Annotated in this window: 59 protein-coding genes, 2 tRNA genes, 1 pseudogene and 1 other annotated feature (2 of these 63 cut by a window edge); of the genes and pseudogenes, 52 read left to right on the forward strand and 10 right to left on the reverse strand. The window is 26.5% G+C overall.

The genetic code is table 11. The features are described 5' to 3' along the window. The 5 genes from EQF90_RS01615 to EQF90_RS01635 form a co-directional block, all read left to right on the forward strand. Positions 1-442, forward strand: the 3' end of a protein-coding gene (locus EQF90_RS01615) for an AI-2E family transporter (protein ID WP_134710293.1). It extends 713 nt beyond the left edge of the window; only the last 442 of its 1,155 coding nucleotides appear in the window; the start codon falls outside the window, past its left edge; the stop codon is at positions 440-442. A gap of 17 nt (positions 443-459) precedes the next feature. Then, positions 460-1,506, forward strand: a complete 1,047-nt coding sequence (gene mreB, locus EQF90_RS01620) for a rod shape-determining protein (RefSeq protein ID WP_134710295.1) — start codon at positions 460-462, stop codon at positions 1,504-1,506. Positions 1,507-1,638: 132 nt separating this feature from the next. Further along, positions 1,639-2,724 (forward strand): ArsR/SmtB family transcription factor, encoded by a 1,086-nt coding sequence (locus tag EQF90_RS01625; protein WP_167603968.1) that lies wholly within the window; start codon positions 1,639-1,641, stop codon positions 2,722-2,724. A 1-nt stretch (position 2,725) separates the two neighbouring features. Then, positions 2,726-4,534, forward strand: coding sequence for an ABC transporter ATP-binding protein (locus EQF90_RS01630; protein WP_134710299.1), 1,809 nt, complete (start codon positions 2,726-2,728; stop codon positions 4,532-4,534). After that, positions 4,527-6,287, forward strand: a complete 1,761-nt coding sequence (locus EQF90_RS01635; RefSeq protein ID WP_134710301.1) for an ABC transporter ATP-binding protein — start codon at positions 4,527-4,529, stop codon at positions 6,285-6,287. Before EQF90_RS01630 ends, EQF90_RS01635 begins: the two co-directional genes overlap by 8 nt. 211 nt (positions 6,288-6,498) lie before the next feature. On the opposite strand, the gene EQF90_RS01640 is transcribed toward EQF90_RS01635, so the two are convergent. The 3 genes from EQF90_RS01640 to EQF90_RS01650 all read right to left on the reverse strand — a co-directional run bounded on the left by EQF90_RS01640 (position 6,499) and on the right by EQF90_RS01650 (position 9,487). Next, a tRNA-Thr gene (locus EQF90_RS01640) sits at positions 6,499-6,574 on the reverse strand. A gap of 28 nt (positions 6,575-6,602) precedes the next feature. Beyond that, on the reverse strand, positions 6,603-8,396 hold the full coding sequence (locus EQF90_RS01645; RefSeq protein ID WP_134710303.1) for an ATP-binding protein: 1,794 nt from the start codon (positions 8,394-8,396) through the stop codon (positions 6,603-6,605). Further along, the gene (locus EQF90_RS01650; protein ID WP_167603970.1) at positions 8,393-9,487 is read right to left on the reverse strand and encodes a metallophosphoesterase family protein; all 1,095 of its coding nucleotides are present in this window, start codon (positions 9,485-9,487) and stop codon (positions 8,393-8,395) included. The genes EQF90_RS01645 and EQF90_RS01650 overlap by 4 nt, the downstream gene beginning before the upstream one ends. Before the next feature lie 106 nt (positions 9,488-9,593). Between EQF90_RS01650 and EQF90_RS01655 the strand changes: the two genes are divergently transcribed. Further along, positions 9,594-9,670 (forward strand) — tRNA-Pro (locus EQF90_RS01655). 160 nt (positions 9,671-9,830) lie between these two features. Here EQF90_RS01655 and EQF90_RS01660 read toward each other — a convergent pair. From EQF90_RS01660 to EQF90_RS01670, 3 genes and pseudogenes are all read right to left on the reverse strand, one after another. Beyond that, positions 9,831-10,073, reverse strand: a complete 243-nt coding sequence (locus EQF90_RS01660) for a tyrosine-type recombinase/integrase (protein ID WP_245152894.1) — start codon at positions 10,071-10,073, stop codon at positions 9,831-9,833. Positions 10,074-10,078: 5 nt separating this feature from the next. After that, the gene (locus EQF90_RS01665; RefSeq protein ID WP_280633444.1) at positions 10,079-10,207 is read right to left on the reverse strand and encodes a hypothetical protein; all 129 of its coding nucleotides are present in this window, start codon (positions 10,205-10,207) and stop codon (positions 10,079-10,081) included. A 134-nt stretch (positions 10,208-10,341) separates the two neighbouring features. Then, positions 10,342-11,061 (reverse strand): annotated as a pseudogene (locus EQF90_RS01670) (IS1634 family transposase); the annotation flags it as partial. A gap of 33 nt (positions 11,062-11,094) precedes the next feature. Between EQF90_RS01670 and EQF90_RS01675 the strand changes: the two are divergent. The 14 genes from EQF90_RS01675 to EQF90_RS01735 all read left to right on the forward strand — a co-directional run bounded on the left by EQF90_RS01675 (position 11,095) and on the right by EQF90_RS01735 (position 21,719). Beyond that, a complete protein-coding gene (locus EQF90_RS01675) occupies positions 11,095-11,409 on the forward strand; it encodes a type II toxin-antitoxin system HicA family toxin (RefSeq protein WP_245151249.1) in 315 nt (104 codons plus the stop codon). Positions 11,410-11,442: 33 nt separating this feature from the next. Then, positions 11,443-11,868 carry a type II toxin-antitoxin system HicB family antitoxin gene (locus EQF90_RS01680; RefSeq protein ID WP_134710309.1) on the forward strand — a complete coding sequence of 142 codons (426 nt, stop codon included), beginning with the start codon at positions 11,443-11,445 and terminating at the stop codon, positions 11,866-11,868. A 144-nt stretch (positions 11,869-12,012) separates the two neighbouring features. Beyond that, positions 12,013-12,165 carry a terminase small subunit gene (locus tag EQF90_RS08350; RefSeq protein ID WP_134710311.1) on the forward strand — a complete coding sequence of 51 codons (153 nt, stop codon included), beginning with the start codon at positions 12,013-12,015 and terminating at the stop codon, positions 12,163-12,165. Beyond that, on the forward strand, positions 12,099-12,287 hold the full coding sequence (locus tag EQF90_RS01685; protein WP_280633445.1) for a terminase small subunit: 189 nt from the start codon (positions 12,099-12,101) through the stop codon (positions 12,285-12,287). The genes EQF90_RS08350 and EQF90_RS01685 overlap by 67 nt, the downstream gene beginning before the upstream one ends. A 214-nt stretch (positions 12,288-12,501) precedes the next feature. Beyond that, the gene (locus EQF90_RS01690; protein ID WP_134710315.1) at positions 12,502-13,590 is read left to right on the forward strand and encodes a cysteine desulfurase family protein; all 1,089 of its coding nucleotides are present in this window, start codon (positions 12,502-12,504) and stop codon (positions 13,588-13,590) included. After that, entirely contained in the window at positions 13,587-14,696 is a 1,110-nt protein-coding gene (mnmA, locus tag EQF90_RS01695; protein WP_134710317.1) for a tRNA 2-thiouridine(34) synthase MnmA, read from the forward strand. The genes EQF90_RS01690 and mnmA overlap by 4 nt, the downstream gene beginning before the upstream one ends. Positions 14,697-14,895: 199 nt before the next feature. After that, on the forward strand, positions 14,896-16,113 hold the full coding sequence (locus EQF90_RS01700) for an NAD(P)H-hydrate dehydratase (RefSeq protein WP_134710319.1): 1,218 nt from the start codon (positions 14,896-14,898) through the stop codon (positions 16,111-16,113). Further along, a complete protein-coding gene (gene alr / locus EQF90_RS01705) occupies positions 16,103-17,200 on the forward strand; it encodes an alanine racemase (protein ID WP_245152892.1) in 1,098 nt (365 codons plus the stop codon). The genes EQF90_RS01700 and alr overlap by 11 nt, the downstream gene beginning before the upstream one ends. 9 nt (positions 17,201-17,209) lie before the next feature. Continuing rightward, entirely contained in the window at positions 17,210-17,563 is a 354-nt protein-coding gene (locus EQF90_RS01710) for a type II toxin-antitoxin system PemK/MazF family toxin (RefSeq protein ID WP_134710321.1), read from the forward strand. Positions 17,564-17,581: 18 nt separating this feature from the next. After that, a complete protein-coding gene (locus EQF90_RS01715) occupies positions 17,582-18,412 on the forward strand; it encodes a metallophosphoesterase (protein WP_134710323.1) in 831 nt (276 codons plus the stop codon). Positions 18,413-18,483: 71 nt separating this feature from the next. Next, positions 18,484-19,014, forward strand: coding sequence for an adenine phosphoribosyltransferase (locus EQF90_RS01720; RefSeq protein WP_280633446.1), 531 nt, complete (start codon positions 18,484-18,486; stop codon positions 19,012-19,014). Between the two features lie 45 nt (positions 19,015-19,059). Then, a complete protein-coding gene (locus tag EQF90_RS01725; RefSeq protein ID WP_134710326.1) occupies positions 19,060-20,559 on the forward strand; it encodes a shikimate kinase in 1,500 nt (499 codons plus the stop codon). An 81-nt stretch (positions 20,560-20,640) separates the two neighbouring features. Beyond that, entirely contained in the window at positions 20,641-21,222 is a 582-nt protein-coding gene (locus EQF90_RS01730; protein WP_209021393.1) for an SNF2-related protein, read from the forward strand. 59 nt (positions 21,223-21,281) lie between these two features. Then, positions 21,282-21,719: a DEAD/DEAH box helicase gene (locus EQF90_RS01735; protein ID WP_209021394.1), complete on the forward strand. Its 438-nt coding sequence runs from the start codon at positions 21,282-21,284 to the stop codon at positions 21,717-21,719. Between the two features lie 194 nt (positions 21,720-21,913). Here EQF90_RS01735 and EQF90_RS01740 read toward each other — a convergent pair whose 3' ends face one another. Further along, entirely contained in the window at positions 21,914-22,693 is a 780-nt protein-coding gene (locus EQF90_RS01740; protein WP_134710327.1) for an endonuclease/exonuclease/phosphatase family protein, read from the reverse strand. A 76-nt stretch (positions 22,694-22,769) separates the two neighbouring features. On the opposite strand from EQF90_RS01740, the gene EQF90_RS01745 reads away from it, so the two are divergent. Continuing rightward, positions 22,770-23,660 carry an N-acetylneuraminate lyase gene (locus tag EQF90_RS01745; protein ID WP_134710329.1) on the forward strand — a complete coding sequence of 297 codons (891 nt, stop codon included), beginning with the start codon at positions 22,770-22,772 and terminating at the stop codon, positions 23,658-23,660. Positions 23,661-23,671: 11 nt separating this feature from the next. Further along, entirely contained in the window at positions 23,672-24,547 is an 876-nt protein-coding gene (locus EQF90_RS01750) for an ROK family protein (RefSeq protein WP_134710331.1), read from the forward strand. An 84-nt stretch (positions 24,548-24,631) separates the two neighbouring features. Here the strand turns inward: EQF90_RS01750 and EQF90_RS01755 are convergent, their stop codons facing one another. Next, on the reverse strand, positions 24,632-25,405 hold the full coding sequence (locus EQF90_RS01755; protein WP_134710333.1) for a DeoR/GlpR family DNA-binding transcription regulator: 774 nt from the start codon (positions 25,403-25,405) through the stop codon (positions 24,632-24,634). A 254-nt stretch (positions 25,406-25,659) separates the two neighbouring features. On the opposite strand from EQF90_RS01755, the gene EQF90_RS01760 reads away from it, so the two are divergent. The 29 genes from EQF90_RS01760 to rplL all read left to right on the forward strand — a co-directional run bounded on the left by EQF90_RS01760 (position 25,660) and on the right by rplL (position 53,549). Continuing rightward, entirely contained in the window at positions 25,660-26,973 is a 1,314-nt protein-coding gene (locus EQF90_RS01760; protein ID WP_134710335.1) for a Na+/H+ antiporter NhaC family protein, read from the forward strand. 16 nt (positions 26,974-26,989) lie between these two features. Next, the gene (gene mtnK / locus EQF90_RS01765; protein ID WP_134710337.1) at positions 26,990-28,192 is read left to right on the forward strand and encodes an S-methyl-5-thioribose kinase; all 1,203 of its coding nucleotides are present in this window, start codon (positions 26,990-26,992) and stop codon (positions 28,190-28,192) included. Between the two features lie 3 nt (positions 28,193-28,195). Further along, positions 28,196-29,242, forward strand: a complete 1,047-nt coding sequence (locus EQF90_RS01770) for an S-methyl-5-thioribose-1-phosphate isomerase (protein ID WP_134710339.1) — start codon at positions 28,196-28,198, stop codon at positions 29,240-29,242. A gap of 31 nt (positions 29,243-29,273) precedes the next feature. After that, positions 29,274-29,948 carry a class II aldolase/adducin family protein gene (locus EQF90_RS01775; protein ID WP_134710341.1) on the forward strand — a complete coding sequence of 225 codons (675 nt, stop codon included), beginning with the start codon at positions 29,274-29,276 and terminating at the stop codon, positions 29,946-29,948. A gap of 20 nt (positions 29,949-29,968) precedes the next feature. Further along, positions 29,969-31,135: an iron-containing alcohol dehydrogenase gene (locus EQF90_RS01780; protein WP_134710342.1), complete on the forward strand. Its 1,167-nt coding sequence runs from the start codon at positions 29,969-29,971 to the stop codon at positions 31,133-31,135. A gap of 232 nt (positions 31,136-31,367) precedes the next feature. Then, complete coding sequence (locus EQF90_RS01785; protein ID WP_134710344.1) at positions 31,368-33,176, forward strand: BglG family transcription antiterminator; 1,809 nt, start codon at positions 31,368-31,370, stop codon at positions 33,174-33,176. Between the two features lie 4 nt (positions 33,177-33,180). Next, entirely contained in the window at positions 33,181-33,618 is a 438-nt protein-coding gene (locus EQF90_RS01790; protein WP_134710346.1) for a PTS sugar transporter subunit IIA, read from the forward strand. Positions 33,619-33,620: 2 nt separating this feature from the next. Further along, positions 33,621-33,896 (forward strand): PTS sugar transporter subunit IIB, encoded by a 276-nt coding sequence (locus EQF90_RS01795; protein ID WP_134710348.1) that lies wholly within the window; start codon positions 33,621-33,623, stop codon positions 33,894-33,896. A gap of 9 nt (positions 33,897-33,905) precedes the next feature. Beyond that, on the forward strand, positions 33,906-35,162 hold the full coding sequence (locus EQF90_RS01800; protein ID WP_134710350.1) for a PTS ascorbate transporter subunit IIC: 1,257 nt from the start codon (positions 33,906-33,908) through the stop codon (positions 35,160-35,162). Between the two features lie 6 nt (positions 35,163-35,168). Next, on the forward strand, positions 35,169-35,903 hold the full coding sequence (locus EQF90_RS01805) for a sugar isomerase domain-containing protein (RefSeq protein WP_134710352.1): 735 nt from the start codon (positions 35,169-35,171) through the stop codon (positions 35,901-35,903). A gap of 393 nt (positions 35,904-36,296) precedes the next feature. After that, entirely contained in the window at positions 36,297-37,037 is a 741-nt protein-coding gene (locus EQF90_RS01810) for a DeoR/GlpR family DNA-binding transcription regulator (protein WP_134710354.1), read from the forward strand. Positions 37,038-37,045: 8 nt separating this feature from the next. Beyond that, positions 37,046-37,948 carry a 1-phosphofructokinase gene (gene pfkB, locus EQF90_RS01815; RefSeq protein ID WP_134710355.1) on the forward strand — a complete coding sequence of 301 codons (903 nt, stop codon included), beginning with the start codon at positions 37,046-37,048 and terminating at the stop codon, positions 37,946-37,948. A gap of 9 nt (positions 37,949-37,957) precedes the next feature. After that, entirely contained in the window at positions 37,958-39,841 is a 1,884-nt protein-coding gene (locus tag EQF90_RS01820) for a PTS fructose transporter subunit IIABC (protein WP_134710357.1), read from the forward strand. 457 nt (positions 39,842-40,298) lie between these two features. Then, positions 40,299-42,212 (forward strand): BglG family transcription antiterminator, encoded by a 1,914-nt coding sequence (locus EQF90_RS01825; protein ID WP_134710359.1) that lies wholly within the window; start codon positions 40,299-40,301, stop codon positions 42,210-42,212. Beyond that, complete coding sequence (locus EQF90_RS01830) at positions 42,212-42,484, forward strand: PTS sugar transporter subunit IIB (protein WP_245152869.1); 273 nt, start codon at positions 42,212-42,214, stop codon at positions 42,482-42,484. The genes EQF90_RS01825 and EQF90_RS01830 overlap by 1 nt, the downstream gene beginning before the upstream one ends. Positions 42,485-42,595: 111 nt before the next feature. Beyond that, the gene (locus EQF90_RS01835; protein WP_134710363.1) at positions 42,596-43,966 is read left to right on the forward strand and encodes a PTS ascorbate transporter subunit IIC; all 1,371 of its coding nucleotides are present in this window, start codon (positions 42,596-42,598) and stop codon (positions 43,964-43,966) included. A 9-nt stretch (positions 43,967-43,975) separates the two neighbouring features. Beyond that, a complete protein-coding gene (locus tag EQF90_RS01840; protein ID WP_134710365.1) occupies positions 43,976-44,677 on the forward strand; it encodes a transaldolase in 702 nt (233 codons plus the stop codon). Between the two features lie 223 nt (positions 44,678-44,900). Further along, positions 44,901-45,695: a bifunctional hydroxymethylpyrimidine kinase/phosphomethylpyrimidine kinase gene (gene thiD, locus EQF90_RS01845; protein ID WP_134710367.1), complete on the forward strand. Its 795-nt coding sequence runs from the start codon at positions 44,901-44,903 to the stop codon at positions 45,693-45,695. A gap of 112 nt (positions 45,696-45,807) precedes the next feature. Further along, the gene (locus EQF90_RS01850; protein ID WP_134710369.1) at positions 45,808-46,506 is read left to right on the forward strand and encodes an ABC transporter ATP-binding protein; all 699 of its coding nucleotides are present in this window, start codon (positions 45,808-45,810) and stop codon (positions 46,504-46,506) included. After that, positions 46,499-48,136 (forward strand): hypothetical protein, encoded by a 1,638-nt coding sequence (locus tag EQF90_RS01855; protein WP_134710371.1) that lies wholly within the window; start codon positions 46,499-46,501, stop codon positions 48,134-48,136. The genes EQF90_RS01850 and EQF90_RS01855 overlap by 8 nt, the downstream gene beginning before the upstream one ends. Positions 48,137-48,148: 12 nt before the next feature. After that, on the forward strand, positions 48,149-49,378 hold the full coding sequence (locus EQF90_RS01860) for an aminotransferase class I/II-fold pyridoxal phosphate-dependent enzyme (protein ID WP_134710373.1): 1,230 nt from the start codon (positions 48,149-48,151) through the stop codon (positions 49,376-49,378). Beyond that, a complete protein-coding gene (locus EQF90_RS01865; RefSeq protein ID WP_167554135.1) occupies positions 49,378-50,163 on the forward strand; it encodes an SDR family NAD(P)-dependent oxidoreductase in 786 nt (261 codons plus the stop codon). The genes EQF90_RS01860 and EQF90_RS01865 overlap by 1 nt, the downstream gene beginning before the upstream one ends. 118 nt (positions 50,164-50,281) lie before the next feature. Beyond that, entirely contained in the window at positions 50,282-50,431 is a 150-nt protein-coding gene (rpmG, locus tag EQF90_RS01870) for a 50S ribosomal protein L33 (RefSeq protein ID WP_134710376.1), read from the forward strand. A 9-nt stretch (positions 50,432-50,440) separates the two neighbouring features. Beyond that, the gene (secE, locus tag EQF90_RS01875; protein ID WP_134710378.1) at positions 50,441-50,623 is read left to right on the forward strand and encodes a preprotein translocase subunit SecE; all 183 of its coding nucleotides are present in this window, start codon (positions 50,441-50,443) and stop codon (positions 50,621-50,623) included. A 12-nt stretch (positions 50,624-50,635) separates the two neighbouring features. Then, a complete protein-coding gene (gene nusG, locus EQF90_RS01880; RefSeq protein WP_134710380.1) occupies positions 50,636-51,184 on the forward strand; it encodes a transcription termination/antitermination protein NusG in 549 nt (182 codons plus the stop codon). A 61-nt stretch (positions 51,185-51,245) separates the two neighbouring features. Then, a complete protein-coding gene (gene rplK / locus EQF90_RS01885; RefSeq protein ID WP_134710382.1) occupies positions 51,246-51,671 on the forward strand; it encodes a 50S ribosomal protein L11 in 426 nt (141 codons plus the stop codon). Between the two features lie 41 nt (positions 51,672-51,712). After that, the gene (gene rplA, locus EQF90_RS01890) at positions 51,713-52,411 is read left to right on the forward strand and encodes a 50S ribosomal protein L1 (protein WP_134710384.1); all 699 of its coding nucleotides are present in this window, start codon (positions 51,713-51,715) and stop codon (positions 52,409-52,411) included. Positions 52,412-52,461: 50 nt separating this feature from the next. After that, positions 52,462-52,585 (forward strand) — a sequence feature (ribosomal protein L10 leader region). Between the two features lie 34 nt (positions 52,586-52,619). Continuing rightward, entirely contained in the window at positions 52,620-53,153 is a 534-nt protein-coding gene (gene rplJ, locus EQF90_RS01895; protein ID WP_134710386.1) for a 50S ribosomal protein L10, read from the forward strand. Between the two features lie 15 nt (positions 53,154-53,168). Further along, positions 53,169-53,549 carry a 50S ribosomal protein L7/L12 gene (gene rplL, locus EQF90_RS01900; RefSeq protein WP_134710388.1) on the forward strand — a complete coding sequence of 127 codons (381 nt, stop codon included), beginning with the start codon at positions 53,169-53,171 and terminating at the stop codon, positions 53,547-53,549. A gap of 350 nt (positions 53,550-53,899) precedes the next feature. Here the strand turns inward: rplL and EQF90_RS01905 are convergent, their stop codons facing one another. After that, the gene (locus EQF90_RS01905; protein WP_134710390.1) at positions 53,900-55,312 is read right to left on the reverse strand and encodes a cation:dicarboxylate symporter family transporter; all 1,413 of its coding nucleotides are present in this window, start codon (positions 55,310-55,312) and stop codon (positions 53,900-53,902) included. Positions 55,313-55,342: 30 nt separating this feature from the next. Continuing rightward, on the reverse strand, positions 55,343-56,680 hold the full coding sequence (locus tag EQF90_RS01910; RefSeq protein WP_134710392.1) for a CoA-disulfide reductase: 1,338 nt from the start codon (positions 56,678-56,680) through the stop codon (positions 55,343-55,345). Between the two features lie 350 nt (positions 56,681-57,030). Between EQF90_RS01910 and EQF90_RS01915 the strand changes: the two genes are divergently transcribed. Next, positions 57,031-57,671: the 5' portion of an epoxyqueuosine reductase QueH gene (locus EQF90_RS01915; RefSeq protein ID WP_134710394.1), read on the forward strand. The gene runs 73 nt beyond the window's last position; 641 of the gene's 714 nt are visible here — the first part of the coding sequence; it begins with the start codon at positions 57,031-57,033; the stop codon falls past the right edge of the window.

Genomic DNA, 57,671 nt, shown 5'->3' on the forward strand with positions numbered 1-57,671 from the left:
CTTTTCAGGACAGTTTTTAGAAGCAATATTATTAGGAATTATTGTATTTTCCGGCATTACGATTATAGGAGCACCATATTCTTTGATTTTAGGGGTAACAGCTGGCTTATTAAATCTTATACCATATATTGGTGCTTTAGTTGGAGCTGTAATTTCTACGGTGCTAATCTCTATAACCAGTCCAACAAAAGGATTAATATTTTTAGTTTATATAATAGTTGCTCAACAAATAGATGGTAATTATATTTATCCAAAATTAGTAGGTTCAAAAGTCGGAATACCTGCGATATGGATTATGGTTGCTATTACTTTAGGAGGTGCACTAATGGGAATTATAGGAATGATAATATTTGTGCCCCTTGTTGCAACTGTATATGTATTAGTTAGAGAGTATTCTAAGAAAAAATTAATTGAAAAACAAATTGATATTAGTAAAAAATAGATTTTATGGGGAAAGTTATGAATTTCAGAAAAAGAATAGCGATAGATTTAGGAACCACATCAGTTTTAGTATTTACAAGAAAAGACGGTGTAATTATAAATGAACCTTCTGTAGTTGCAGTTGATAAATTTACAAATTCTGTCATTGCAGTTGGAGAAGAAGCGAGTAAAATGCTTGGAAGGACACCGGGAAATATAATTGCGGTTAGACCATTAAAGGAAGGTGTTATAAATGATTATGTATCAACAGAGCAAATGCTTAAATATTTTATAAAAAATGCTGTTGGTAATACAATTATAAGGCCTAATGTCATTATTTGTGTGCCCTCCGGAGCTACGCAAGTTCAAAAAAGAGCGGTAAAACAAGCGGGATTAAAAGCGGGAGCAAATGAAGTTTATTTGATAGAAGAACCTTTAGCTGCAGCTATTGGAGCAGGTATTGAAATTGGGGAAACTGAGGGTAACCTTATAATTGATATAGGTGGAGGTACTACAGATATAGCAGTAATTTCAAGAGGGGGAATAGTAGTTTCGGATTCTATAAGATTTGCTGGTGATTCTTGTGATGAAGCAATTATGAAATATATTAGAGAAAATAAAAATCTGATAATTGGTGAAAAAACAGCTGAACGTATAAAGAAAGAAATTGTAAAAATTAGTGATGAAGATGGGATTAATGTAAAAGGAAGGAATCTTTTCAGTGGTTTGCCTCAAGAAATTATTGTTTATAAAGAAGATATAGAGATTGCATTATCAAAAGTTATTGAAGAAATAGCAAACGGAGTTCAAAGAGTACTATCAACAACACCACCGGAATTAGTTTCAGATTTATATGAAAATGGAGCATTGTTAGCAGGTGGTGGAGCTTTGATATTAGGAATCCGTGAAAAAATAGAAGAAAAAATAAAAATATCTGTTTCAATAGCGGATAGTCCGGTTACAGCTATAGTTAGAGGAGTTGGCAAATCACTTAATTGGATGAATCAATTAAGTAAAATAGAATCAAGTGAGTTGGAGTTAACAAGAAAATTACTTGAAAATAAAGAATCACTTAGAAGATATTAAATTTTTTAGAGATGGAATGTAAAAGTTCTGTCTTTTTTTTTACTTAAAATAATATATTGACACATAAATAAGATGTGGATATAATATTTATATTAGATTTGAATCTAATATATTTGTGATATGGAGGTAATAATGAATTCTATATATTTAACAGAGCCATTATACAAGTTAGATGCTCTATTAGTAGCAACTGAAATATTTAATAATAAAGAATATTATCCAATAGATTTTGAAAAATATAGAATTACTAAAAGTGAATTTGAAACTAAGTTTAAGAATATATCAAAATATATTAATAATGTAACAAAAGAAGTAAAAAAAATTTTATCTAAAAACTCTCAATTTAATGAATTTTTTAATAAATATGAAGATGGTAAAAATTCAATAAGTGAGTATGCTTTTATTTCATATTTAAACAACAAAAAATCTTTTAGTGAGTTTAAACAAGATGATATATTAAAAAGTATTGCTGATTTTATATATATTTCAAATTACGCTTCAAACTTAGAATTTAAAAACAAAAAAGTAGTTTTTTCAGACTTATATAGTGTGATTGAGTCAATAGAAAACTCATCATTTAATGATATGCAGAAGTTTTTATTAGTTAAATTATCTATGAATGTAAACAATATTCTTGATAATTTTATAAAAATGCTTAGTGATTTGGAAAATATTATTTCAAAAAATTTTTATTTGATAGAAAAAAATTTTGAAAATTCTTTCAAATCAGTTAAAAATGAAAAATATAAAAACACGTCATTATGGACAGATTTAAGGAATCATAATGTTGAGCAAATGGATGGAAACTTAGTTTTTTATTCTTCCATTTTTATTTCATATGATTATAATGTTTCATTATTTGTGCAGATAGAAGATTATAAAAAAGTCGAGTTTATAGTGTTAATAGGTATTTTACAAAGTCTATTATTTGAATATAAAATTGATGAAGAAAGAAATGAAAAAATTAAAGATATAATTAGAATGCTTAATGATTATACAAGATTAGAAATAATAAATTTGTTATCTATAAGAGAAATGTATGGTAAAGAAATTGCTGACAATCTTAATTTAACAACAGCTACAGTAAGTTATCATATAAATAATCTGATTCAAAATAAACTTGTTAATACAAGAACTGAAGGTAGAAAAATGTACTTTAGTTTAAATAAAAAAACATTATTAGAAATATCTGATTATTTTAAGAAATTAGGAGGATAAAATGGAGAATAAGAATAGAAACTTGAAATCAAAAATTTCATTTTATTTTAAACATATACTTTCATTTATGTTTTCAGGTAATAATAAATATTATGTTATAATCAACACATTATTTCACGGCGTTAGTACAGTTATGTCCGTAATAATATTGAAGTACATACTTGATATGATTAAATTAAAAGAAACAACGGCATCTAATATTATAATAGTGGTTTTAATATATAGTTTAATTTTTGTTATATTGAGCATAATACGCATAATTATAAAAAATAAACTATTTTTTATAATTAGTAGGAAAAGATTAAATATTTTTACTAATGTTACTGAAAAAATAATGACTATGGATTTTATTTATTTTGAAGATGCAAAATTTAATCTGAAAATAAATCAGGCTATATCTGGTGTTGGAGGAGAAAATGCAGGATTTTCAATATTAAATCTAAGTAGTCAGATATTATTGGAGAATTTATTTGTTGTACTTTTATTTATTTTTATTTTAATAAAGCAATCATTTTTAATCATTTTAATTGTGTTATTTAGTGTTTTATTAAATCTTATATTTTCTAACAAATACGCAAAATTTGTTTATAATAACAAAGATTCTCGTACAAATGAATTGAGAAAATTTGCAAAATATAAAGAAACTATAAATGATTTCAGTTATGGAAAAGATATTAGAATATTTGAACTGAAAAAAAGATTATTTGATAATATAAAGTTATTTATAAAAAGATATACAAGAGCAGTAAACAAAGAATATAGGTATAAATTCAAATTGTCTTTTTTTGAAAATTTTATAATTTATATGTCGGATTTTTTATCAATATCTATTTTAGTTTATTTGACAAGTATAGGAAAAATTGAAGTTTCGGATTTGGTAATGTTATTAAGCCTAATTGTTATATTTTCAAATACTTTTTATTCAATTAAAGAACAATTATCAAAAATATTAGAAAATATTCCATATTATATGGATACGGTTGAATTTTTTGAATCTAATTTAAATTTAAATAAAGATGGAAAAAATATTGATTTTGATGGACCTGTAAGTATTAAATTTGAAAATGTTTCATTTAAATATCCGGGTGCAGAAAATTATGTTTTTGAAAATCTAAATTTTGAAATAGAAGCAGGTAAAAAAGTTGCAGTTGTAGGTGTGAATGGAGCTGGTAAAACAACTATAATTAAGTTAATGACAGGTTTACATAGACCTATAACCGGAAAAATTTATATTAATGATATAGATATGATGGAATTGTCAGATAATGCAAGATTTAAATTGTTTAGTGTAGTATTTCAAGAAACTGAACCCTTGGCTATGACAGTTGCTGAAAATATCGCTGTAAATTCAAAAGATATTGATTTTGATAAAGTTAAATTTACACTTGAAAAAGTTGGACTATGGGATAAGATTTCTAAATTTGATAAAATATACAATCAAGAATTACTAAAAGTTCTATATGAGGACGGACAAATTTTATCAGGTGGAGAAAATCAAAAGCTTATGATAGCTAGAGCTTTATATAAACCAGATACATCTGTAATGATAATGGATGAACCGACTTCTGCATTAGATGCTTTTGCAGAAGAGAAGATTTATCAAGAATTTGATGCGTATATGGGAAATAAAACAGGTATTTTCATTTCTCATAGGCTTGCATCAACCAAATTCTGTGATGAAATTATGTTTTTAGATGGAGGAGAAATTATTGCTAAAGATAATCATGAAAATCTTTTAAGAGAATGTGAAAATTATAGAAATATGTTTGAAACACAAGGTAAATACTATAAGGAGGGTAAAAATGCTTAAAAATAAAGTAATCATAAGACTTATGAAGGAAACATGGAATATAGATAAAAAATATTTTTTATTTGTAATTTTAAGCATTGTACTTAATACAACAGTTACTATTGCTACAATGTATTTACCTGCAACGATTATAGATATGATTATAAATAGAAAAGGATTTAAGGAAATAGTAATTTCTGCATTCATATTTTATTTAGGACTGTATTTACTGAAACAAATTTCTGCATTTGTTACAATGAAATTGTCAAAATTAGATACATTCATTTCTAAAATATTAGAAAGCAAAATTTCTGAAAAAGCTCTTTCTGTAAAATATAAAGAATTGGAAAATCCTGCAACTTTAGATTTAATTCAAAGATCGGAAATGCCGATATCTTGGGGAATAATTAAATTAACACTTGAATCTATACAAAATGTACTTACTGCTATTTTTAGTATAGTTTCATTAGTGGCTATTTTATTTTCCTACAGTATAATTTATACAATTTTATTATCAATGATTTTAATTTTGAGTTCAGCCGGAGTAATATTCTTTAGAAAAAAATTTGATAAATTAATGCAAGAAAATGTCCCGATTAATAGAAAATTTTCATATTTTTTCATGAATGCTTTAGGAGAAAAACATCAAAAGGAATTTAGAATTTATAAATTAGCTTATATATGGAAAGAAAAAATGGATTTTTTTAACAATCAAGTTTTTAATTGGATAAAAAAGTTAACTTATAATGATTCTATAATTAGTGTATTTGAATTGATATCGACATCTTTAATTACATTTTTGGCAATATCATATAATGCTGTCAGACTTTTAAGTGATAAATTTGGTCCCGTTATTAGTATTGGGCAATTTACTTTAATATATAATTCTACAAATACAATTTCACAAGAAGTAAAAATGATTGCAGAATCTATATCTAGACTAAATATGTCTATTGCTCATTTAACTCCTTGGAATGATTTCCTAGAATTAGATAACGACAATTTTAATGGTACTATAAAAATCGATGAATTTGAAACTCTTGAATTTAAGAATGTTACATTTACTTATCCAAATACAGATAGGATTATTTTAGATGATATATCATTTAAGATAAATAAAGGAGAGAAAATTTCAATAGTTGGATTAAATAACGCTGGAAAATCAACAATTGTTAAATTAATCTGTAAATTTTTTACTCCTGATAGTGGAGAAATCTTATGGAATGGTGTAAATATTTATGATATTGAGGAAGAAAGTTATATTAGTCAAATATCAGCAGTATTTCAAGATTTTAAGTTATTTCCATACACAATATTTGAAAATATAATGCCGCATGAAAATAATAGAGATAAGGCAATAAAGAGTCTTGAACAAGTTAATATGCTAGAAGCTGTAAATAAACTTGAAAAGGGAATTGACACCTATCTAGATAAGACTTTAGAAGAAAATGCAACTAATTTTTCTGGCGGTCAAAATCAAAAACTTGCAATTGCCAGAGCTATAAATAAAGGTGGCTCATTAATGATACTTGACGAACCAACAGCAGCACTTGACCCAATTGCAGAAAGTGAAATTTTTGAAAAATTTGCTAGTTTAACGGAAAATAAAACATCTATTTTCATTTCTCATAGAATGAGTTCATCAACATTTAGTGATAAAGTTTTATTACTTGATGGAGGAAAGATAGTTGGTTTTGATACTCATAAAAACTTGATGCAAGGACATAATTTATATAGAGAATTATTTGAAACTCAAGCTCAAAATTATTTATAAATAAAATTTAGTATAATATAGCATTATATTTTTTATGGATTAATAATATGAAAAAAGTCCAGTGTAAATACATTGAAAATTTAATCAATAAAAAACATTTTAGTTGATTGGATTAAGTATTTACATCGGACTTTTTATATATGTTTTTATAAAAATTATAAGTATAATAAAAAAATATACGTGTAAAATTACACGTATACAATAATCTTATTGGTGCTCCTTGCCGGAATCGAACCAGCGACCTCTGCCTTACCATGGCATTGCTCTACCTACTGAGCTAAAAGAGCTCGATAAGATTATTATATAATAAAAAAACTAAATGTCAATAAAATTAATATTGTTATTTTTATTTTCTAAATTTTTACTTGTGAATAACAATATTTGTGAATATTCAGATTCTTTTATTAAATTAAAGGTGTCTACAATCCTGTTTTCATCATATCTTATAAAAATATCATCAAGTAATAGAGTTTTTTCATCATAATTTTTTACTATTAATTCAATAATAGATAATCTAAGTGCTAGATATATTTGATCAATTGTACCACTGCTTAAATATTTCCACTCTTTTAAATTTTTAGTTTCATTATCCTGAATTGAAATACTAAAATCATTTGAAATATAAAGATTTGAATATTTATTATTTGTTATTTTCATAATATATTTTGATGAAATTTTATTTAATTTTTTTGAAAAATCAATTCCTAATTCTTCAAATGATTTCTCAATAAATCTCTTTGTTTTAATAAGTAAATCATATTTTTTTTCTAGTTCTTGTAAATATGATCTTTTTACACTTAAGTCTTCAGTGATTGTAGATAAATTTCTTTTACCTTTATATTTTTCTTTAGATAGGGTATTCAATTTTACGATTTCATTTTCATATGTGTTTCTTTTATTTTTTAATTTGTCAAGTGATTCATAAGAAATTTCTAGATATTTATAATTACTTGAATCAAGCTGTGAGTTTATCTCGTTTATTGCCTTACTCATAAAAAATATTTCATCATTTTTATCATTTAATAATATATTTTTTTGATCTATATTATCTTTTATATTGCTGATTTCATTTTTAATTTGTTTTAATTCTATTTTAATTTTATTTTTGTTATTTATATATGTATATATTCCATATGTTAAAGATGCAAAAAACAAAATTAAAAAAAGTTTATTATAAACACTCAAAATAAAAGAAAACATTATAAAAGGTATAGAAATTACATTTATAAACTTTTTATCTTTTAGTGTATTGTATTCATTTTTTTTATTATCTAAATTAAAATATAAAGAATTTATTTCAAATTCTTCACTTCTGTCTTTTTCTATACTTTTAATTTCATTTAAAATTTTAATTTTTTCATCTTTTAAGATGATTAATTTATTTAAATATTCAATTTCTTTAGAAATATTGTCCTTACTTTGATTTAATTTTTGGATTTGCTTTATTAAATTTAATTTATCTTTTTCATCAATTTTGGATTCCTCTAATTCGCTTTTAATATTTGCAATTTCACATTTTAGTTCAACAATTTTACCTTTATGTCCTGATTTTGATTTATATTCTTCAATTTTTTTTTCGATATTATCAATAGCAGATTTATAAGAAATATTTTCTTCTCCAGTACTTACCAAATTTATTAATTTTCGTGTAATTTCGTCTTTTTTACCATCATTAGAAATTACTGTTGATTCGGAAGAAATAAATAAAGTTTTCTTAAAAGATTCATAATCCATATCAAAAAAATATTTTCCCGGTTCTTTAGAGCTGGAAAGATTTATTTTTTTACCTGTATTTATTTCATAAACATCAACTATATCTGTAGCATTAGATTGATTAAATGTTCTTTCAATTTTATAAAAAATATTATCTTTTTGTAAAACTATATATCCTTTCATTTGAGAATTATTCCACGGAGTATATTTTTTTCTGATATTTTGAGAAATATCATTTGATTTAGAATTTGCACCATATAAAACCATTAAAATAAAATTTAATATTGTGGTTTTTCCGGATTCATTTTTACCATAAATAATATTTATTCCATTGTTTAATTTTAATGAGTAATTATTAAATTTTCCAAAATTGTTAATGTAAATTTCTTTAATCATAATATGTCCTCAAGTGCTTTTATACCAATATCAATGATAGTTTTTTTGTCATTTTCATCCAACGTAGAGTTTAATACTTTTTGTACAAAAATTCCCTTTAGATTATTTTCGTATGATATTTGATTAAAATCTATTTTAATTTTTGTGTTATCTTTTAATTCAATATATTCAATTTCACTTAGATAGTGTGTAATCATATCAATATTTATAAAGTTATTTTCTTCAATATAACCATTTAAGTTAATCCTGTAATAATTTTTTTTATATTTTTCACCAAATTTGTTAAATAAATAAACTTTAATTTGTTCTGCTAAATCTTTTTGGTCTATAAATGAATCTATTTCAAAATTTATAGTGTGAAATTCAGAGTTATTTAATTTATAAAAATTTAATCCATTTCTATTTTTAGAAATATCTCCAAGATAAATTCCTTTAATACCTGTTTCATTAAATCCTCTGCCTACAGGATTTCCGGAATATGCATAGTAAGTATTAGAAACTTTTTTTATTTCACTTCTTTTATGAATATGTCCAAGAGCGATATAATCTAAATTTGTATTTTTAATATCTTCTATAAAAATCGGATTATAAGAATTCATCATCTCATCCATTTGACCATGAAATACCCCTAAATTAATATATTTTTCATCTATAACAGGAAAATTTGAAAGCATAGGGGATTTAATATGACTTTGATTAAATGCGAATCCATAAACTCTTGTATTTAGATTTTTAAATTCAAAATATTCTATTTTTTGATTTTTAAATATATATGTATTATCCGGCCATTCTTCCATATAAGGGGAGTCTAGACTTATATAGTCATGGTTTCCTGGAGCTATAATAATCTTACCGGAAAAATTAGAAAAGATTTTCTTAATCTCATTGTGTAAATTTTTATCTAATGAGGAACTTTCATAAAAATCTCCGGCAATCAATACTAAATCAACCTTGGCTAGGTTTAACATATTAAAAATTTCTAATAAACCTTTTATTAAATTAACATTAATTTTTTTACTTAATTCATTATTTTCGTGAATTTCACCACCTAAGTGAAAATCAGCTAAATGAGCAATTCTTACTTTTTCCATATTTACCTCTAAAATATTATACCACAAAAAGAACAAATGTTCCATAAGTTTTAATATAAAAAATATTTGACAAATGTAAAAAATTATTATATACTATAAAAGTCGTCGGAATGTGGCTCAGCTTGGTAGAGCACTCGGTTTGGGACCGAGGGGTCGGAGGTTCGAATCCTCTCATTCCGACCATTGTATTTTAAACGGTTTTATTGAATTATATTAAGTTGCAAATGTCTATATTTCAATAAAGCTGTTTTTTTATACTTGCATATAATTACATTGAATTACATTGATTTATAGTATTTTTTCTCAAAAAATTCTCAAAGAGTTCTCAAAAAAAATAGGATAGTTACTTAGCTTCACTATTCATATATCCGATAAAGTTCTCAAGAGTCAACATTTTTTGTTTTTTATTCAAATGAGTGTAAATATTTAATGTAGTTTCAATTCTGCTGTGTCCTAATCTCTCTTGAACTTCTTTTGCTGTTTCTCCACTTGCAAATAACAAACTTGCGTAGGTATGTCTTAAATCGTGTACTCTTATTTTTTTTATATTTTCCAACTTACAATATCTGTTTAATTTATCTTGAATGTTACCTAACCTTTGATATGTTCCGCTTTTGTTTGGAAAAACAAGGTTGTTTTTTGTTTGTAACTTTTCCCATTGGTATTATATTTGATGTAATACCATGTTTTTCCATCACTTTTTTTATATGAATATATCATAAGTCCTCCTATTTAATTTTTAAGGAGTATATGCTATAATCTCGAGTTTGACACTTTGCGATTAAAAGAGCTCTGAAACACATTGTAAACAGTATGTTTCAGAGCTTTTAATATTTTTAAAAATGTAGTATTGTTTATGCTTTTTTCGTCTTTTTCAATATTTTTTTCATAGTTTTTTTAGAAATAAATTCTTTGTCTGTTCTAAATCCAAATGACTCGTGTAAATCATCTGTAATCTCTGTTCTTGTGTATGAGCCTAGATATCCTAAATCTCTTAATTTGTGTACATTCATCGATCTTAATGTTGATAAAATTTCTTCTTCAGAATGTTCATTTTTAGTCTTTATCTGAATAATTTTTAAGATTAATAGTGAGAGAAAACAAGTTAAAAAATGTGCTTCTATTCTATTGTCATTTCTAAGATATACAGGTCTAGTTTTAAATTCTGTTTTCATAGTTCTAAAACATGACTCAATTTGCCATCTCATCTTGTTAATATGAATAATCTCATTAATATCTTTTTCTAAATTTGTGTAGGTAGCGTAGAAACCATCAAATATTTCTTCTTTTTTTACTTTGTTCTCATTTAGATTTAATATCTTTTTATTGCAGATTTCTCCATCAGTTGTAACATTAGTTTCATCTATAAATCTTTTTGGAGAGTTTTGATTTCTATCTTTTATCTTACTAGGTGTATTAATCATCTCTTTTGCTCGTTCAACTTGTTTTTCTCTAATATATCTTTGATAATTTCTTTGTTTGATTGAATATGAGACAATCAATCGTTGCTCAAGTCCTTTTTCATTTATCCATCTTTCTTTGAAAAATATGGTGTCTTCATGTTGTTTTTCATCTTTTAACTGTCAATCTCCCGGGATTATACTTATATGAGTATAGGTAAAGTTCAAAAATTACACAAAAATAGATTAATAGAAATATCTAAAATTATTAAAAAAACGCTTGATATTATACACACTATTGTGTATAATAATGATTGTAAGGAGGGAGTTATGCCGATGAGCTCAAAAGAGATGATTAAACTTCTTAAGAAAAACGGCTTTATTTACGTAAAAAGTGGTCGTGGTTCTCATAGAAAGTTTATGAATCCCGAAACCGGTAAGGTGACTCAAGTTCCGTACCATTCTAAGGAAATACCTAAAGGATTGGAAATGGAAATACTTAAACAAGCAGGGTTGAAATAAACCCTGCACCCTTACAAAAAAAAGGAGAATATTATGTTTTTAACTTACCCAGCACACTTTTATAAACTAAAAAATAAAGATATGTATTTTATATCTTTCCCTGATTTAGGAGCTACACAAGGAAATAGTATAGAAGATTCTATAGAAATGGCACAAGACTACTTAGGGACTTATTTACAAGAATACTATGAAAAAGGAATTGAAATGCCAGTATCATCGGGGATAGATGGATTAGAAATAAATGAAAATATAGAGTTTGCAGAAGAATACGACTTTGAAAAATCGTTCACTTCATTGGTTGGTTTAGATATCGCTGAATACACTAAATTAGCAAAAAAACAAACAGTTAGAAGGAATGTGTCTATTCCCATGTATTTAAATGAGTATGCTAAAAGGGAAAAAATAAATGTTAGTAGATTAATTACTTCTTTACTTGAAGAAAAATTTGAAGAGATTTAAAAAATAAAAAATGAACAACAAACTATGATAATATAGTATTGTAAAAAATATAGACAATTAAATAAATAAGAATTTTTTAGGCAACCATATTACAACAAACAGATATTATATCTGCGTAAGGTTGTCTTTTTTGTGTTTATTTTTATGAAAGGAGCTGATGAATTGAAGTTAACAATTAAACAAAAACGATTTGCTGATGAATATATCATCAGTGGGAATGCGACAGACGCATATTTGAAAGCTTATCCGAGCACAAAAAAGAAACTACCGCTAGGGCTAATTCGTCTAGAGTGCTAACAAATGCTAACATTACTTCATATTTAGAACAAAAGGAAAAAGAAATAAATGATAAAGCTATAGCCAAACAAGACGAAGTCTTAAAAATACTTACTGCTCATGCAAGAAGAGAAACGAAATAATATGGAGTAACTAATTAACTTGCTATATGTGTACATATGTGGAAGCTTAATATGATTGTTTAGTATATATCCATTTCTTAAAATAATTTTATCGTTTATGTTTTTATTCATTATTACTTAAAAATTAGCTTAGTTTATAAATTATTACACCCAAAACTATTATTCTTCACAAAAAAAGATGATTCTAGTATAATTGATATAGAAAGAGGTTAATATGACATATTTAGACTACGCTGCATCATCATTGAAAAGAAAAGATGTATTGCAGGATTTAATAAATAAAATTGAAGAATATGATGGGAATCCAAGTAGTACTCATTGTTTAGGAAGAAATAGTAATAAATATTTAGAGAAATCTAGAAAAATAATTGCGAGTTTTATTAATGCTAATCCTAGAGATGTTTATTTTACAAGTGGAGCGAGTGAGTCTAATAATACAATTATAAAAAATTTTGATAAATCCGATATTCAAATTATCAGTACTAAAATTGAACATAAATCTGTATTGGAGTCATTAGAAAATGTGAATGCTGAAGTTATATTAATTGATGCTGAAAAATCTGGAAGAATTAATTTCGAAGAGTTAAAAAATAATATAACTGAAAAGACAAAACTTGTATGTGTTATGTATGTAAATAATGAAACGGGAATAATCCAACCTATTGAAGAAATAGGGGAATATTTAAGAGGTAGAAACATATGGTTTCATGTTGATGCTGTCCAAGCCTTAGGACACATAGATATAGATGTGGATAAAATTAATTGCGATTCTATGAGCTTATCCGGTCATAAATTAGGAGCTATGAATGGATTTGGAGTTTTATATTTAAGAAATAAGGTAAAAAAATTTATTCACGGTGGGAATCAGGAAAACAATCAAAGAGCTGGAACATCTAATTTATTGGCAGCAATTTCTATGGCGAGTTGCATTGAGCCAACTATTTTGGAGAGAGATAGAATATGGAATGTTAAGGAATATTTTATAGAAGAATTAACAAATATTCCATTTGAAATAAATGGAGATCAAAAATATTCTACAAATCATATTGTTAATATATATTTTCCATTTGTTAAAAGTGATTTGTTGTTGACTTATTTGGATATGAATGGTATATATGTTTCATCCGGTTCTGCATGTTTGGCAGGTGCGTTAGAACCTAGTTATGTAATTGAAAATATGTATGATAAAAATAGAGCAAAAAGATCTATTAGATTTAGTTTTGGTTTTTCAAATACTAAAGAAGATATAGACAGAGTTATAAATGTTTTAACTGAGTTTTATGAAAGAAAGAGTGCTAAATGAAAGAAAATAAAGATATTAAAGTTGTAGTAGGAGTTAGTGGTGGTGTTGATTCATCAGTAGCTGCATTATTATTGAAACAACAAGGGTATGATGTAACTGGGGTATTCATGAAGAATTGGGATGATACTGATGATAATGGTTTTTGTACAGCGGAAGAAGACTTTAAGGATGCAATAGCAGTTTGTAATGAAATAGGAATACCTTATTATTCTATAAATTTTGAGGATGAATATTATAATCGTGTATTCTCATATTTTTTAGATGAATATAAAAAAGGTCGTACGCCAAATCCTGATATTATGTGTAATAAAGAAATTAAGTTTAAGGCTTTTTTAGATTTTGCAAAAGATTTAGGTGCTGATTATCTTGCTACAGGCCATTATGCAAGAATAAGAAGAAATGAAGATGGCACGGTAGAGATGTTAAGAGGACTTGATGATAATAAAGATCAAACTTATTTTTTATCACAATTAACTCAAGAGCAAATCAAAGATGTAATGTTTCCAATTGGAGATTTACAAAAGTTCGAAGTAAGAGAAATAGCCAAAAAGTATAATTTAGCAACTGCAACAAAAAAAGATTCTACAGGTATTTGTTTTATTGGAGAAAGAAATTTTAATGAATTTCTTTCCAATTATTTACCTGCAAAACCGGGAAAAATTGTTGATGTTGAAAGCGGAAAGGTTTTAGGGAAACATCAAGGATTAATGTATCACACAATTGGTCAAAGAAAGGGATTGGGTATCGGTGGAGATGGCGAAGCTTGGTTTGTATGCGGTAAAGATTTAGAAAATAATAATTTATTAGTATGTCAAGGAACAAATAATGAAAATTTATTTTCAAATAGACTTTTAGCATCGGGTTTTGTTTCGTCAAATAAAAATTTTCAAAAGAAAGATTTTGAATGTACAGCCAAGTTTAGATATAGACAAAAAGATATAAAAGTAAAAGTTAAATTTTTGGAAGATGATAAATTAGAAATAGTATATGATCACATAAAATCTGTAACACCAGGGCAAGCTGCTGTTTTATATGATGGAGAAGTTTGTCTAGGCTCTGCAATAATTGATGAAGTTTATAGAGATGGTAAGAAATTACAAGTTTAATAAATGTTTTTATTTTTAGTACTTTTTCCTTTTGAATTCAATATTTTTTTGTTTTGGGATTTCATCAAAAAGTTTATAATCATTTGAAGAAAGTTATTTATGTAATTTATGCAATCTTCTCATATTTTCTAAATTTACAAAATAATTTAATAGTGATATATTTAATATATATTATATCATTATTATAAAGGAGAATTTTATGATAGGAATTGATATTTTTAAAATTAAAAGAGTTGAAAAACTTCTTACTAGAGAAAGATTTTTAGATAAGTTTTTTACTGATTCTGAAAAAAAATATTTAGAATCTAAAAATTTAAGTCAAAATAGTATAGCAGGGATTATTGCGGCCAAAGAAGCGGTTACAAAGGCTTTTGGAGTAGGAATTTCTGAAGAGCTAGGTCTATTGGATGTTGAAATTCTTCATAATGAAAAAAATGCTCCTTATGTTAATATTGAAAAATATAAAATTAAGTTATTGATGGATAAAGAAAATATACAAAGTATCAATATTACAATAAGTCATGATGGAGAATATGCTATAGCGGTATGCAAATTGTTGGAAATAAGACATAATAAATTTTCCAATTCAATGCTTCCTGAAAGAAAAGAAAACTCTAATAAATATGATTTTGGTAAAATATTGATAATTGGTGGCTCCAGAGGAATGGTGGGCTCTGTTTATTTAGCATCAGAAGCTGCTTTGAAAGCGGGAGCAGGTTTAGTTTATACTTTAGTTCCTGAATGTGTCGCCGATACGTTAGAATGTAAGACGACGGAGCAGATAATTCTAACTTTAGGAGATAATGGTAAATCATATTTTGGTGATTTTAGAAGAGAAGATTTATTAAATATAATTCAAAATAAATCTGTAATTGCTATTGGTCCGGGTATGGGAGTTTCAGAGAATTCTAGAAAAATTTTAGAAATAGTATTAAACAATTTTGATGGACCTGTTATAGTTGATGCGGATGCTATAAACATTCTTGCAAAATATCCGGAACTTATAAAAGATAATATATACATAACACCTCATGAAATGGAATTTTCAAGAATATCAGGATATTCCTTAAATGAAATTTTTTATGATAGAGAAGGCTTTATTCATAATTTTTTAGATAGATATGATTTAAATATTTTATTAAAGGGTAAAAACAGTATTGTTGCAGATAGAAATCAGATATATATAAATCAAACAGGAAATAGTGGAATGTCAACAGCAGGATCTGGAGATGTTTTGACAGGAATTATTGCTGCGTTTTTAGCTAGAGAAAATAGTATTGAAATGTTTAAGTTAGCATGTTTTATTCATGGAATGGCTGGGGATTTAGCCTCAAAAAGATTTGGAAAAACAAGTTTGATAGCTAGAAATATTATTGAATATTTACCATATGCAATAGGAGAAATTGATGGTGATTGATGCAAATGTACTTGAAATTGATTTGTGTATAATAAAAAAAAATGTTGAAATACTAAGGAGTTTATCTAATAAGAAGTTTTTTGCTGTAGTTAAGGCGAATGCATATGGTCTTGGTGCTGTTGAAATTTCAAAATTTATTGAAGATAATGTTGATATGTTTTGTGTTGCGAATATCAATGAAGCAATTGAACTTAGAAAATCGGGAATAAAAAAAGATATTTTAATTTTAGGATATATTCACCCTAAAAATTATAAATATCTTAATGAATATAATATAATTGTAAATATTTATGATTTTGAAATTGCTAAAGAAATGAATAAACTTGGAAAAACTATTAGAGGGCATATTAAAATAGAAACCGGTCATAACAGATTAGGATTTAAGCCTACAGAAGATAATTTTGACATAATTAGACAAATAGATTCTTTAGAAAATATAAATATTGAAGGTATGTTTTCTCATTTATCGAGTGCTGATGAAGCAGACAGAGAATATACTTACTTACAATATGATAAATTTCAAAAAGCAGTAGATGGATTATCTGATATAAATGCTAACTGGATAAAGCATATATCAAATGATGCAGGGCTATTGGCTTATGATGTAAAATATGATGGTTTCAGATCGGGGATTTCACTTTATGGAATGTATCCATCACAATATATGAAAGAAAAATATAATGTTGGAATTGAAAATTCATTTAGATTAATTTCAAGTATTTCATTTATAAAAGAACTTGAAAAAGGTGAAGGAGTTTCATATAATCATACATTTATCGCAGAAAAGAAAATGAAAATAGCAACAGTTTCTATCGGATATGCTGATGGATATTTTAGAATTGTATCAAATAAGGGATTTGTATTGATTAATGGTAAAAAAGCTAAAATTCTTGGACGAGTGACAATGGATCAATTGATGGTTGATATAAGTGATATTGAAGCTAAATTACATGACGAAGTTGTACTTATCGGAAAATCTGGAGAAGAATATATTTCTCCTGATTTAATAGCTAATTGGGCTAATACAATTTCTTATGAAATAATGACATCTATTTCTAATAGAGTTTATAGAGTTTATAAAAAATAAGGAGAAAAATTGAAAGTAAAAAGAGGTGATGTATTATATGCTGATTTAAGTCCGGTTGTGGGGTCAGAACAAGGCGGGATTAGACCGGTAGTTATAATACAAAATGATATGGGAAATAAATATAGTCCAACTGTTATTATCGCAGCTATCACTTCTCAACAAAATAAAACTAATTTACCTACACATGTTCAAATTTTGTGTGATATCAATTTACCTAAAAATTCGGTAGTTTTATTGGAACAGATAAGAACTATTGATAAGAAAAGATTGAGAGATAAAGTTGGGAGTTTAGATGGTAAAACTATGAGAAAGATAGATAGGTCACTTATAATATCATTAAATTTGCAGGACTATATGGATTAAAATTTAGGAAAACAATTTATGATTTATTTAATTATTTTTATTACGATTTTAATATTTTTAGTGTACATATTATTTGAAAATGCAAATCCGATGGTAGATACATATATTATAGAAAGAGATTTGCCAAGTTCAATAAAACAATTGAACTTATTACATATTTCAGATTTACATAATTACAAATTTGGTGTTAAACAGTCTAAGATAAAAAAAATAATTAAAAATAATTATGATTTAATTTTCATTACAGGAGATATAATTGATAGAAGATACATAGGGCATGAAAATGCAATGGATTTAATAGATTTACTTAACGGTAATATATTTTTTGTAACAGGTAACCATGAAAAAGGATATAAAGATTTTGACAAGTTAAGAAAGATGATGATCTCAAAAGGAGTGAAAATCTTAGATGATGAAGTCATAAGTTATAAAGGAATTGATATTTTAGGAATAAATGATCCCTCAGAATATATAAGTTTAAATAAAAAAGTTAAGAAAAATACTAGAAAAGAAATTGATGAAAAATTAAGTAGTATAATTAAAAAGTCGAAAAATGATTTTAGAATTTTACTTGTACACAGACCTGAATTTTTTGATATTTATGTTAAATATAATATTAATTTGATTTTTTCAGGACATACTCATGGAGGTCAAGTAAGAATATTTAATAAAGGTGTTTTTTCATCTGGACAAGGATTTTTTGGTAAGTATTGTGGAGGTATTTTTACTAAAAAAGATTCCGTAATGTATAATTCTAGGGGGTTAGGTAATAACTTTCCTTTTGCAAAAAGAGTTTTTAATAGACCGCAGATAATAGAAGTTATAATAAAAAATACAAATAGCAATTAAGCTTGTAGTATTTATACATTTATTGTAGAATAATATATGGACATTTCAAATAATTGGTTTTCATTATGAAAATGGAGGATATAATGGATTTAAAATCTAAAATTAGAGTCATTGAAGGATTTCCTAAAGAAGGGATTAGTTTTAAGGATATTACAACATTATTAAAGGATAAAGACGCTTTTAAGGAAACAGTTGATATGTTATGCGATAAAGTTAAAGATTTAGAATTTGATTATATTGCAGGTATTGAGGCAAGAGGATTTATCTTTGCAGTTCCAATGGCTTATAAATTAAATAAAGGATTTATACCTGTTAGAAAACCTGGTAAATTACCGGGAAAAGTCATTACAAAAGAATACGACTTAGAGTATGGTAAAAATCAGATTGAAATTGATGCGGATGTTTTAAAATCAGGAGATAGAGTATTATTAATTGATGATTTATTAGCAACAGGTGGTACAGCGAAAGCTGCATTGGAAATTATTGAAGAAACAGGAGCAAAGGTGGTTTGTGCTGGCTTTTTAATAGAATTGGAAGATTTAAAAGGAATTGAATTATTTGGGGATTACAATACATTTACTTTAATAAAATATGAACACTAAAATTAAGGAATCAAATTTGATTCCTTTTTTTATAAAAGAGGAATTATGAATTTAAATAATGAAGATAAATTAAAGAAAATTGAATATATAAAAGATAAAATTTCCACAATTGATGAGCAAATTGTAGAGTTAGTTGATGAAAGATTTAATATGGGAGATGTTCTTTTTGAGTATATCTATAAAAATAATATTGACTTGATAGATAAGGAATGTAATCAAATTAATTTTTCTGAGAAAACAATGGAATATGATGAGTATATTACTGAGTTTTTAGATTATTTAACAGATATAAGTGAAAAAAGAAATAATTATATATTGAAAAAATATAATTCTAAATATGCCTATGTAGGTGAAAAAAGCAATTATGATTTAACAAAATTTATATATGAAAAGTTTTTGGATGAAAAATATTATAGATTTAAACCGGAAGAAAATTTAATTGAAAATTTAATAAAAAGAAAAAATTTCATAGGATTAAATATTGCCTCACCATATAAAACTGAAATTATTAAGTATTTGGATAATGTTACAGATCAAGTTCAAGAAATAAAAGAAGTTAATTTAGTGCAATTTTATAGAAATAGAAAATTTGGATTTAATACTGAGTATTTTGGAATTATTAAACTGTTAAAAAGACACGATATTGAGCTAAAAGATAAAAATGTCTTAATTATAAAAAAAGATGAATCTACTAAAACTATTGAATATGTACTAAAATCATTAAACGCAGGAAATGTGGTTATTCATAATTTAAATAATTCAAATGTAATTAATTTTAAAAATTTTAATATAGTATTTAATCTTACAAAATTTTCGTCTTTAGAAGTAGCTCCGGAAATTAATTATAATGATACAAATTTAGATTTTTTAATAGATATTTCAACCAGCACAATTTTTTCTAAATTATATCTTGATGCAAAAAATCATGGAATTAAAGTTATAAATGGTGTATACAAAACAATGTATCAAGAAAAGAAAAGTATTGAGATTTTATCCAGAAGAAGATTTGATGATGACGAATTTGAAAAAATTGTTACAGAATTTGTAAAATCTAAATTGAATATAGTTCTAGTAGGAATGCCAGGTGCCGGAAAAACAACAATTGGTAAAAAGCTTGCAAAAATTTTAGATAGAAAACATATAGATTTGGATAAAGAATTTGCAAGTGAATATGGAATTAGCCCTTCAAAATATCTTCTTGAAAGAAGTGAAGAGTCATTTAGAGAAAAAGAGTCAGTAGTCGTAAAAAAACTTGCTAATTTAACAAATACAGTTATATCGACAAGTGGAGGCGTTGTTCAAAAATTAGATAATTATTATTATTTAAAAACAAATTCAATTATTTTTAGAATTGATAGAGATTTGGAAAAGCTTTCTACTAAAAATAGACCATTATCATATGGTGGTATAGAAACTTTAATTAAGATGAGAGATGAAAGAGAAGAAAAATATAAATACTTTACTGATTTTGTTGTGAAAAATTATGGTGATTTTAATGGGGTTGCATATTTAATAGCCGAACAATTTAAGGATTTACAATTTTAAAAAATTTAGTGATATATTTTATATACTATAAAATATAAATAGACATTATTTAAAATATTTAATGGCTAATTTATATTTTTTATGTTACATAGTCTAACAATTTGTCCGGCATCATTAGTTCTTAATTGGAAAAGTGAGTTTTCAAAATTTAGTGATATAAATGAGTTACTTGTAATTCATGGAAATAAGGAATCAAGAATTGTGAAAATATCAAATATAAAGGATGAAATAGTAATAACGTCTTATGATTATATAAAGAGAGATATTGATTTATATAAAGAAATAAAATTTGATACGCTTGTTATTGATGAAGCTCAGTATATTAAAAATTATAAAACAAAGGTTTCAAAAACGATTAAACAAATTATTTCAGAATATAAGATAGCTTTTATTGGTACTCCTATAGAAAATACTTTGTTAGAATTATGGTCGATATTTGATTTTCTTATGAGAGGATATTTATTTAAATATGAAAAGTTTTCAAATTTATTTGAAAAGCAAATAGTTTTAAATAATAATGAAAATTCTAAACAAAAATTGAAAGATATGGTAGAGCCTTTTATACTTAGAAGGTTGAAATCAGAAGTTTTGGATGAATTGCCTGAAAAAATAGAAGAAACTTACAATCTGAAGAAGAGAAAAAAATATATCTGTCTAATTTAATGATGGCTAATAAAGCTATATATTCCAAAGAAGATAATAATAAAATTGAGATTTTAGCTATGCTTACAAAATTGAGGCAGATATGTATAGATCCAAGGTTATTATATGAAGATATAATTAATGTTTCTACTAAAATTCAAGCGTCAATAGAATTAATTGAAAAATCAATAGAAAATAAAGAAAAAGTAATCTTATTTTCTAATTTTACATCTGTTTTAGATTCATTAAGTCAAGAGTTAAATAAAATTAATATAGATTATTATACATTGACAGGCTCTACTAATAAAATTATGAGAAAAAGATTAGTTGATGATTTTCAATCTGATGATACATCTGTATTCTTAATATCTCTAAAAGCTGGAGGCACAGGTCTTAATTTAACAAAAGCAAGTGTTATAATTCATATTGACCCTTGGTGGAATTTGTCTGTACAAAATCAGGCAACAGATAGGACGTATAGAATTGGTCAGAAAAATGTAGTTCAGGTTTTAATTTAATAACAAAGGATACAATTGAAGAAAAAATTCAAAAACTACAACTATCGATGAAAGATTTAAGTGATATATTTATAGAAAATTCAAAGGGTTCATTTGATAATATAATCAAAGAAGATTTATTAGAATTATTTAAATATTAAATTATGGAGACAAAGAGCATAATATGCTAATTGTCTCTATTTTTTATTAAATTCTTAAATTTCAATTTTTACTAATACTTGATAGTGGTCGGATGTAAAAATATCATCAAATTTGTCCCTGATAATTTCGCTACTTAAAATTTTAATGGGATTTTGGGTAAACACATAATCGATAGGTTGTCCTTCAACTTCATCACTATAATTGTGAATTGTAAGGGTGTTTTCTTTATTTTTAAAATGATTAAAGCTATTATCAAAATCTTTATGATTTAGTAATTTATCAATATATCCGTCTATTGGTCTAGTATTGAAATCGCCAGTAATTATAACAGGGATGTTAAATGCTAAACTTAATAATTTACTAGAATTTATTATTAAATCTGAAGATTTTATTCTTGCGTTAATTCCTACATGGTCAAAATGGGTGTTCATGAATACAAATAAATTTTCATTTGTAGATTTATCGCTAACAATTCCAAAAGAACAAATTCTTGCTAAATCGCCGTCCCATCCGATATTAAATTTTTCTGTAATATTTTTTGATAGCCAAAATGTATTTGTGTGTCTTAAATTAAATTTATTATTTTTTACAAATATTGGGTTCATTTCTTTTCCGTCGGTTTCATCTCTAAAAACTCCGTAAAAATCATATTTATTTTCAAGTAAAATTTTTAAATCTTTTAGCTGATTTTCTTTAACTTCTTGAAATCCAATAAAATCCGGAGAATATTTTTCGATAACTTTTTTTACACTATTTTTTCTAATATTCCAAGAATATTTATCAAATTCGTTTTCATAACGAAGATTAAAACTCATAATTTTATATTTTTTCATAATTTCCTCTTTAAATTTTTTTTGTTTAATACTATTATAGTATATGTATTGCAAATATTAAATTTTTGGAGGGAAAATGTTAAGAGAAGATTTGAAAGGCTTGTATTCAGCTTTATTGGTGCCATTTAATGAAGATGGAAGTGTAAATGAAGAGGGACTTAGAAAAATTATAAGACATAATATTGATAAAATGAATATAGATGGACTTTATGTTGGAGGCTCAAGTGGTGAAAACTTTTTACTGGGAAAAGAAGAAAAAAAACAAATATTTGAAATTGCAAAAGATGAAGCAAAAGATCAAATTAAATTAATTGCTCAAATTGGTAGTTCAAATATTTATGAGGCAATTGAATTAGGAAAATTTGTAACAGATTTAGCTTATGATGCGATTTCAGCAGTAACACCATTTTATTACAGATTCAATGCTGATGAGGTTTATAATTACTATAAAGAAATTACAGAAAATGTAGAAAATGACTTAATTATTTATTCTATTCCACTATTAACAGGTATTGATATGGGAATTAAAGATTTTGAAAGATTATTTAAGCTACCAAGAATTGTTGGAGTAAAATACACATCAGCAGATTTTTATTTATTAGAAAGATTAAGAAAGACATTTAAGCAACAACTAATTTTTTCAGGGTTTGATGAAATGTTAGTGCCTGCGGTTGCGAATAATGTAGATGGGGCAATTGGTTCAACATATAATGTAAATGGAATTCGCTCAAGACAAATTTTTGATGCCGTAAAATCTAATGATTTACAAAAAGCATTGGAAATTCAAAATTTGACAAATGATTTTATTTCAGCTGTTTTAAATAATGGACTATATCAAACATTAAAATATATTTTACAAAGAGAGGTAAAATCTGACAAGCAATTTTATTCAAGAAAACCAATGGCTCAAATTACAGAAGAACAAAAGCAAGAAGCGGAAAATATTTATCAAAAATTTATTAAATAGTGGAGTAAATAATGATTTTAACATTAGACATTGGTGGAACCAATATTAAAACAGGAATATTTGAAAATTCAACATTCACACAATTAAATTCCTACGAAACGGGTATTAAGGATAGCTCTTTTAACATGCTTGACAGAATTTCATTCATAATTGATGAAACTCTTAAATCTTATGAAATAAATGGAGTTGCAATATCCACTGCTGGTATAGTTGATAGTATAAATGGTAAAATAGCCTATGCTAATGAAAATATTCCAAACTACAAAGGTACCGAAATTTCAAAATATATTATGCAAAAATATAATTTACCATCAATCGTTGAAAATGATGTAAATTGTGCGTTACTTGGAGAGCTTACTCAAGCAAAATATAGGGATGTACAAAATGCGTTAATGTTTACTATTGGTACTGGAGTAGGAGGAGCTTTATATGTAAATGGAAAACTTTTATTCGGACATTCATTTAGTGGTGGAGAAGTAGGATATTCAATATTTAACGGGCAAAATATTGAGAAAATAGCTTCAACAACATCTCTTGTAAATAATGTTAAATTAAGAATTAATATTGAAGAAATAGATGGGAAATGGATATTTGATCAAGCTATAAACCACAAAAATCAAATTTGTGTTGAAGAAATTGATAAATTGGTTAAAAATATTGTTAATTTAGTTGTGAATTCTGTTAGCCTATTAAATCCTGAATATGTAATTCTGGGTGGTGGAATCATGGAACAAAAAGAATATCTTCAACCGATAATTCAAAAAAAATTCGATAAAATGTACACAAATAATTTTGTAAAGAAGTCTACAAAAATTGTATTTGCTGAATTAGGTAATACAGCTGGAATGTTTGGGGCGTATGAGGTATATAGGAATAAAATTAAATAAATTTATAAGATAATTTCTAAAAAATGTAAATTAAAAATAATGAACTTCTAAAAAAATTATTCTAGAGTTCATTATTTTTATTTATTATTCAATCCAATTAATTTTAATTTTTAGTTTACTAAATACTTCAATCCATTCATTGCTAGGTTTTTTATCAGTTATTACTTCATTTATTACATTTAATGGATTGATTATATAATCAGCTATATCATCAAATTTTGTGTGATCTATAATTAAATAGTGAATTTTTGAATGTTTTATAAAATATTTTCTAATTTGAGATTCTGCTTGGCTATTATCTAATAGTCCGTGATTTTTACTAATAGCAGAACAGCTTATAAAACTTTTATCTGCAACATAATTTGATATTGCTTGAATGGATTGATATCCTGTAAATGAGCAGGATATATTTCTATATGATCCGCCAATTGAAATTAGCTTTGTGTTTTTTTTCTTTTCTCCAAAAAGCATCATTATTTTTAGAGAATTAGTTATTATCGTTACATTAATATCTTCTTCTAAAATCATTTTAGCGAGGCTAACACAAGTTGTACTTGAGTCTAAAATTATAGAATCTGTATCTTTAATTAAATTTTTAATAACATATTTTGATATATTATTTTTTGTATTAGATAAAAATGTTTCTCTAAGTTTTGAAGGTGCTCCCTTATCTTCTACATCCGGTAAATATGCACCTCCATGTATTCTTTTTAAAATATTTTTTTTCTCCATTTCTTTTAGATCTCTACGTATGGTTTCTTCTGTAACACCTGTTTTTTTACTTATTTCAGAAATTATGATACTTCCATATGTTTTTAATTCATTTTCTATAATTTTTTGTCTATTAATTTTTAGCATAAAAAATTCTCCTAATGTAAAAATAATATTTTAAAATAATTTAACACTTTATTATTATATATAATAAAAAGTTTTATTTCAAATGAATCAAGTAAAACCAACAAAATACAACACATAAAACCAACAAATCCCAACTAAAAAGATATATTCTTTATAAAAACATCATTTTTTTTGTTGAAAAATGTTGGAAAATGTTGTAATATATTTATGAAACTTAGCTAAGTAAAATACATATAATTAGAAGGAGATATACAATGGGTGAAGAAAAAAATATTCAAAAAAAAGGTAGTTTTGTAGGTTTTATACCACTATTGGCATTTTTAGTAATATATTTTGCTATGGGTATAGGGACAGGTAGTTTTAATAATTTTCCATTATTAATTGGTATGTTTGTTGCTACTGTAATTTCTTTAATAATTACTAGTCCTGTAGCAAAAAAGAAAACATTTACAGAAAAAGTTGAAATTTTTTGTACAGGTGGGGGAGATAATACTTTGATTTTAATGGTAATAATATATATGTTAGCAGGAGCATTTTATGGAATAGCCGGAGCTATGCATGCTACTGATACTGTTACAAATTTAGGTATTTCTATTTTACCTACAAGATTAATTTTACCGGGATTATTTATAATTGGATGTGTTTTAAGTTTTTCAATGGGGACATCAATGGGAACAGTTTCTGCATTGATGCCCATAGCTATAAGTATTTCTCAAAAAACAGGGGTTAGCTTACCTTTAGTAGCTGGTATTGTAGTGGGAGGAGCTATGTTTGGTGACAATTTATCATTTATTTCTGATACAACAATTGCAGCTACAACAACTCAAGGAGTTGCAATGAAGGATAAATTTAAGGCAAATATAATAATGGTACTACCGGCTTTTATAATAACTGTAGTAGGATTGATGTTTTGGCCAATTAATGCGGCTGCTATAAATGTTGAAGGAACAGTAAATTTAATTAATCTTATACCATATATTTTAATCATCACATTATCGTTATTAGGATTACATGTATTACCTGCTATGGGAATTTCTATATTATCAGGAGTAGTTATTGGGATAGCTCATGGTGATTTTACTTTTGTACAATCTTTTGGAAAAATTCATGAAGGTATGACTTGGATGCAAGATATGGCTGTGATTGCAATTTTTGTTGGTGGTGTAATAGCGATGATGAAATATTTAGGTGGTATAGATTGGTTATTAAATAAATTATCTAAAAACACAAAATCTAAAAAAGGAGCAGAATTAAGTGTTGCTGCTTTAGTTTCACTTGTTGATGTCGCAACAACAAATAATACAATGGCTATTATTGCGTGTGGACCAATTGCGAAAGACATATCTGAAAAATATGAAATTGAACCAAAAAGAATGGCAAGTATATTAGATATTTTCTCGTCAGCATTTAATGGTTTGACCCCTTATGCAGGACAATTATTGGTTGCAGGAGCTATGGCTAAAATTTCACCGGTTTCTATAATTCCATTTGTTTGGTATTCAATTTTGATGATAGTATTTGGAGTATTGTTTATTTTGTTAGGTATAGGAAGTAAGAATAGAAAATAGTTAAAATGAGGAGAAAATGAAAAAGTATAATGAACATTTTTTAATGGATGTTAATACTGTTAAACAGTATGTTATAGATTCCTTAGATTATTTTGAGGATAGAGAAAACTTAGTTGCAGAAGAAATAGGTGATGGTAATATAAATTATGTTTTTAAAGTTTATGATAAATTAACTAAAAAGTCATTAGTAGTAAAACAAGCAGATAAACTTTTAAGATCATCAGGAAGGCCGTTAGATTTAAATAGAAATAAAATAGAAGCAGAAATATTAAAGATAGAATCTGAACTTGCACTTGGATTTGTTCCTAAAATTTATGATTATAACGAAAATATGTATGCATTAATTATGGAAGATATTTCCGAATTTAAAAATTTAAGAAAGGAATTAAAAAATTCTAAAATTTTTCCTAAATTAGCTGATGACATATCCACATTTTTAGTAAATACTTTACTTTTAACAACTGATTTATATTATGATAGACATGATAAGAAAAATAGAGTAAAAGAATTTATTAATATAGATTTATGTGATATATCTGAAGATTTAGTATTTACAGAACCATATTATGATTATAAAAATAGAAATATATTGACAGAAGGAATAGAAGAATTTGTTAATGAAAAATTGTATAATGATGAAGAGTTAAAATGTGAGGTTGGCATATTAAGAAATAATTTTATGAATAACGCCCAATCTTTAATACATGGAGATTTACATTCAGGGTCTATTTTTATAAATGATAAGGGATTAAAAGTTATTGATCCGGAATTCGCATTCTATGGTCCCATGGGATATGATATAGGTAATGTTATTGGAAATTTATTTTTTAGTTTAGTTAATAAATATTATATAGAAAATAGCAATATTGAATTTATTAATTGGCTTGAAAAGACAATAATTGATATTTATGATTTATTTAAGAAAAAATTTGTTATAAAATATAAAGAAAATATTGATTTTCCAATATACAATGAATTATTTATGACTAAATATTTAAATAAAGTTATGTCTGATTCAGTTGGTTATGCTGGAACAGAAATTATAAGAAGAACTGTTGGAGATTCTAAAGTGATGGAAATATCGGATGTAAATGATAAAAGTATTAAAATTGATTTAGAAAAAACATTGGTAAATTTAGGTATTAATTTTATAAAAAATAGAGAAAAATACAGTAGAGGATCTGAATTAATAGAAGAATTTAGAAAGGTGGCAAGATAAAAAATGCAACTTAATGATAGACAAGACTATGATTTAGCTTATATGCTTAAATTTGAAAATGTTGCCTGGTATGAAAATGGTAAAGTTAAAATATTGGATAGAAGAATTTATCCAATAAGAGTTGAACATGTTATATGTAAAACTTATAAAGATGTTGCTAAATCAATTAAAGATATGGTAACTCAATCTGAAGGACCATATACTGCTGCGGCGATGGGTATGGTTTTAGCTTTTTATGAAGCAGAAAATTTAAATAATGATGAATTATATTACTTTATGGAAAAAGCAGCATATGAATTATCTCATGCCAGACCAACTACTTCAGAACAAATGTCAGGTATAGTTAACGGTTCACTTGAAGTTTTGAAAAAATGTTTAGATAATAATTTAGAAAGGGAAAAAATTTTAGATAAACTATTTGAATATGCATATAATTATGTAAATAACAATTATAAAAAATATTCTATAATTGGAAGAAATTTAGCAAAAATAATACCTGATAATGGTTCGATAATGACTCAGTGCTTTGCAGGTACAGTTGTAGGAACGATGCTTAGAGAATGTAAGAAAATGAATAAAAACATCAAAATTTATTGTGCTGAAACTCGACCATATTATCAAGGGGCTAGATTAACAGCTAGTGTAGCTAAAGATATGGGATTTGATGTTACTGTTATTTCTGATAATATGCCGGCTTATACAATAAAAACTAAAAAAATAGACCTGTTTACTTCAGCATCAGATGTAATAACAATGGATGGATATATTGTAAATAAAGTTGGTACATTTCAAATAGCACTGGCAGCAAAATATTTTAATATTCCTTATTATGTAACTGGAACCCCTGATGAAAAACATAAAACAATTGATAGTGTTACAATTGAAAAAAGAGATCCGAAACTTGTTTTAGAGTCTTTGGGGCAAAAAATTACAATGGATGGAGTTAATGGTTATTATCCGGCATTTGACATCACCCCTCCTGATTTATGTACAGGTGTAGTTACTGATAAGGGGATTTTTTCACCATATAATTTAAAAGAATACAATTAATATATTCTTAAAGTGTAATAAGGAGATATTTATGATATTAGAAAAAGAAAGAAAAGAAATCGTTAAATATTTGAAAAAAATGTTAAATGATGGATTAACTAAAGGGACATCCGGAAATATTAGTATATGTGATAGAAAAACTGGATATATTGCGATAAGTCCATCAGGTATGGATTATACAAAAATTGTTCCTGAAGATATTGTTATAATTGATTTTGAAAAAAAAATAATAGATGGCAAAAGAAAACCATCCAGTGAGTGTGATTTGCATATTTCTATATATAAGTCTAAGGAAGATGCGAATTCTGTAGTCCATACTCATTCTATGTTTTGTGCAGTTCTTTCAACATTAAATATGCCTATAAAAGCAATTCACTATGTTATTGCAGATTGCGGGGCATCGGAAGTCCCTGTTGCGAGTTATAAAATGTATGGGTCAGAAGATTTAGCTGAAGAAGTTGTGAAGAGTATGAAAAAAAGTTATGCGTGTTTAATGGCTAATCATGGTATGGTTGCATGCGGAGAGGATTTAAAATCAGCATTTGGACTTGCAGCGACATGCGAATGGGTTGCAGAGATTCAATGGAGAGCTTTAAGTATTGGAACACCTAACTATTTATCAGATAGTCAAATTTTAGAAGTTGAAAAAAAATTTAAGAGATATGGCCAAAATTTAGGTGAAGAGAAAAAAAATAGTTATTTTTGATTGAATAAAAGGAGAAAAAAGTGAGAGATTTTCAATATTATAATCCATCAAAAATAATTTTTGGTACTAATCCATATAATAAAATTAAAGATATTTTAGAGAAAAAATCTGTAAAATCTATATTAATGATTTATGGGGGAGAGTATGTAAAAAAATTGGGGATATATGATAATATTAGAAATTTATGTAAAGAATTAAATATAAAATTTACTGAAAACGGAGAGATTATTCCAAACCCAAGAGTAGAATTGGTTAGAAAATTAATAAATGTTTCTAGGGGGAATAAGGTCGATTTTATACTTGCTGTTGGTGGTGGTAGTGCTGTAGATACTGCGAAAGCAGTTTCTATGGGAATTAATTATGATGGAGATGTTTGGGATTTTTTTGAAGGCAATGCTATAGCAAATCAAGTTGTGGAAGTTGGAGTCATATCTACAATTCCTTCAAGTGGGTCGGAAACTTCAAATGCAACAATAATTAATAATGGATTATTTAAAAAAGGGTATGAGGATGATAAAATTATTCCTGTTTTTGCGGTAATGAATCCACAATATACATTAAATTTACCAAAATATCATACCTCTGTTGGAATTGCTGATATATCTACACATTTATTAGAAAGGTATTTTACAAATACTAAAAATGTTGATACAACAGATTTCTTAATAGAAGGGGCGTTAAAAGCATTGATGTTAAATGCATATAAATTGATGGATAATTTTGATGATATTAATGCTAGATCTGAAATTCAATGGTTAGCATCAATTGCTCATAATAATTTATTGGACACCGGTAGAGAATCGGATTGGGCTTCTCATAGAATAGAACATGAATTAAGTGCTCAATATGATATTGTTCATGGAGAAGGCATGGCGACAGTTATAATTGCATATATGAGATATGTTTCAGACAAAAATCCGGAAAAATTGGCTCAATTATCCAATAGATTATTTGGAATAGATTATTATAACTATACATTAGAAAAAATGGCGGTTATTCTTGCTGATAAATTTGAAGAATTTTATAAAAAATTAGGATTGAGAACCAAATTAAAAGAATTTAATATTGGAAATGAACATTTTTATGAAATGGCGAAAAGAGCAACGGATGATGGGAAAAATACAGTAGGACATTATTATCCATTGGATATTGATAAATTTGTAGAAGTGTTAAATATGGCGAATTGAATATTGATAGAAAAGGGGATATTTTAAAATAAAAGATGCCATTTAAATTATAAAAATTTAAAAAAATATAAAACAAGCTATTACAAAATAAAATTTTTAGTTATTTTGCAATAGCCTTTTTTATTGTGGATTAATCAATAAATAATATTCATATAATATTTGTCATTAATTTTTGACAAATATTATATGAATATTATTTATATATTTTATATTATTAAAATAAGGAGGGAAAATGTTTACATATAGAGAAATAGATATATTGTTATTGCTAATGAAAAATAAATATATAAAACTTGAGGATTTATCAATAAGATTAGATGTTTCTACAAGAACTATAATAAGAGATATTTATAATATAAATTTGTTGGGGAAAAAATTTGATTATAATTTAGAGTCGACAGATAAAGGATATACATTGAATTTTAATATCGAAGATTCAGAAAAAAAATTACGAACACATTTAGTCTCTTCTAAACTTAAAAATATTAATAAAAAAATATTTTTGCTTATTTTATCAAATAGTAACATGAAGATATATGATTTAGCTGAAATTTTATTTGAAAGTGAATCTGGTATTAATAATAAATTAAGTATATTAAAAAAGGCTGTTTTAAAATATGATATTGAATTAAAATATACTTCTACTAATGGATTTAAGATAGTTGCTGAAGAAATAGATTTAAGAAGATATTTATTAGAAAATTATATGATTATAAAAGATAATATTTTTTATGGAACTTTATTTAATTTAATTGATGAAAGTGTTATAGAAAAATTAAAAAATATTGTTAAACAGGAATTGATAAATTCGAATTTAATTATAACAGATGGTGATTTTTCAAACTTAATATCTTTAATAGTAGTAAGTATATTTAGAAATGGAAAAATAAATAAATTTGAATATATCAAAGATAAAGAAGTTTTTATAAATATATTTAATTCTATAGAAAAAAAATTAAATATTAAATTAGGTCAAAATGAAATTCGATATATAATAAAAAATTCTATATTTAGCAATGTAATAAACCAAGATGATTTGAATAATGGCATAAAAAAAATTATAGAAAATTCATTAAAAAGATTGAAGGAAACATCCTTAAATGAATATGTGTTTGATACAAAATTTTACGACTCTATTTTTTCTCATTTGAGATTACTAATAAAACGAAATTTAGATAAAAAAAATAATATAATTAATCCATTATTAACTGAATTAAAGAAGAAATATATTATAGAAATAAGTGATGCTTATATCATAAAAGAAGAAATTTATAAAGAATTTCATATTAATATATCTGAAGATGAGATAGGATATTTAGCGATATATTTAGGTGCAACTAAAAAAAACAGTGAAAGGAAAAATAGTGCAATAATAATATGTAATTATGGAATAGGAACATCAAAAGTTGTAGAGATGAAAATAAAAGAAAAGTATAAATCAATTAATGTAATTGGAAATTATCCTTTATCTTATTTAGATTTAGCTATTGCACAAAAGCCGGATTTTATAATTTCTACAGTGGAAATTTTACAAAATACAAAAGGGATACCTATAGTGGATGCATCAAAAATTTTATATGATGAGGAAGTTTTAAATTTTAATATTATTGAAGATAATACTTTAGAAAATATATTATACGAAAATTTATTTTTTGAAATTAATGTAAATACAAAAGAGGAATTTTTTAATGTTTCTAGAAATTTAATTTTGAAAAATTTTGATGTAAATGAAAAAGTACTTGATATTGTGTATGAACATGAAAGTATCGTTTCGACAGAAATTGGAAATCTTGTTGCTATTCCTCACGCAATTGCAAAGGGAGATTTTAAATCGTTTATAGGGATTTTTAAATTGAATAAACAAATTTTATGGAATACAGAAAAAGTACAGTTTGTATTTTATATATTATTAAATGAAAAAGAGAAAAAATATATTAAATCATTAGGAAATTTATATGAATATATATTACAACCTAATAATATATCAAAAATGAAAAATTTATATAATTTGAAAGATTTTATAAAGGAAATAAGGAAATAAAGAAATGAAACAATTATCAAAATTTTTAAATGAAAAAACAATACAACTTCAAAATAATATTAGAAGCTGGGAGGATGCGATTAATTTAGCATCGTTTCCCTTGTTAGAATCAAAAAGTATTGAAAAAAAATATATTTATTCAATGAAAGAAGCTGTTAACACTTATGGGACATATATGGTTTTAAGAGACTATTTTGCATTGATGCATGCAAGACCTGAAAATGGGGTTAATAAAACAGCAATGTCAATGCTTATATTAAATGAGCCGGTCACTATGAAAGACCAGAAAATAAAAATATTTTTGATTTTAGCAGCAAAAGACAATAATTCTCATATAGAAGCATTATCAATGATTACTGAACTTTTTTCAAATGATCAAATGTTTAATAAGTTTTTAAGTTCAAATAAAGAAGAAATATTAAAAATTATAGAAGGGAGGTAACTATGAAAATTTTAGCGGTTTGTGGATTTGGTGTTGGGTCTTCAATGGTTTTAAAAATGACCATAGAAAAAGTTGCACGAAATTTAGAATTAGATGCAGATGTAGAAAACACAGATATAAGTTCAGCTAAAGGTATGCATGCAGATGTAATATTTACTAGTGCTGAATTTGCTGAAGAATTATCTAAAGATACAAATACTAAAATTTATTCAATAAAAAAATATATGGATAAAGAAGAAGTAGAGAAAGCGTTAAATGATTTTATAAATAATAAATAAGGAGGATATATGTCATTTATTACTAATAATATTTTGAAAAACCCACCTATACTTTTAGGTTTAATATCAATGTTAGGGTTAATCATTCAAAGAAAAAATTTATCAGACATTTTAAAAGGAGGGCTAATAGCTGCATTTGGTATGTTAATTTTGAGTTCAGGAGTTAATATGCTTATAGGTGCAATAGCTCCTATAAATACGACTTTTTCTAATACATTATCAGCAGGTGCAATAAAAGAAGGTTTAAATGATATAAGTTTTACTCAAGTACATGGTGGAGAAGTTGGATTGGCAATGTTTATTGGTCTAGGTTTACATTTATTAATTGCAAGATTTACAAGAGTTAAAACTATATTTTTAACAGGACACATGATTTGGTGGTTTCCATTTATATTTGTAGCGGCAGGAGTTGAAGGTGGGTTAAGTGGAATTTCATTGATTTTATTTGGAGCTATAATTTCGGCTTTATATTGGTCATTTATGCCATGGGTAATGAGAAATTATGTGTGGGATGCAACAGGAGATAAATCATTTCTAATTGGACATCCAACAGGAATATTATCATTAGTTTCAGGATTTGTTGCTAAAAGACTTGGAGATAAATCAAAATCAACAGAAGATTTAAGATTACCAAAAAATTTATCATTTTTTAGAGAAATATCAATAACAGGCTGTATTGTAATTATCATAATGTATTTAGTTATAGGCTTAATATTACCAAGTATATTGCCTGAAGGGCAAAATCTATTAATGTATTCTATACAACAAGGCTTATCATTTGGAGCAGGTTTACTAGTGATGCTATATGGAGTTAGAATGCTTATTAATCAGATAATACCAGCATTTCAAGGAATATCTGAAAAAGTTATACCTAATGCAATACCGGCCTTTGATTGTCCAATATTATTTAATTATAAACCAAATGCAGTTATAATAGGTTTTATTGTTGCTATGATTACTTCAACAGTATTAATTATTATTTCTAATACATTTAATCTGTTTGGAGTTGTATTGGTTCCTTTAGTAATTACAAGTTTCTTTGAATGTGGTTCAGCATCAGTAATAGGTGAGGGACAAGGTGGATTAAAAGGTTCAATTATTGGGACGTTTATAGCTTCAATTGTTATGGTATTAATTATGGCTGTTTCTGTAATAATATTTAAGACAACAATTCAAAATTGGTTGTTAATATTTGGTGGAAATGATTTTTCAATATTTGGAGCAATAGCCAAATTTATATCTGAATTTATATCATTAGTATTGTAGGTTATTATGTTTGAATATTTTGATAAAATAAAAAAAATTTTATATGATGTAGAAAAAAATGAATGTGAAAATATAAAGAAATTTAAGGATTGTTTAGTAGAAGCTACAATAAATAAGAATAATATTTATATATTTGGAGCTAGTCATGCCGGGATATTAGTACAGGAAATGTATTACAGAGCGGGAGGTTTAATAACTGTAAATCCTATTTTTGGTAGAGAAATTTCTTTAACTAATCAACCTATTACAATAACTAGTAAAATGGAAAGACTTCATGGTTATGGTTCTATTTTAGCGTCTACAATTAAGTTTAAAAAGAATGATTTGCTTATTTTACACTCAGTTTCAGGAAGAAATCCTGTAACGATAGAATTGGGAATTTACGCTAAAGAAAAAGGAGTTAAAATAATAGTGTTAACAAATTTGAACTATTCTAAAAATTCAAAGTCAAGACACAAATCCGGGAAACTTTTATATGAAATAGCGGATGTAATTATAGATAATCATGGAGATATAGGAGATGCAACAATAAGTATAAAGGAAGGATTAAATGTTGCTCCGACTTCAACAGTAATAGGTGCAACAATATTAAATACGGTAATAAGCGAAACTGCTAAAGAACTCTTAAAAAATAATATTGATCCTTTACCATTTTTTTATAGTGCTAATTTAGATGGAGGGGATGAAAAAAATAAACTAGTAGCAAAATATTATAAAAATAATATTATTTATAAATTTTAATAAAAAGACATTGTTTCAAAATAGATAACAGATTTAAATTATAAAAATATTGAACAAAGACAAGCTCTAGATTTTAATATCTAGGGCTTGTTTTTGTGTAATATTAATATGAATAAAAAACATAAAATGATTAAATTATTAATTAATATAGACATGTTGTTTCGATTTTTGACTGATAAATTTTGTGAGTAATATTTTTTATTAAAATGGAGTTAAATATTCACGAAAAAAGTGACATAATCTGAGTTCAAATTTTAATGTAAGAAAAAGATTTTATAAATAACTAAAAATTATATCATAGTTCAATTTATTACAAATAATGATTGAGTGTGATTTAATTTGATTGACTTTGATTGTTTAATATGTTATCCTTAAACCAAAAGAGGTGATTATATGCTTAAAGAAGAAAGATTATCTAAAATTATAGAGCTTTTAAATAAAAATAACACATTAAAAACTGAAGAAATATCTGATTATTTAAATGTTTCGTTAGCAACTGTAAGAAGGGATTTAAATGAATTAGATGAATCAAAAAAAATCAAAAAAATTTTTGGTGGTGCAAAATCAATCAAAAATATCAATTATATAACTACTGAAGATAGAATGGACGATAAAATAAATGCCAATATTAAACAAAAGCTTGCTATAGGGAAATTTGCAGCTGAATTGATACATGATAATGATTTTGTGTATATGGATGCTGGTTCAAGTGTTGAAGCGATGATTACATATATTCATGCGAATAATGTTGTATTTGTTACAAATTCAATATGGATTGCAAGAGAATTATCTGCTTTGAAATATAAAGTATATATTTTACCGGGAGAAATTAAATTGAGCACAGACTCAATAATAGGAGTATCTGCAATTCAGTATTTGGCAAATTTTAATTTTACTTTAGGTTTTTTTGGAACTAATGGTATTCATAAAGATTTTGGATTCACTACTCCGGATATTAATGAGGCTATGATTAAGTCGGAAGCGATAAAAAGATGTAAAAAAACGTATATTTTAGCGGATTCAAGTAAATTTGATAAAGTTTCACAGGTAAGTTTTTGTAAAGATTTTTCAACCTATATAATTACTGAAAAATCAGAAAATCAAGAATTTATTGGTGAAATTTTGAAAATATAGGGGGAACTATGATTTATACATTAACATTAAATCCTGCAATTGATCATGTTGTAAAACTTGATAAATTGGAAATTGGTGAAACAAATAGGATGCATGAAGAAAATATTAGTGCCGGTGGAAAAGGAATTAATGTAAGTAAGATTTTAAAAAATTTAGGAGAAAATAGTATTGTATTAGGATATATAGCGGGATTTACAGGAAATGAAATAGATAGAATATTAAAAGAGGAAGGTTTATCAACTGACTTTATATATATTAGAGATGGATTTACAAGAATAAATACAAAAATAAAAAGTGAAAAAGAAACTGAAATAAATGGGCCGGGATTAAAAATTTGCAAACAAGAAATTGAGAAATTGTTTGATAAACTTGATGATATAAAAGATGGAGATTATTTATTTTTATCAGGGAGTATACCTTCATCCATGGATAATGGGTTTTATGCGAAAATTATGGAGAGATTATTTTCTAAAAATGTTAATATCGCTGTTGATACAACAGGGGGTGCATTAGTAAAAACACTAAAGTATTCTCCTAAAATTATAAAGCCTAATCTTAGAGAATTAGAAGAGTTATTTAATTGTCAGATAGCAGAGAATGTTCAAATTGAAAGATATTCTAAAAGATTACAAGAAATGGGAGCTAAAAATATAATAATTTCAATGGGTGGAGATGGAGCGTATTTTTTATCTGAAAAAGGAGATAGCATCTTTTTAGAAGCACCAAAAGGAAATGTAATTGATACGGTTGGATCAGGAGATTCTATGCTTGCCGGTTTTATTTTTGCATTAAAAAATAATTTTTCTTTAGTTGAAGCATTTAAATTTAGTGTTAGTTGTGGCTCTGCTACAGCATTTTCGGAAAAATTGGCAACAAAAAATGAAATATATAAAATATATAAAAATTTATAGGAGGAATAAATGAAAATCATAGAATTATTACAATTGCAAGGAATTAGTCTTAGACAAAGTTCTGCAACAAAAGAAGAAATGATTTCAAAATTGGTTGATTTAATGTCTGAGACAGGAAGTCTAGTAGATAAAAATCAATACATGAAAGATGTGTTAAAAAGAGAAGAGTCGGGGACAACCGGTATAGGTGAGGGGGTTGCTATCCCTCATGCTAAATCAAAAGGGGTAAAACATCCTCAATTAGCAGCAATGACTGTAACCAATGGAACAGATTATGATTCACTTGATGGAGAACCAACAAATTTATTTTTTATGATAGCTGTACCCGAAAATTCATCAGATGAACATTTAAAAGTTTTGTCAAGACTTTCAACAATGCTTATGGATAAGTCATTTAGAGATGAATTATTAGATGCTAAAACTAAGGAAGAATTTTTATCAATTATTGAAAAAAAAGAAATTGAAAAGTTTCCTGGTGAAGCAAATTCAGTTATTAATAATAAAAAAGATGTATACGATTTACTTGCGGTAACGGGTTGTCCAACAGGTATTGCTCATACATATATGTCTGCGGAAAATTTGATAAATAAAGCTAAAGAAATGGGATATAATCTAAAGGTTGAAACACATGGTTCTACCGGTGTGGAAAATCAGTTAACTGATGAAGAAATTAAGTATGCAAAGGGTATTATAATTGCAAGTGACATTAATATAGATAAAAGTAGATTTAACGGTAAAAGGCTTATTGTTACAAAAGTATCTGATGGTATAAACAAGCCGGGACAACTAATTAATAATGTATTAGATGAGAATAGACCTGTTTATAAGGCGGAAAAAATATCAGAAACTAAAGTAGAACATAAAAATTATAGTATTGGACAATCAATATATAAACACTTAATGAATGGTGTATCTCATATGTTACCATTTGTTGTAGGAGGAGGTATATTAATTGCAATAGCGTTTTTACTTGATGATTATTCAATAAATCCTGCGAAATTTGGTTCGAATACACCTTTAGCAGCTTTATTTATGCAAATTGGTGGAGCAGCATTTAGCTTTATGTTACCAGTACTTGCTGGATTTATAGCTATGAGTATTGCTGACAGGCCTGGTTTAGCTGTTGGTTTTGTTGGAGGTTATCTAGCAAATACAGGAGGAGCAGGATTCTTAGGAGCATTAGCAGCGGGATTTATTGCGGGTTACTTAATTGTATTTTTAAGAAAAATTACAAATGTTTTACCTAAATCTATGGATGGGGTAAAACCTATGTTGATATTCCCTGTATTTGGAATATTAGGCATTGGAGCTATAATGTTGTATTTATTAAATCCGCCACTAGCTTCTGTAAATTCGGCAATTAGTAATTGGTTAAATAATATGGGGAGTGCATCAAAATTAGTTTTGGGAATAATTTTAGGTGGAATGATGGCTGTTGATATGGGTGGACCAATTAATAAAGCGGCTTATGTATTTGGTACGGCATCTCTTGCATCAGGTTCTTCAACGGTTATGGCAGCGGTAATGGCAGGTGGTATGGTGCCTCCATTAGCTATATCATTAGCGATGATATTATTTAAAAATAAATTTACATCAAAAGATAGACAAACAATTCCAACTAACATAATAATGGGTTTATCATTTATTACAGAAGGAGCTATTCCTTTTGCAGCAGCAGATCCTCTTAGAGTTTTACCGGCTTCAGTAATTGGTAGTGCATTAGCAGGATTATTGTCGATGTTATTTGATTGTTCATTAAGAGCCCCTCATGGTGGAGTTTGGGTTATTGGTGTAGTGCAAAATCCATTAATGTATCTGCTAGCAATTGTATCAGGTGCGATAGTAGGAGCTATAATTTTAGGAATATTGAAGAAAAAAGTTATAAATGAATAGTAATAACTAAAAAAAGATAGAAGATTTAGGTAAATTATTAAAAATACTTAAATTTTTCTATCTTTTTTAATTTATATCATCCTTAAATTTTATAAATTTAATATTAGTATGAGTATAGTTAGTGTGAAATGAAATTAGTTAATACATAATTTATGAATATTAAGTATAAGTAAGAACATTTATTAGTCTATTTGGTATTTTAATCATACTTATTTTATTTACGCTTAAATTAATCATGAAGAATTTATATTCTTTGAGTAAATTAACTTAATTGTTAAGTTTATATTGACTTAAATAAGTTGTATTTTCGATTTCACATGTAGAGTAAAACATAATATTATAATTTAAATAAATAATATATTTACTCATTGTGCAAAATAATTTTTTTTGTGCAATATTTTGTTATTTATGATGTCGTTTGCATTTGCTATAATTGATTTAAGAAAAGGGAAAAGATATGAAAAAAAGACAAAAACAAATTTTAAATTACATTTTTAATAATCAAAATATTGACTTTTATTATATTTTAAGAAAATTTAATATTTCAAAACGTACTCTTTATTATGATATAGAAAATATAAACTATGAAATTAAAAAATTTGGAAAGGTCGAAAAAATAGATAATTTGTTGATATATTGCGGGAGTGATGAAATTAAAAATGAATTTAATTTTAATGCGAAAAATTTTGAAGATATTGAGTATAGAAGAAATAAAATTGTAGATAAGATTTTTAATGATGATGTTGAAAATTTAGATTTATTATCCCAAGAATTGCTTGTAAGTAAAACTACAATTTTAAATGATTTAGAAAATATCAAAACCAAATTAGAAAAAAATAAAATAAAACTCATATATGATTCAAGGTACAAAATTTTTGGAAATGAAAATACGATTAGGGAGTTTTACTTAAAACATTTAATGCTTGACGAAAATTTATTAAAATATCAAGATGATGGAATATTAAAAATAAATAGAGAAGCAAATTTAAAACTTACAGATTTTTCTATTTCTTCTCTTTCTAAATATTTATACTTTTGTAAAAAAAGAATAAATAATGGATTTATATTAAAAGAGCTAAATTTTAATATTTTAGAAGTGAAAAATATATATTATTACGATATAGTTTCTAATATTATAGACCTTGAGGATGAATTAGAGAATATATATTTTGTAGCATATATAGCGAGTTTAACTAATACTAGAGATAAAGAAATTAAAACGGAGATTAAGGATTATATTGAAGAATTAATTTTAAATTTTGAGAAATTTTCGGCTATTCATATAAAAGATAAAGATAATTTTATAAGGCAAATATCTAATCATTTATTGTCTTCATATTATAGAATAAAATTTGATTTTCCTATAATAAACCCTTTGTTGGGAGATATAAAAAACAAGTATCATTATTTATATGATATTGTTAAGGATTCTATAAATCAAATGGATAATGATGTTTTTAAAAATTTACGAGATGATGAAATTGGATTTATCACAGTATATTTTGGTTCCAACATCAATTATTTCTTAAATGAAAATATAAAAGTGATTATTGTGTGTCCAAATGGATTAATGATATCTAAATTAATTGAGATGCAAATTATAAATTACTTTCCATCTGTTGAGATATTAGCTTCTATATCAAGTAGAGATATCAAAAAAATAAATAAAAATTATGATTATATAATTTCTACAATTGATTTGAAAGAATATAAAAACGTAATTTTAGTTAATCCAATATTTTCGAATCAAAATATTGCAGAACTTTCAGAAAAATTAATAAGATTTGACAATTTTATAAGTGAAAATGCAATATCAAAATTGATGGAAATTATCAAACAAAATGCAAAAATTTATAATGAAGAAAAATTATCAAGAGAAATATTTAAATTTTTTATAAAGAAAAAAGAATTTAAAGAAAGGAAAGCTCCATTGTTAAGTGAATTATTAAATGAAAAGAGAGTAAAAAAAATAAAAGAGGTTGATGATTGGAAGATTGCTATAGGTGAAGCAGCAAAACCGTTAATTCAAGATAAAAGCATTGATGAATCTTACGTGAAATTGATGATAGATTCAGTTTTAGAACATGGACCATATATTGTTTTAGAAGATGGATTTGCTATGCCCCATGCTAATGGGGGGAAGGGAGTGAATAGATTATCTGTAAGTATAATGGCTTTAGAAAAACCGGTTGATTTATTAGGGAAAAGTGTAAGTGTATTTTTAGTTTTAGCAACAACTGATTCTAAAACTCATTTAAGAGCTTTGTCAGGATTATCTAAAATTTTGGAGGATGAAGAAAATATCAAAGTTTTAGAAACTGGGGATTATAAAAAAATTATTAATTTAATAAAGAAAAAGGAGGTGGAATAATGAAAATATATACAGTATGTGGAAATGGGATAGGAAGTAGTCTTTTACTAAAAATGAAAGTAGAAGAAATTGCAATGGAAAATGGAATTGATGTTGAAGTAGAATCAGTAGATTCAAATGCTGCAGTAGGAAAAGATGCAGACTTATTTATAACTGTTAAGGAATTTGAAAATATTTTTCCTAGTGATAAAAAAGTTGCAATTATAAGAAGTTATACAAATAAGAAAAAAATTACAGAAGATGTATTACCAATATTAAAAGAAATGATCTAATGATTTGTTGGGATATGTAAATAATTTTAGAATTTTAAACCGTCTCATTGGCAATAAAGAATTATAGTCTATCTTTAACAACGTAATAACATTATATTTAAGGAGGATTTTATGAATGGTATTTTATCTTTTATTAAGAATATTTTAGAACAACCGGCATTTTTAATGGGTTTGTTTGCTTTTGTTGGATTAATTGCACTAAAAAGACCGGCACACAAAGTTTTTTCTGGAACTATAGGACCGATAATAGGATATTTAATGTTAGCAGCAGGGGCGGGAGTTATAGTTTCTAACTTAGATCCTTTAGCAAAAATGATTCAAAAAGGATTTAATATTACAGGTGTTGTACCTAATAATGAAGCAGTTACATCGGTTGCACAAAAAGTATTAGGTGTGGAAACAATGTCTATTTTAGTTGTAGGTTTAGCTATAAATTTGATTATTGCACGTGCGACAAGATATAAATATGTATTTTTAACAGGTCATCATAGCTTTTTCATGGCATGTTTATTATCAGCAGTATTGGGGGCAATAGGATTTAAAGGTATTGAATTAATTGTTTTTGGTGGATTTTTCTTAGGAGCATGGTCTGCTATTTCTCCAGCAATTGGACAAAAATACACATTGAAGGTTACAGATAATGACGATATCGCCATGGGACATTTTTCAAGCTTAGGTTACTATGTTAGTGCATTTATTGGAAGTTTAGTAGGAAAAGGGTCAAAATCAACAGAAGAAATAAAAGTTCCTGAATCATTAGGATTTCTAAGAAATACTACGATTTCTACAGCATTAACTATGATGATATTTTATTTGTTTGCAGCTATGGTTGCCGGATCAGAATATGTAACTAAGGAATTATCAAATGGTCAAAATCCATATGTATTTGCCATAATTTCAGCATTGAACTTTGCTGTTGGTGTAGCTATAGTTTATGCCGGTGTAAGAATGATATTGGCTGACTTAATTCCTGCTTTCCAAGGAATTGCGAAAAAAGTTATACCAAATGCTATACCAGCTGTTGACTGTGCTGTATTCTTTACATATGCACAAACAGCAGTTGTTTTAGGATTTGTTTCATCATTTATTGGTGGTGTTGTAGGTATGTTGATTTTAGGTTTTGCAGGAGGGGTTTTAATCATACCTGGTATGGTTCCTCATTTCTTCTGTGGGGCAACTGCAGGTATTTATGGAAATTCTACAGGTGGTAAAAGAGGTGCTATAATTGGTGCATTTGTAAATGGGCTTCTATTATCATTTTTACCAGCATTGTTATTACCGGTTTTAGGACAATTAGGATTTGCAAATACAACATTTGGAGATGTAGATTTTGCAGTTTTAGGAATAGTTTTAGGCAGAGTTGGAGAATTTATGCATAATACAGGAGTTTATTTATTAGCGGTTGTTGTATTAATTGTATTAATTTTACCAAGTATTTTTAGACCATCAGATAAATCAATTAATCATATTGTTGAAGATTAGGAGTAATATATGAAAGTTAAAATTTATGCAGATGGTGCAGATATAAATGGAATGCTTGAAGAATATAATAAAGGTGTTGTTTCAGGATTTACAACTAATCCATCTTTAATGAAAAAAGCAGGAGTTAAGGATTATAAAATATTTGCGAAAGAAGTTACAAGTAAAATAAAAGATTTATCGGTTTCTTTTGAAGTTTTTGGAGATGATTTTGAAACTATGAAGAAAGAAGCTTTGATATTGAAAGAATATGGAAAAAATGTTTTTGTTAAAATTCCTATTCAAAATACAAAAGGAGAATCCAGTATTCCATTAATTAAAGAACTTTCATCTTTAGGGGTGAATGTTAATGTAACAGCAATTTTTACAATACAACAAGTTAAAGATGTAGTATGTGCTGTTTCTGAAAATGCAAATACGATTGTATCTATATTTGCCGGTAGAATAGCTGATTTAGGAGTTAATCCTATACCTATTATGGAAGAAGCGGTAAAACTTGTTAATACAAAGAAAAATATTGAATTATTATGGGCTTCAACAAGAGAGGTTTACAATATAGTTCAAGCTGATGAGTTAGGAGTAGATATAATAACTGTTCAAAATGATTTGTTGAAAAAAATAGCTGATTTTGGAAAGGACTTAAATCAAAGATCATTAGAAACGGTAATAGACTTTAATAAAGATGTAAAGTACTTAGGATTTTCAATTTTATAGAAATGTAAAGAGAGTTAGAAACTTTAAGTTTCTGATTCTTTTTTTGTAATACACAATTAAAATCACAAGATGATATGTTCTAGATATATTTATTTAAAATTCAATGTATATTTCATACACATTTTATGAATGCTTAAATTAAGTATGAAGAATTATAATTCTATTCAAATTTTATATTAAAAAATGCTATAATTAAATAGAAAAAAATTAAAAAGGAAATACAATGAAAAAAGTACTAACAATTGCTGGGGTTGATCCAATTGGTGGAGCAGGTATGATGTCTGATATCAAGACTATGACAGCACATGATGTATATGGGATGTGTGCGATTACTTTGCTTAGTATTCAAAATACAATTGGATTTTATGAGGTGCAGCCAGTTGAATCACGATTTTTAGAAAAACAAATAGATGTAATTTTTTCTGACATTATTCCTGATGCGACAAAAACCGGAATGCTTTTAAATTCTGATTTGATAAAGGTTGTAGCTCAAAAAATGAAACAGTATAAACCCAAAAATTTAGTAATAGATCCTGTTATGATTGCTCATAGAAAATTTAAATTAATTGATGATGAAGCAATAGAAACTTTAATTGATGAATTAATACCTTTGGCGGATTTGATTACTCCAAATATTGGAGAAGGTGAAATTTTAGCAGGAATTACAATTGAAAATAAAAAAGATATGGAAACTGCTGCCAAAATAATATATGAAAAATTTGGAACTAATGTAGTATTGAAAAGTGGAGTTAGCGAAGAGGATGCTGATGACTTGCTTTATACTGATAAAGGAATATTTTGGATAAAAGGGGAAAAAGTTGATACTAAAAATACTAGAGGTACAGGAGATGCACTTTCTAGTTCTATTGTGTCAAATTTGGCGAAGGGATATGATTTGAAAACCTCTGTTAAACTAGCTAAAAAATTTGTTTATAATGCTTTGTCAGAAAAATTACAAATAGGAAGAGGAGTAGGATCTATTCATCATTCATTTGAAATTAAAAATATATTGAAGTGAAAATTTATAAATTAGGTTAATTTTATTAATTATTTGTAAAAAAAATAGTGATGATGTAAAATAAAGTTATAAAAATAGCTTTTTTACTTAGTTATTAGTAGGGGGAGAATTGATGAAATTAGTTATTAAAAATATTAAAAAATCTTTTAAGGAAAAAGATGTATTAATTGATGCAAGTTACCAATTTGAAAATGGTAAAATTTATGGTTTACTTGGTAGAAATGGTGCCGGAAAAACTACACTATTTAATATCTTATATAGAGAACTTGAAGAAGATGATGGAAATATCGGATTCTTTGATGATGAAAAATTAAGGGAACTTAAAGTTGAAGATATAGGAATGGTTTTTGCTGAAACACATTTACCAGATTTTTTAACAGCATATGAATATATTAAATTTATTATTGATATTAATAATCCGAATGAATTATTTAAAATAGATACATATTTTGATGAAATGAATATTGAACAAGAAGATAGACATAGACTCCTAAAAGATTTTTCATCAGGAATGAAGTCAAAAGTAGCGTTGTTGGCTATTTATATTCAAAAACCAAAAATAATTTTACTTGATGAACCTTTAACAGCGGTTGATGTCGTAAGTGCTGCAGAAATTAAAAGATTCTTTAGATCTCTTAAAAATGATCATATAGTTATAGTTTCAACACATATGCTTGATTTAGCTAAAGACTTATGTGATGAAATTGTATTGTTACATAATGGTAAGTTGCAATCATTGAGTAATCTTGAAAAAGATGAAAATTATGAAAGTAAGATTGTAGAAGCTTTGAAGGAAGAAAAAGATGTTTAGAGCAATTAGTATAATTAAGAAAAAAGAATTTTATTCTAATTACAATTTTTTAATTTATTATTTACAAAGAATACCGTTAATAGGAAAATTGTTTAAAAATAAAGCATACAATATAACAGTAGCAGATGATTTGCTTTTCTTTATTTCAACAATTTGGCATTTTATAAAAAAAATATTTTCAAAGTTGTTATTTTATGGTTTAATTCTGGGTTGGAATGAAAAAATTTTAAGAGAAATATTAAATGATTTCGGTAAAAAAAATGGATATAAAACTCTTGAAAACTTACAAAAAGGAGATTTTTTATTTTATTTGATTTCATTGAGTTTGTTTTTAGGTGTATTTGTCTATATTTCATATTTCTATGAAAATACTAAAGAAAATTATTTATATATTAAACAAATGAAGATGAAGCCTAGAGATTATCATTTGAGCCTATTTTTTTATGATGCAATTATTTTCATTTTAACTTATACCATTTCAAATAAAATATTATTTTTAATATTTCGAATAAATATTGATTTATTAAAAATATTGTATTTTGTAATATTTGGGTATAGTATAAGATACTTAGCAGCTGTGATATTTCTTAAATTTAATTTTAAAAATAAATCATTTTTGAAAAAATTAAATATAGTTTCTTGGATACTTGCATCTATAGTATTAGTTGTCTTTGTAGCGGTAATATTTTTTATAAAAGATTTAATTAATTTCATTGCTTTATATGATTTTAAGTTTGCAATAATTGGTATTTTAATTTTTGTAATTTCAACATATTTAGCATTAAAAAGAGATAATATTGAAGAAGTTTCTTATAGATATTTGAATTATAAGGAACTTAATGAAGTTGATATTAAAGAAATTAACAAGAAAAATTATTCCTTATCTGAAAAGAAAATATCAAAAGATGAAAAAGATTTTTCTAAATATAGTGGAATAGAATATATCAATAAAATATTTTTCTATAGAACACTTGGAGCTATCAAGAAAAAACTTATAATTCAAGGAATAATTAAAGCTATATTCTTAATTGGATTTGCGGTTGGATCGTATTTTATATACGCCCAAAATGAAAAAAAAATAATTGAAACTGCACCAACGTATTTTCCATTAGTGATATTTGCCGGATGTTATATGTTGTTTAATGCGGATTTTTTCATTAGATATTGTTTTATAAACATGGATTATAGTTTATTAAAATATAGTTATTATCGAAGAAAAGATTTTTTAATGAAATCAATAAAAATAAGAATGATGCAATTATTAAAACTTCAAGCTGTGATTTTTATGATTTTATTAACTTCAATTACAGTTATTACATATAATTTTAAATTTACAGTATTTGAAACTATAATTTGCTATATTTATGCAATTACTGCTCTTTTGTTTTATACATTACATTATTTATTTGCATATTATATTATTCAACCATTTAATAAAGATATAGAAGCTAAAAATCCATTGTATTCAATGCTTACCTGGTTTATCTATATGATATCGTATTTATCAATAATTTTTGGTGCGGTTAGTCCGGTTGTTTCATGGGGATTATTAGTTTTTTGTGTAATATATATTATTTTAGGATTTGTGGGAATTAAATATTTAGCGGTAAAGAGATTTAAATTGAGATAAAAGAGGATAAATATGGAAGAAATAAAAAAAATAACAGATTTTGAAAATTCAAGAGAATTTGGAAAATACATGCAAATGGTAAAAGGAGTTTCTGAAATTTTAGAAACGTTTGGAAATCCCTATTTTGTACCACATGACTCAGCATTAACCGATAAATCAATTATGAATGGTAAAGAAGTTTTAAACTTTGGAAGTTATAATTATTTGTGTTTATCAGGAGATCCGGAAGTTAATCAAGCTGCGAAAGAAGCGGTTGATAAATATGGTACAAGTGCAAGTGGTAGTAGATTATTAGCCGGTGAGAAAACTTTGCATAAAGAATTAGAAAAAGCAATTGCAGAATGGAAACATACAGAGGATGCTATAGTTTTAGTTGGAGGACACTCAACAAATGTAACATTTGTTGGGAATTTCTGTAATGAAAATGATTTGATTCTTTATGATATTTTGATGCATAATTCAGTAACTGAAGGTATCAGAATGAGCAGTGCTAAAGCTAAGAGATTTAAGCATAACGATTATGAAATGCTTGAAAGATTGGTAGAAAAAAACAGAGATAAGTATGAAAAAATTCTCATAATCGCAGAAGGTGTATACAGTATGGATGGAGATATTGCACCTATTGATGAATATGTAAGAATTAAGAAGAAATATGGATGTTTCTTAATGGTTGATGAAGCACATTCAGCATGTGTAATTGGTGAAAATGGGAAAGGAGTAGATGAATACTTTAATTTAGATCCAAATGATATAGATATAAAAATGGGAACATTATCTAAAGGGTTAGGAACTTGTGGAGGATATTTGGCAGGAAAGCATAGTTTAATTGAATATTTAAGATATTCTTTACCTGGATTTGTATTTTCAGTAGGAATTTCACCGGTGTTAGCAGCTGCAACAAAGAAATCTGTTGAATTAATTCAAAGAGATAATAGTAGAGTGAAGAGTTTAAAATCTAATATTAAGTACTTTATAGAACAGGCAAAGTTAAGAGGATTAGACACTTGTCTTGCTAAAGAAAGTGCAATAATTCCTATATACGTAGGTGATGAGTCAATGTCATTTAAATTAAGTATGGAATTACAAGATGAAGGAATTTTTGTTCCACCGGCAGTTTATCCTGCTGTGCCTAAAAAAAGAGCTAGATTGAGATTTTGTTTAACAAGTGGTCATACATTTGAACAAATACAATACACCTTAGATAAAGTTCAAGAATTAATGAAAAAAGAGGGATTGTTATAGTGTCAAAAGTAGTTGTGATAACCGGTGCTTCAAAAGGTATAGGATTTGAAGCGGCTAAAGTTTTTAAAAAAAATAATTATAAGGTGTATGATTTAAGCAGAACGGGGAAAGATAGTGATATATCAAGTCATATTTACTGTGATGTAACAGATTATAATACTGTTGAGAGTGCTATAAATGAAGTAATTAATAGAGAAGGAAGGATAGATACAGTTATATCAAATGCCGGATTTGGGATTTCCGGATCAGTTGAAGGTCACTCATATAAAAATATAAGAAGTCAAATTGATGTAAATTTTGTTGGTTGTTCATTTTTAGCTAATGCAACATTAAAACATATAAGAAATACGAAGGGGCGTATAATTTTTATGTCTTCAGTTGCTGCGGTTATACCAATACCCTTTCAAGCGATTTATTCAGCGACAAAGGCGGCGATTCTTTCATTAGCACAGTGTTTGGATAATGAATTGGAAGGTTCAGGGGCTAGAGCAATTGCTTTATTACCGGGAGATTTATCTACATCTTTTACAAAAAATAGAATAAAAAATGAATTTGAACCGGATTTTTATCATTTAAGAGTTGAAAATTCTGTAGGCAAAATGGAAAAAGATGAAATAAATGGAATGAAGCCTATTGTAATAGCTAACAAGTTATATAAATTAGCTACACAAAAGAATCCAAAAGTTAAGAGTAGTGTAGGAATATTATATAAATTTGCATTAGTTTTAGGTATGATTTTGCCTGTAAGATTAAAACAATTTATTATAAAAAAAATGTATGCTTAAAATAGGTAGCAAATTAATAAAAAGTCAAGTGAAAAACTTGACTTTTTAAGTGTTTAGATATAAAATATATTGATGTATCAGAGTTACCGTCTGATAATAATTACGTAGGAGGTATAATATGAGGGATAAGGTAAAACTTGCATGTTCAGAATGTAAACAAAGAAACTACGATACTATGAAAAATAAGAGAAATACTACAGATAGGATTGAACTTAAAAAGTATTGTAAATTCTGTGAAAAACATACTATTCACAAAGAAACTAAATAGGAGATTAGTATGAGTACAGAAAAAAAAGGATTCTTAAAAGGAATTAGAAGTGAATACGGAAAAATAGCTTGGCCAACAAAGAGTGAATTGTTAAAGGCAACATTTGTTGTTATTGTAACAATAGCTGTTGTTTCAGCAGTTACAAAATTGCTTGACATGCTATTTGGATTTATATTATCATTTACTGTTTAATAAGGAGTTAAAATGAACAACGAAAATATTGAACAAGCGAATTGGTATGTTGTTCATACTTATTCAGGATATGAAAATAAAGTTAGAAGTAAAATAGAAAATATGATTGAAAATGGGAAGGCTCACAATGTTTTTGATGTGAAAGTTCCTATGGAAGAGTATGAAGATATTAAAGGCGGAAAAAAAGTTTCAAAAGAAAGAAAGATTTTTCCAGGATATGTACTAATAAAAATGATTGTTGATTCTAAAAATTGGTATTTAATAAGAAATACAAGAGGGGTTACGGGATTTATTGGACCTGATGGAGAACCTGTGCCTTTGAGTGCGAAAGAAATTAGAGAATTTGGAATTGAAAAGTCTGAACCGGTTCAAACTGTAAAACAAGTTGTAGAAATTGATTTAGAAATTGGGGATGAAATAGAAATTATTTCCGGACCGTTTAGTGGATTTAATGCTAAAATTACAGGAATCAATACTGAAAAGCAATTTGTTACTGCATTAATTGATATTTTAGGTAGGGATACAGCAGCAGAAATAGAATTTACAGATATAAAACAATAATCGTTTTATTTAGTGGGAGGAAAGACCGCAATTAACCACATTAGTTATTTAGGAGGATATAATGGCTAAAAAAGTACAATCAATAGTTAAATTACAAATACCTGCAGCAAAGGCAACACCAGCACCACCAGTTGGTACAGCTTTAGGGCCAACAGGTATTAATATTATGGAATTTACAAAGGCATTTAATGCTAAGACACAAGAACAAGCAGGATTAATCATTCCTGTTGTAATCACAATCTATGCAGATAGATCATTTACATTTATTACAAAGACACCACCAGCACCTGTTTTAATTAAAAAAGCTTTAGGATTAGAAAGTGCTTCTGGTACACCAAATAAAGTAAAAGTAGGACAATTAACAAAAGCCCAAGTAAGAGAAATTGCTGAAACAAAAATGCCTGACTTAAATGCAGCATCATTAGAGGCAGCTGAAAGCATGATAGCTGGGACAGCAAGATCAATGGGGATTACAGTCGAAGAATAATAGTGGGAGGTTAACAACCGTTTAACCACAAGGAGGAAAATATGCCAAGAGTAGGGAAAAGATTTAAAGAAGTATCAAATTTAGTAGATAGAGAAAAATTTTATGAACTAGAAGAAGCTGTTGAATTAGTAAAAAAGGTTGCAACAGCAAAATTTGATGAAACAGTAGAATTGCATTTAAAATTAGGTGTTGACTCAAGACATGCTGACCAACAAGTTAGAAATACAGTAGTATTACCAAATGGTACAGGGAAAGATGTTAAAGTAGCTGTATTTGCAAAAGGTGAAAAAGTTAATGAAGCTTTAGAAGCAGGTGCAGATTTTGCTGGTGAAGATTTAATAGATAGAGTTCAAAAAGAAAATTGGATGGATTTTGATGTAGCTATTGCAACACCTGATATGATGGGACAAGTAGGTAAAGTAGCTAGAGTTTTAGGACCAAGAGGTTTAATGCCAAATCCTAAAGCTGGTACAGTAACATTTGATTTAGCTAAAGCTGTTAAAGAAGCAAAATCTGGTAAGGTTGAATACAGAACAGATAAGCAAAATATAGTTCACGTTGCTGTAGGTAAAGCAAGCTTTGGTGAAAAAGAATTATTAGAAAATATTAAAACATTGATTCGTTCAGTTATAAAAGATAAACCAGCTTCAGCTAAAGGTAAGTATTTAAGATCAGTAACAATTACAAGTACAATGGGACCTGGTGTAAAATTAAACACTGTTAGATTAATGGAATTATAATTTCTATAATTTAATATTGCATTATATTGAATAATGTGATATATTATACAAGTAAATTAAATAGGCTGCCAAAGACTATAGGTGGGTTTCCCTTAATTTCCTATATAGGAGCGATTATATGATTATTAACTCTCCTTATGTCTTTATGTCATAGGGAGATTTTTTATTAAAATTGTTCAAAAGTAGCCAAGAATTTTGGAGGTGAAAAGTGAGTCAATCAGCATTATCATTAAAACAACAAGTGGTAAGCGAGATTAAAGATGCTATTCAAAACTCTAAATCTGTAGTAATTGTAGAATACCGTGGATTAAATGTAGAACAAGTATCCGATTTAAGAAATAAGTATAGATCTGAAGGAGTTAGCTATAAAGTATATAAAAATACAATGGTTAAAATCGCTTTAGAAGAATTAGGATATGAAGGATTCGAAGAATATCTAGCAGGACCAAACGGTTTTGTATTCAGCAATGAAGATATGGTTGCAGGACCAAGGATTACAGTTAACTTTTCAAAAGAAAATGAAAAATTAGTTGTAAAAGCAGGTTTACTTGATGGAAAAGTTGTTGATGTAGAAGATGTAAAAGCATTAGCAAAATTACCAACAAGAGAAGTATTAGTAGCACAAGTATTAGGTGGATTAAATGCACCTATCGCTGGATTTGCAAATGTATTGCAAGGAACATTAAGACAAGTAGTTTATGCATTAAATGCAGTAAAAGAAAAACAAGAGCAAAATGCTTAATTTATGGAGGATAAGATGTCAGAAAAAGTAACAAAATTAGTAGAAGAAGTAAAAGAATTAACAGTTTTAGAATTATCAGAATTAGTTAAAGCTTTAGAAGAAGAATTTGGTGTTTCAGCAGCAGCACCAGTTGCAGTAGCAGCAGCACCAGTTGCAGGTGGCGAAGTAGCTGCAGCAGCAGAACAAACAGAATTTGATGTTGTTTTAGAATCAGCAGGTTCTGGAAAAATCAAAGTAATCAAAGTTGTTAGAGAAGAAACAGGCTTAGGATTAAAAGAAGCTAAAGAAATCGTTGATGGTGCACCAAAAACATTAAAAGAAAAAGTTTCTAAAGAAGAAGCAGAAGCATTAAAAGCTAAATTAGAAGAAGCTGGTGCAACAGTAGAAATTAAATAATTTAATTTACACATTAAAAAAAGAGCAGATGTATCTGCTCTTTTTTTATACTGTAAGTTAGTCACAATACTAGGGACAGTTGCAAAATAAAAGATAGCCCTTAAATTACAAAAAATTAATAAAACCATAAAACAAGCCCTAGATTTCAACATCTAGTGCTTGTTTTCGGTATAATATTAATATGAAAAGCAAAAATAATATACCATGCTTAAATTTTAATTTAAATCACGGGACAAATTCAATTTCTAAAGTATATAAATGTTTTGATTAAAACTTCAATTAAAAATTAAAAAGAAAAAGCTATTGCAAAATAACCAAAAAAGTTATTTCGCAACAGCCTCATGATATTATTATTCATTTTTTGAAGCTAATTTTGAATTAAATTTGTTCATATCCATCTTACCTTCCCAACGGTCTACAACAACTGCACATACCATTGAGCCGCATACATTTAACATTGTACGTCCCATGTCGACGATTGGATCAATTCCAAATACTGCACCTATACTATCAATTACACCTCCTAATCCGATACCGTTTAATGTAACTGTAGCTGCTACTGTAGCTGTTCCGGGTACACCTGCTATACCGATTGAACCGATGGTTACAACGATTACTAATAATACCAAGAATGATATATCTATTGTTACACCTGTTGCGGAAGCTACTAAAACACCAAGCATTGCAGGGAATACACCGGCACAACCATTCATACCAATTGTTGTACCTAATGTCCCGATAAAGTTAGCAGTTTGGTTTGATACACCCATTTCATTTTCTAATGTTGAGAGTGTATATGGTAATGTCCCGACACTTGAACGTGATGAAAATGCAAATAATAGTGTTGTAAATGCCTTTTTATAGAATTTGATAGGATTTACACCAACTGTTAGTAAAATTAATACATATACTAATAACATTATAATTACAGAAGTGTATAATGCAGTGATGAAGCCAATCATACCCATTATTGAATTAATACCATTTGAAATTATTGTATTTGCGACTAATGCGATTACGCCATAAGGCATAAATTTAATAATGTTAGTTAAAACACTGGTCACAGCAACTTTTGCTGATACTAGAAAATCCTTAAAAGGCTTTATTTTTTCCGGCTTTTTAGCTGATAAGAAACGCAATGCTGATGCAAATAAAGCAGCAACTATAACTACTGATACTATACTACTATTTGTAGACATTACTTGAAAAATATTATTAGGTATTAATTGTAAGAAAAATTGAGGAAAGCTTTGAGAAGCAATATTTTTCATTGACTCAATTTTTCCTTCTGTTAACTCCGCTGCGAAACCAGAAGCGTTTAGATTAAATATATTTACTACAATTATTGCAACTATAGCAGCTATAGCTGTTGTGCCTAAAAGTGTTAAAAATGATTTCCATGTTAAAGATTTAATGCTTCCACTTTTGATATTTGTCATTACTTCTATAATTGATAAAAATACTACCGGAACAGCAAGTAATTGAACAAGCTTTAAGAATCCACTACCTACAAGAGAATACCACGTAGTAATTTCAACACGAGCAAATTCTTTATATAGAGTATTTGTTGTTCCTAAAATGTCTAACCCTATTCCTAAAATTAAACCTATAACTAGAGATATTATCATTCTTTTTGCAAATGAAACTTTTTTGTCTTTTAATACTTTTAGTAAAAATATACTCGCAATTAAAAGTATTATAGCTATTATAGTATAGTAATTGCTGATTTTTAAGAAACCAGTAAAAAATTTATTATTTATCATAAATTTTCTCCTTAATTATAATTATGTTTTTTATTTGGCAGCATTTGCTGCTACATTTATTGCTTCCCATGTTGAAGCGAATGGAGGGGAGTATGCAAAATCAATAAATCCTAATTCGCTTGTTTTTAATCCTGCATAAATTGCTGTTGTTAATCCTGTCATACGTAAGATTGCATCTGATTTCCCAAATACCTGAGCCCCTAAAATAACTTTAGTATTTGCATCATAAACAAGCTTTATAGTTATTTTTGATTGACCGGGCCAATAGTTTGTATGATTATTTGTATTTACAATTGTAGTTTTAATATTAAAGCCTTTTTCAATTGCAAGTTTTTCTGTTAAACCAGTGCTACCGGCTTCGAAATCACCGACCTTAATTGAACAGCTTCCTAAAGTTCCGATAAACTCCTCATAATTTTTTTCATCTGATACAATATTGGTGCCTATTAATCTACCTAATTTATTTGCGGATGTTGCTAAAGGTAAGTAAATATCACCTATTATTTTGTGAGGGACTGTGGCACAGTCGCCGGCAGCAAATACATCTTTTATAGAAGTCCTTCCGAATTTATCAATAATAATTGCTCCATTAGGTAATTTGGCTAGATTTTCATCTTTAATGAATGATGTATTTGGTTTAAATCCTATAGCTAATATTACAGCATCCGCATCGAATTTATCATTAGTTGTAATAACCTTTTTAATAGCGTTATTTTCAGTAATCAGGTTTTCAAATTTTTCATTTAAAACTATTTTGATACCTTTTTCTTCTAATGCTTTTTGAATTTGATCAGAAAATTCTGGATCGAATGGTCCGTTTATTATTTTATCTGCACCTTGTATTAATGTAATTTTTTTACCTAAATGAGCTAGTTGTTCTGCTACTTCTATACCTATAAATCCAGCACCGACTATAACAATTTTTTCATAATTAGGTAAGTTTTTTTTCAATTTTTCAACATTTGATAATTTTGTAATGGTATAAAAATTATCAGAATTGATTCCATTTATGTTTGGAATAATAGGGACAGCTCCTGATGAAATCATAAGTTTATCATATGATTTTTCGAAAGTGATACCATTTTCTAAATTTTTAACTAGAATTTTTTTATCCTTGAAATTAATTTCTAATACTTCATGTTTTAACATTAGATTTATTCCGGATTCTTCTATTTGTTGAGGTGTACGAGCAAACATATTATTTGGGTCTTCAAATTGATTTCCTAAGTAATATGGTAATCCACACGCTCCAAATGATATGTAAGATTCTTTTTCTATTACAGTGATGTTAGTGTTTTTATTAACTCGTTTAGCTTTTGCTGCCACACTCATACCTGCAGCTATACCACCTATGATGATTATTTCCATTTTTCCTCCATAATTTAATGTTATTGATTCCTTTTTTATTTTATAATTAGTTTTTTTAATACTAATTAATAAAAGAATAAAAAAATCACTACAATGAAAAATATACCCAAAAGTTTTATTATTTATCAGTTGTTTGAATATTAATATTGATTTAGTTAAATCAAAAGTCATATCATAAACTTATATAGAAAAATGATTATTACAAATTTTTTCAAATATCTTATTATTTTTTTGATTTTCTTTATGATATTAATAAAAATTGAATTGTTTTATTTACTCTTAGAATGTATAATGTATATTGTTAATATAATTTATATATTAAATTTAAATAATATGATGAAGGGTAAAGTATGAGTGAACCACAAATACATAAGATTAATTATCAAATTAAGTTGGAGCAAATATTAGAAAAAGAGTCAAAAGTTGGTAGAATTCCAAAACTTTTATTACATAGTTGTTGTGCTCCATGTAGTACATATGTTTTGGAGTACTTAACACCATATTTTGATATTACAGTTTTATATTATAATCCAAACATTCATCCTACAGAAGAATTTTACAAGCGAGAAGCAGAACAAGAGAGATTTATAAATCTTGTTAATAAAGTAAATAAGATTGAACTTATGAAAACAGATTATAATCCTAAAGAATACTTTTCAGTTGTTAAAGGCCATGAGCTCGATAAGGAAGGTGGTCCACGATGTGGAATTTGTTTTAACCTTAGACTTGGATATGCTGCCAAATTTGCAAAAGAACATGGATTTGACTATTTTACAACAACTCTTTCTATTTCACCATATAAAAATTCACAATTGATAAATCATATTGGTGAAGAATTAGAAAAAAAATATAATGTAAGATATTTGTATGCTGATTTTAAGAAGAAGAATGGATTTAAGCGTTCTTTGGAGCTTTGTAAAAAATTTGATATATATAGACAAAATTATTGTGGATGTGTATTTTCATTAAAAGAGGCAAATGATAGAAGAAA

Source organism: Helcococcus ovis, from assembly GCF_004524775.2.
Classification (GTDB): Bacteria; Bacillota; Clostridia; order Tissierellales; family Peptoniphilaceae; genus Helcococcus; species Helcococcus ovis.

Excerpts from the sequence above, each read along its gene's own strand:
- EQF90_RS01770 (WP_134710339.1), top strand. The coding sequence starts at position 28,196 with ATGCAACTTAATGATAGACAAGACTATGATTTAGCTTATATGCTTAAA.
- EQF90_RS01790 (WP_134710346.1), top strand. The coding sequence starts at position 33,181 with ATGAAACAATTATCAAAATTTTTAAATGAAAAAACAATACAACTTCAA.
- EQF90_RS01740 (WP_134710327.1), bottom strand. The coding sequence starts at position 22,693 with ATGAAAAAATATAAAATTATGAGTTTTAATCTTCGTTATGAAAACGAA.
- rpmG (WP_134710376.1), top strand. The coding sequence starts at position 50,282 with ATGAGGGATAAGGTAAAACTTGCATGTTCAGAATGTAAACAAAGAAAC.
- thiD (WP_134710367.1), top strand. The coding sequence starts at position 44,901 with ATGAAAAAAGTACTAACAATTGCTGGGGTTGATCCAATTGGTGGAGCA.
- EQF90_RS01725 (WP_134710326.1), top strand. The coding sequence starts at position 19,060 with ATGAATTTAAATAATGAAGATAAATTAAAGAAAATTGAATATATAAAA.
- EQF90_RS01835 (WP_134710363.1), top strand. The coding sequence starts at position 42,596 with ATGAATGGTATTTTATCTTTTATTAAGAATATTTTAGAACAACCGGCA.
- EQF90_RS08350 (WP_134710311.1), top strand. The coding sequence starts at position 12,013 with ATGAAAGGAGCTGATGAATTGAAGTTAACAATTAAACAAAAACGATTT.
- EQF90_RS01800 (WP_134710350.1), top strand. The coding sequence starts at position 33,906 with ATGTCATTTATTACTAATAATATTTTGAAAAACCCACCTATACTTTTA.
- secE (WP_134710378.1), top strand. The coding sequence starts at position 50,441 with ATGAGTACAGAAAAAAAAGGATTCTTAAAAGGAATTAGAAGTGAATAC.
- EQF90_RS01825 (WP_134710359.1), top strand. The coding sequence starts at position 40,299 with ATGAAAAAAAGACAAAAACAAATTTTAAATTACATTTTTAATAATCAA.
- EQF90_RS01730 (WP_209021393.1), top strand. The coding sequence starts at position 20,641 with ATGTTACATAGTCTAACAATTTGTCCGGCATCATTAGTTCTTAATTGG.
- EQF90_RS01720 (WP_280633446.1), top strand. The coding sequence starts at position 18,484 with ATGGAGGATATAATGGATTTAAAATCTAAAATTAGAGTCATTGAAGGA.
- EQF90_RS01750 (WP_134710331.1), top strand. The coding sequence starts at position 23,672 with ATGATTTTAACATTAGACATTGGTGGAACCAATATTAAAACAGGAATA.
- EQF90_RS01760 (WP_134710335.1), top strand. The coding sequence starts at position 25,660 with ATGGGTGAAGAAAAAAATATTCAAAAAAAAGGTAGTTTTGTAGGTTTT.
- rplK (WP_134710382.1), top strand. The coding sequence starts at position 51,246 with ATGGCTAAAAAAGTACAATCAATAGTTAAATTACAAATACCTGCAGCA.
- EQF90_RS01810 (WP_134710354.1), top strand. The coding sequence starts at position 36,297 with ATGCTTAAAGAAGAAAGATTATCTAAAATTATAGAGCTTTTAAATAAA.
- EQF90_RS01645 (WP_134710303.1), bottom strand. The coding sequence starts at position 8,396 with ATGATTAAAGAAATTTACATTAACAATTTTGGAAAATTTAATAATTAC.
- mnmA (WP_134710317.1), top strand. The coding sequence starts at position 13,587 with ATGAAAGAAAATAAAGATATTAAAGTTGTAGTAGGAGTTAGTGGTGGT.
- EQF90_RS01830 (WP_245152869.1), top strand. The coding sequence starts at position 42,212 with ATGAAAATATATACAGTATGTGGAAATGGGATAGGAAGTAGTCTTTTA.
- EQF90_RS01820 (WP_134710357.1), top strand. The coding sequence starts at position 37,958 with ATGAAAATCATAGAATTATTACAATTGCAAGGAATTAGTCTTAGACAA.
- EQF90_RS01635 (WP_134710301.1), top strand. The coding sequence starts at position 4,527 with ATGCTTAAAAATAAAGTAATCATAAGACTTATGAAGGAAACATGGAAT.
- EQF90_RS01905 (WP_134710390.1), bottom strand. The coding sequence starts at position 55,312 with ATGATAAATAATAAATTTTTTACTGGTTTCTTAAAAATCAGCAATTAC.
- EQF90_RS01700 (WP_134710319.1), top strand. The coding sequence starts at position 14,896 with ATGATAGGAATTGATATTTTTAAAATTAAAAGAGTTGAAAAACTTCTT.
- EQF90_RS01855 (WP_134710371.1), top strand. The coding sequence starts at position 46,499 with ATGTTTAGAGCAATTAGTATAATTAAGAAAAAAGAATTTTATTCTAAT.
- mtnK (WP_134710337.1), top strand. The coding sequence starts at position 26,990 with ATGAAAAAGTATAATGAACATTTTTTAATGGATGTTAATACTGTTAAA.
- EQF90_RS01630 (WP_134710299.1), top strand. The coding sequence starts at position 2,726 with ATGGAGAATAAGAATAGAAACTTGAAATCAAAAATTTCATTTTATTTT.
- EQF90_RS01665 (WP_280633444.1), bottom strand. The coding sequence starts at position 10,207 with ATGATATATTCATATAAAAAAAGTGATGGAAAAACATGGTATTACATC.
- EQF90_RS01680 (WP_134710309.1), top strand. The coding sequence starts at position 11,443 with ATGTTTTTAACTTACCCAGCACACTTTTATAAACTAAAAAATAAAGAT.
- EQF90_RS01785 (WP_134710344.1), top strand. The coding sequence starts at position 31,368 with ATGTTTACATATAGAGAAATAGATATATTGTTATTGCTAATGAAAAAT.
- EQF90_RS01625 (WP_167603968.1), top strand. The coding sequence starts at position 1,639 with ATGAATTCTATATATTTAACAGAGCCATTATACAAGTTAGATGCTCTA.
- pfkB (WP_134710355.1), top strand. The coding sequence starts at position 37,046 with ATGATTTATACATTAACATTAAATCCTGCAATTGATCATGTTGTAAAA.
- EQF90_RS01910 (WP_134710392.1), bottom strand. The coding sequence starts at position 56,680 with ATGGAAATAATCATCATAGGTGGTATAGCTGCAGGTATGAGTGTGGCA.
- EQF90_RS01840 (WP_134710365.1), top strand. The coding sequence starts at position 43,976 with ATGAAAGTTAAAATTTATGCAGATGGTGCAGATATAAATGGAATGCTT.
- rplL (WP_134710388.1), top strand. The coding sequence starts at position 53,169 with ATGTCAGAAAAAGTAACAAAATTAGTAGAAGAAGTAAAAGAATTAACA.
- nusG (WP_134710380.1), top strand. The coding sequence starts at position 50,636 with ATGAACAACGAAAATATTGAACAAGCGAATTGGTATGTTGTTCATACT.
- EQF90_RS01860 (WP_134710373.1), top strand. The coding sequence starts at position 48,149 with ATGGAAGAAATAAAAAAAATAACAGATTTTGAAAATTCAAGAGAATTT.
- EQF90_RS01650 (WP_167603970.1), bottom strand. The coding sequence starts at position 9,487 with ATGGAAAAAGTAAGAATTGCTCATTTAGCTGATTTTCACTTAGGTGGT.
- alr (WP_245152892.1), top strand. The coding sequence starts at position 16,103 with ATGGTGATTGATGCAAATGTACTTGAAATTGATTTGTGTATAATAAAA.
- EQF90_RS01795 (WP_134710348.1), top strand. The coding sequence starts at position 33,621 with ATGAAAATTTTAGCGGTTTGTGGATTTGGTGTTGGGTCTTCAATGGTT.
- EQF90_RS01755 (WP_134710333.1), bottom strand. The coding sequence starts at position 25,405 with ATGCTAAAAATTAATAGACAAAAAATTATAGAAAATGAATTAAAAACA.
- EQF90_RS01775 (WP_134710341.1), top strand. The coding sequence starts at position 29,274 with ATGATATTAGAAAAAGAAAGAAAAGAAATCGTTAAATATTTGAAAAAA.
- EQF90_RS01715 (WP_134710323.1), top strand. The coding sequence starts at position 17,582 with ATGATTTATTTAATTATTTTTATTACGATTTTAATATTTTTAGTGTAC.
- rplA (WP_134710384.1), top strand. The coding sequence starts at position 51,713 with ATGCCAAGAGTAGGGAAAAGATTTAAAGAAGTATCAAATTTAGTAGAT.
- EQF90_RS01690 (WP_134710315.1), top strand. The coding sequence starts at position 12,502 with ATGACATATTTAGACTACGCTGCATCATCATTGAAAAGAAAAGATGTA.
- EQF90_RS01850 (WP_134710369.1), top strand. The coding sequence starts at position 45,808 with ATGAAATTAGTTATTAAAAATATTAAAAAATCTTTTAAGGAAAAAGAT.
- EQF90_RS01735 (WP_209021394.1), top strand. The coding sequence starts at position 21,282 with ATGCTTACAAAATTGAGGCAGATATGTATAGATCCAAGGTTATTATAT.
- mreB (WP_134710295.1), top strand. The coding sequence starts at position 460 with ATGAATTTCAGAAAAAGAATAGCGATAGATTTAGGAACCACATCAGTT.
- EQF90_RS01745 (WP_134710329.1), top strand. The coding sequence starts at position 22,770 with ATGTTAAGAGAAGATTTGAAAGGCTTGTATTCAGCTTTATTGGTGCCA.
- EQF90_RS01675 (WP_245151249.1), top strand. The coding sequence starts at position 11,095 with ATGAGTATAGGTAAAGTTCAAAAATTACACAAAAATAGATTAATAGAA.
- EQF90_RS01805 (WP_134710352.1), top strand. The coding sequence starts at position 35,169 with ATGTTTGAATATTTTGATAAAATAAAAAAAATTTTATATGATGTAGAA.